The organism is Frankia sp. ACN1ag (genome assembly GCF_001414035.1).
Taxonomy (GTDB): Bacteria; Actinomycetota; Actinomycetes; order Frankiales; family Frankiaceae; genus Frankia; species Frankia torreyi.
Genome location: NZ_LJPA01000008.1, coordinates 115,344 through 173,014, shown reverse-complemented (window position 1 = coordinate 173,014; position 57,671 = coordinate 115,344). Strand labels below are relative to the sequence as shown.

The 57,671-nt window shown below is 72.7% G+C and carries 42 protein-coding genes, 1 tRNA gene and 6 pseudogenes (2 of these 49 cut by a window edge); 14 read left to right on the top strand and 35 right to left on the bottom strand.

Going from position 1 to position 57,671, the window contains the following annotated elements; all coding sequences use genetic code 11:
- From UK82_RS09390 to UK82_RS31200, 3 genes are all read right to left on the bottom strand, one after another.
- Window positions 1-1,089 carry the 5' portion of a hypothetical protein gene (locus tag UK82_RS09390; protein WP_236705710.1) on the bottom strand. Its footprint begins 219 nt before the window's first position, so 1,089 of the gene's 1,308 nt are visible here — the first part of the coding sequence; its start codon is at window positions 1,087-1,089; its stop codon lies off the left edge, out of view.
- Window positions 1,090-2,016: 927 nt separating this feature from the next.
- Window positions 2,017-3,861, bottom strand: a 1,845-nt coding sequence (locus UK82_RS09385) for a hypothetical protein (RefSeq protein WP_236705709.1), incomplete at its 3' end; no start/stop codon positions are given.
- A gap of 474 nt (window positions 3,862-4,335) precedes the next feature.
- On the bottom strand, window positions 4,336-6,063 hold the full coding sequence (locus UK82_RS31200) for an ABC transporter ATP-binding protein/permease (RefSeq protein WP_242422689.1): 1,728 nt from the start codon (window positions 6,061-6,063) through the stop codon (window positions 4,336-4,338).
- 375 nt (window positions 6,064-6,438) lie between these two features.
- On the opposite strand from UK82_RS31200, the gene UK82_RS09375 reads away from it, so the two are divergent.
- On the top strand, window positions 6,439-7,395 hold the full coding sequence (locus tag UK82_RS09375; protein WP_044886877.1) for an LLM class F420-dependent oxidoreductase: 957 nt from the start codon (window positions 6,439-6,441) through the stop codon (window positions 7,393-7,395).
- Between the two features lie 154 nt (window positions 7,396-7,549).
- A complete protein-coding gene (locus tag UK82_RS36795) occupies window positions 7,550-9,010 on the top strand; it encodes a phosphotransferase (protein ID WP_236705707.1) in 1,461 nt (486 codons plus the stop codon).
- 136 nt (window positions 9,011-9,146) lie between these two features.
- Here the strand turns inward: UK82_RS36795 and UK82_RS09365 are convergent, their stop codons facing one another.
- Window positions 9,147-10,934, bottom strand: a complete 1,788-nt coding sequence (locus tag UK82_RS09365; RefSeq protein ID WP_044886879.1) for a thiamine pyrophosphate-requiring protein — start codon at window positions 10,932-10,934, stop codon at window positions 9,147-9,149.
- 299 nt (window positions 10,935-11,233) lie between these two features.
- On the opposite strand from UK82_RS09365, the gene UK82_RS09360 reads away from it, so the two are divergent.
- On the top strand, window positions 11,234-11,884 hold the full coding sequence (locus UK82_RS09360) for a DUF2461 domain-containing protein (RefSeq protein WP_044886843.1): 651 nt from the start codon (window positions 11,234-11,236) through the stop codon (window positions 11,882-11,884).
- A gap of 97 nt (window positions 11,885-11,981) precedes the next feature.
- Here the strand turns inward: UK82_RS09360 and UK82_RS09355 are convergent.
- From UK82_RS09355 to UK82_RS42500, 5 genes and pseudogenes are all read right to left on the bottom strand, one after another.
- Window positions 11,982-13,387, bottom strand: a pseudogene (locus tag UK82_RS09355) (choline/carnitine O-acyltransferase); the annotation flags it as partial.
- A 1-nt stretch (window position 13,388) separates the two neighbouring features.
- The coding region (locus UK82_RS36790) for a choline/carnitine O-acyltransferase (RefSeq protein WP_236705706.1) at window positions 13,389-13,832 on the bottom strand (444 nt) is incomplete at its 3' end.
- A gap of 331 nt (window positions 13,833-14,163) precedes the next feature.
- A complete protein-coding gene (locus UK82_RS09350; RefSeq protein ID WP_063897459.1) occupies window positions 14,164-15,162 on the bottom strand; it encodes a class I SAM-dependent methyltransferase in 999 nt (332 codons plus the stop codon).
- Window positions 15,163-15,238: 76 nt separating this feature from the next.
- A pseudogene (locus UK82_RS36785) lies at window positions 15,239-15,494 on the bottom strand (arpA protein); the annotation flags it as partial.
- 1 nt (window position 15,495) lies between these two features.
- Window positions 15,496-16,108, bottom strand: a 613-nt coding sequence (locus UK82_RS42500; RefSeq protein ID WP_236705705.1) for an arpA protein, incomplete at its 3' end; no start/stop codon positions are given.
- Between the two features lie 736 nt (window positions 16,109-16,844).
- On the opposite strand from UK82_RS42500, the gene UK82_RS09340 reads away from it, so the two are divergent.
- On the top strand, window positions 16,845-18,200 hold the full coding sequence (locus UK82_RS09340; RefSeq protein WP_044886846.1) for a cation:proton antiporter: 1,356 nt from the start codon (window positions 16,845-16,847) through the stop codon (window positions 18,198-18,200).
- On the opposite strand, the gene UK82_RS09335 is transcribed toward UK82_RS09340, so the two are convergent.
- From UK82_RS09335 to UK82_RS41835, 6 genes and pseudogenes are all read right to left on the bottom strand, one after another.
- Window positions 18,182-19,408 (bottom strand): styrene monooxygenase/indole monooxygenase family protein, encoded by a 1,227-nt coding sequence (locus tag UK82_RS09335; protein ID WP_055406906.1) that lies wholly within the window; start codon window positions 19,406-19,408, stop codon window positions 18,182-18,184. The two genes, UK82_RS09340 and UK82_RS09335, sit on opposite strands and share 19 nt — an antisense overlap.
- Before the next feature lie 38 nt (window positions 19,409-19,446).
- A pseudogene (locus UK82_RS36780) lies at window positions 19,447-19,556 on the bottom strand (ATP-binding protein); the annotation flags it as partial.
- A gap of 1 nt (window position 19,557) precedes the next feature.
- On the bottom strand, window positions 19,558-19,986 hold a 429-nt coding region (locus UK82_RS09330; protein WP_236705704.1), incomplete at its 3' end, for an ATP/GTP-binding protein.
- Window positions 19,987-20,033: 47 nt separating this feature from the next.
- Window positions 20,034-20,333, bottom strand: a pseudogene (locus tag UK82_RS09325) (DUF742 domain-containing protein); the annotation flags it as partial.
- Window positions 20,334-20,401: 68 nt separating this feature from the next.
- Complete coding sequence (locus tag UK82_RS09320) at window positions 20,402-20,839, bottom strand: roadblock/LC7 domain-containing protein (protein ID WP_055406904.1); 438 nt, start codon at window positions 20,837-20,839, stop codon at window positions 20,402-20,404.
- An 8-nt stretch (window positions 20,840-20,847) separates the two neighbouring features.
- The gene (locus UK82_RS41835) at window positions 20,848-22,257 is read right to left on the bottom strand and encodes a sensor histidine kinase KdpD (protein ID WP_055406903.1); all 1,410 of its coding nucleotides are present in this window, start codon (window positions 22,255-22,257) and stop codon (window positions 20,848-20,850) included.
- Between the two features lie 576 nt (window positions 22,258-22,833).
- Between UK82_RS41835 and UK82_RS33605 the strand changes: the two genes are divergently transcribed.
- Window positions 22,834-23,265, top strand: coding sequence for a hypothetical protein (locus UK82_RS33605; protein WP_044886852.1), 432 nt, complete (start codon window positions 22,834-22,836; stop codon window positions 23,263-23,265).
- Between the two features lie 48 nt (window positions 23,266-23,313).
- Here the strand turns inward: UK82_RS33605 and UK82_RS09305 are convergent, their stop codons facing one another.
- Window positions 23,314-24,924, bottom strand: a complete 1,611-nt coding sequence (locus UK82_RS09305; protein ID WP_055406902.1) for a hypothetical protein — start codon at window positions 24,922-24,924, stop codon at window positions 23,314-23,316.
- 1,116 nt (window positions 24,925-26,040) lie between these two features.
- Window positions 26,041-27,999: a DNA helicase RecQ gene (gene recQ / locus UK82_RS09295; protein ID WP_055406900.1), complete on the bottom strand. Its 1,959-nt coding sequence runs from the start codon at window positions 27,997-27,999 to the stop codon at window positions 26,041-26,043.
- 238 nt (window positions 28,000-28,237) lie between these two features.
- On the opposite strand from recQ, the gene UK82_RS34320 reads away from it, so the two are divergent.
- Window positions 28,238-30,106 carry a serine/threonine-protein kinase gene (locus tag UK82_RS34320; protein WP_055406899.1) on the top strand — a complete coding sequence of 623 codons (1,869 nt, stop codon included), beginning with the start codon at window positions 28,238-28,240 and terminating at the stop codon, window positions 30,104-30,106.
- A gap of 34 nt (window positions 30,107-30,140) precedes the next feature.
- On the opposite strand, the gene hypE is transcribed toward UK82_RS34320, so the two are convergent.
- From hypE to UK82_RS09245, 9 genes are all read right to left on the bottom strand, one after another.
- Window positions 30,141-31,262, bottom strand: coding sequence for a hydrogenase expression/formation protein HypE (gene hypE / locus UK82_RS09285; RefSeq protein WP_055406898.1), 1,122 nt, complete (start codon window positions 31,260-31,262; stop codon window positions 30,141-30,143).
- Window positions 31,259-32,404: a hydrogenase formation protein HypD gene (hypD, locus tag UK82_RS09280; protein ID WP_044886858.1), complete on the bottom strand. Its 1,146-nt coding sequence runs from the start codon at window positions 32,402-32,404 to the stop codon at window positions 31,259-31,261. Before hypD ends, hypE begins: the two co-directional genes overlap by 4 nt.
- Entirely contained in the window at window positions 32,401-32,667 is a 267-nt protein-coding gene (locus UK82_RS09275; RefSeq protein WP_044886859.1) for a HypC/HybG/HupF family hydrogenase formation chaperone, read from the bottom strand. The genes hypD and UK82_RS09275 overlap by 4 nt, the downstream gene beginning before the upstream one ends.
- A 4-nt stretch (window positions 32,668-32,671) precedes the next feature.
- Window positions 32,672-35,164, bottom strand: a complete 2,493-nt coding sequence (gene hypF / locus UK82_RS09270; RefSeq protein WP_055406897.1) for a carbamoyltransferase HypF — start codon at window positions 35,162-35,164, stop codon at window positions 32,672-32,674.
- Window positions 35,161-36,462: an NHL repeat-containing protein gene (locus UK82_RS09265; protein ID WP_236705703.1), complete on the bottom strand. Its 1,302-nt coding sequence runs from the start codon at window positions 36,460-36,462 to the stop codon at window positions 35,161-35,163. Before UK82_RS09265 ends, hypF begins: the two co-directional genes overlap by 4 nt.
- A complete protein-coding gene (locus UK82_RS09260; RefSeq protein WP_236705702.1) occupies window positions 36,459-37,790 on the bottom strand; it encodes a hypothetical protein in 1,332 nt (443 codons plus the stop codon). The genes UK82_RS09265 and UK82_RS09260 overlap by 4 nt, the downstream gene beginning before the upstream one ends.
- Window positions 37,783-38,355, bottom strand: coding sequence for a hydrogenase maturation protease (locus UK82_RS09255; protein WP_063897458.1), 573 nt, complete (start codon window positions 38,353-38,355; stop codon window positions 37,783-37,785). The genes UK82_RS09260 and UK82_RS09255 overlap by 8 nt, the downstream gene beginning before the upstream one ends.
- Window positions 38,352-39,959, bottom strand: coding sequence for a nickel-dependent hydrogenase large subunit (locus tag UK82_RS09250; RefSeq protein ID WP_044886861.1), 1,608 nt, complete (start codon window positions 39,957-39,959; stop codon window positions 38,352-38,354). The genes UK82_RS09255 and UK82_RS09250 overlap by 4 nt, the downstream gene beginning before the upstream one ends.
- Window positions 39,960-40,027: 68 nt before the next feature.
- Window positions 40,028-40,999, bottom strand: coding sequence for a hydrogenase (locus UK82_RS09245; protein WP_044886862.1), 972 nt, complete (start codon window positions 40,997-40,999; stop codon window positions 40,028-40,030).
- 322 nt (window positions 41,000-41,321) lie between these two features.
- Between UK82_RS09245 and UK82_RS09240 the strand changes: the two genes are divergently transcribed.
- Window positions 41,322-41,684 (top strand): hydrogenase maturation nickel metallochaperone HypA, encoded by a 363-nt coding sequence (locus UK82_RS09240; protein ID WP_044886863.1) that lies wholly within the window; start codon window positions 41,322-41,324, stop codon window positions 41,682-41,684.
- Between the two features lie 6 nt (window positions 41,685-41,690).
- The gene (gene hypB / locus UK82_RS09235; protein ID WP_055406896.1) at window positions 41,691-42,524 is read left to right on the top strand and encodes a hydrogenase nickel incorporation protein HypB; all 834 of its coding nucleotides are present in this window, start codon (window positions 41,691-41,693) and stop codon (window positions 42,522-42,524) included.
- A gap of 370 nt (window positions 42,525-42,894) precedes the next feature.
- Here the strand turns inward: hypB and UK82_RS09230 are convergent, their stop codons facing one another.
- From UK82_RS09230 to UK82_RS32605, 4 genes are all read right to left on the bottom strand, one after another.
- Entirely contained in the window at window positions 42,895-43,293 is a 399-nt protein-coding gene (locus tag UK82_RS09230) for a hypothetical protein (protein WP_044886865.1), read from the bottom strand.
- Window positions 43,290-43,784: a hypothetical protein gene (locus tag UK82_RS09225; protein WP_055406895.1), complete on the bottom strand. Its 495-nt coding sequence runs from the start codon at window positions 43,782-43,784 to the stop codon at window positions 43,290-43,292. Before UK82_RS09225 ends, UK82_RS09230 begins: the two co-directional genes overlap by 4 nt.
- A 232-nt stretch (window positions 43,785-44,016) precedes the next feature.
- Window positions 44,017-44,490: a hypothetical protein gene (locus tag UK82_RS09220; protein WP_044886867.1), complete on the bottom strand. Its 474-nt coding sequence runs from the start codon at window positions 44,488-44,490 to the stop codon at window positions 44,017-44,019.
- A 701-nt stretch (window positions 44,491-45,191) separates the two neighbouring features.
- Window positions 45,192-45,647 (bottom strand): hypothetical protein, encoded by a 456-nt coding sequence (locus tag UK82_RS32605; protein ID WP_055406894.1) that lies wholly within the window; start codon window positions 45,645-45,647, stop codon window positions 45,192-45,194.
- 502 nt (window positions 45,648-46,149) lie between these two features.
- Here UK82_RS32605 and mdoC point away from each other — a divergent pair.
- The 3 genes from mdoC to UK82_RS09200 all read left to right on the top strand — a co-directional run bounded on the left by mdoC (window position 46,150) and on the right by UK82_RS09200 (window position 49,590).
- On the top strand, window positions 46,150-47,439 hold the full coding sequence (gene mdoC, locus UK82_RS09210) for a glucans biosynthesis protein MdoC (protein WP_044886868.1): 1,290 nt from the start codon (window positions 46,150-46,152) through the stop codon (window positions 47,437-47,439).
- Between the two features lie 125 nt (window positions 47,440-47,564).
- Window positions 47,565-47,804 (top strand): hypothetical protein, encoded by a 240-nt coding sequence (locus tag UK82_RS09205; RefSeq protein ID WP_044886869.1) that lies wholly within the window; start codon window positions 47,565-47,567, stop codon window positions 47,802-47,804.
- 883 nt (window positions 47,805-48,687) lie between these two features.
- Window positions 48,688-49,590: an NADP-dependent oxidoreductase gene (locus UK82_RS09200; RefSeq protein WP_055406893.1), complete on the top strand. Its 903-nt coding sequence runs from the start codon at window positions 48,688-48,690 to the stop codon at window positions 49,588-49,590.
- Between the two features lie 315 nt (window positions 49,591-49,905).
- On the opposite strand, the gene UK82_RS09195 is transcribed toward UK82_RS09200, so the two are convergent.
- The 4 genes and pseudogenes from UK82_RS09195 to UK82_RS09190 all read right to left on the bottom strand — a co-directional run.
- A tRNA-Arg gene (locus UK82_RS09195) sits at window positions 49,906-49,978 on the bottom strand.
- 223 nt (window positions 49,979-50,201) lie between these two features.
- Window positions 50,202-50,257: pseudogene (locus UK82_RS41425) on the bottom strand (hypothetical protein); the annotation flags it as partial.
- Between the two features lies 1 nt (window position 50,258).
- Window positions 50,259-50,491, bottom strand: a pseudogene (locus tag UK82_RS36760) (aldo/keto reductase); the annotation flags it as partial.
- A 1-nt stretch (window position 50,492) separates the two neighbouring features.
- Window positions 50,493-51,104: aldo/keto reductase (locus UK82_RS09190; protein WP_236705700.1), on the bottom strand; the 612-nt coding region annotated here is incomplete at its 3' end.
- Window positions 51,105-51,513: 409 nt separating this feature from the next.
- On the opposite strand from UK82_RS09190, the gene UK82_RS09185 reads away from it, so the two are divergent.
- Window positions 51,514-52,242: a single-stranded DNA-binding protein gene (locus UK82_RS09185; RefSeq protein ID WP_055406891.1), complete on the top strand. Its 729-nt coding sequence runs from the start codon at window positions 51,514-51,516 to the stop codon at window positions 52,240-52,242.
- Window positions 52,243-52,268: 26 nt separating this feature from the next.
- Complete coding sequence (locus tag UK82_RS09180) at window positions 52,269-54,620, top strand: hypothetical protein (RefSeq protein WP_236705699.1); 2,352 nt, start codon at window positions 52,269-52,271, stop codon at window positions 54,618-54,620.
- Here UK82_RS09180 and UK82_RS09175 read toward each other — a convergent pair.
- The gene (locus tag UK82_RS09175; RefSeq protein WP_044882876.1) at window positions 54,554-55,888 is read right to left on the bottom strand and encodes a DUF1254 domain-containing protein; all 1,335 of its coding nucleotides are present in this window, start codon (window positions 55,886-55,888) and stop codon (window positions 54,554-54,556) included. The genes UK82_RS09180 and UK82_RS09175 overlap by 67 nt on opposite strands.
- Window positions 55,889-56,083: 195 nt before the next feature.
- Between UK82_RS09175 and ettA the strand changes: the two genes are divergently transcribed.
- Window positions 56,084-57,671, top strand: the 5' portion of a protein-coding gene (gene ettA / locus UK82_RS09170) for an energy-dependent translational throttle protein EttA (protein ID WP_055406890.1). The gene runs 95 nt beyond the window's last position; the window shows 1,588 of its 1,683 coding nt (coding positions 1-1,588); the start codon lies at window positions 56,084-56,086; its stop codon lies off the right edge, out of view.

Below are 57,671 nucleotides of genomic sequence, written 5' to 3'. Positions count from 1 at the left end.
CGGCGCCAGCCCTCCGGCGGCGGTCGCTCTCTCGCTCGCCGCTGCAGTGCTGGGCCTCGCACCCACCGAGGAGGTCGCCCGCGTGTGGGCTGCCCGCGCTTGGGCCGGCTGCGCGTGGGCCGGCTGCGGCTGGGTCGGCTGCGCTTGGGTCGGCTGCGCCGGGCTCGGCTCCGTCGTCGGCTCCACCGGGTTCGCGCTGCGGGACTCCAGCCAGGCCCGGACGCCGTCGGCCTCCACGGGCCAGTCGTGGCCGGGGACGAGTGCGGCACCCAGCTCCATGTGCGTGGCCAGGGAGGGCGCGGGGACGAGCAGGGTCCGCCGCCGCCGCTCGGGTCGGGCCAGCGCCACCGCGTTCAGGGTGGCCCGCAGCCCGGTCAGCGCCGCCCGGCGGGCGATCCGCGCGGCGGCCGTCGAGGGCGCCACCAACGGTGGTTCACCGCCCAGTTCCGGCAGCCGGAAGGGCTGGAAACCCTGCAGCGTCAGGCAGGTCGCGCGGTCGAAGGCGCCACCGACGAAGGGGATCGAGCGCAGCAGCAGCTCGTCCTCGACGAGGGTGCCGACGCGCAGACCGAAGGTGCTGGTCGTGGTGGCGGTGCGAGCCCAGGTCACCCCCTCGATCATCGGGGCGTGCTCGTGGATGCTGCCGTCGTCGGTGACCTGCGGGCGTCGCCGGGTGGAGGTGGCGGCCAGCCGCGACGTGCCGTACAGGGTGAAGTATTCGACGTCCGGGCGGGCGGTGGCGGCGGAGACCAGCGCGGAGAGCGAGTTCTCCGTGTACAGATAGTCGTCTTCCGCGAGCCAGACGAGATCGTCGGCGGCCCAGCGGCGAAGCCTGGGCATGCGTAGGACGTGGCGATACGACGCGCGATTACTGCCGCACGTGACCGGGACGACCTCGCCGGCCTCCGCCATCATCGAAAGACGATCCGCCGGCATCGGACCGTCGTTGACGAAGACGATCCTCGTCGGGATCTCGACTTTCTCGACGGCGCGCAGGAGGGACGCGAGCGCCAGCCGCTTGCTGTAGAACGCCGGTCGGTTCTTCGCGTTCTCCGAACCAACGGATCGATACAGGATGCGCAGAATCATCTCAACCCCCCCGCCTGGCCCGGGTCCAGGCGGCATTCACCGGAACGGTCTCGACGCCGGTCGAGATCCTACCTATATGGTCGCCGCCCCCCGGCGGACCGGTCGTGATCGGAAGATTTTCCTGACCCCCCTTGGTGGGGCCGGACACGATGTGGCTCATCCGGGCTCGTTCGATTCGGCCGGTTCCGATCCGGCCGGAGCCGCATCGGCTGGCTCCGCAGTGGCGATGCTCGGGGCGCCGTCCTGTTCCATCTCGCGGGCGACCCGGCGGACCAGCAGGAACCAGAACGGCACCGTGATCCAGAACGCCGCGATGTAGCCGATGACCGCCCCGGACGCGCCGCCGAGCTCCAGCCCGATGATCGGGTAGAGCAGGAGCTGCGGGGCCAGGATGGCATTGGCGCGGAAGGTGAGTTTGGCCTGCCCCATCGCGTAGAGCATGCACGCCGGCCCCACCGTCGCCGCCGGCCCCGTCTGCTGCACGATCGACAGTGCCAGCAGATGATGGGTCTGCCCCCAGGTGTCGCCGAGCAGGGAGTGGCCGATGCTCGTCGGTAGGAACAGGAAGATCGTTCCCCAGACCACGCCGACGGCGACGATCACTCCCGACAGGGCGTAGGCCGCGCGCAGCCGCGCCCCGGCCGACATGTCCTTACGACGGGAGAACTCCGGGACGGCCCAGCTCACGATCCCGACGGCGAGGATCGTCGTCGGTCCGAGCAGGGTCTGCACGCCGCGCAGCGCGCCGACGAGGTCGATCGCCCCCAGGGTGCCGAGCAGCAGCGTCGAGGCCTGCTGGGCGCCCTGGACGGTGAGGTACTCCGCGCTCATGTAGCCGTTGATGTCGCGATGCTCGACGATCCAGGACCGGACCTGGTTCGTCGCGGGCCGGAAGCCGGCCTGATAGATCCCGAGGATGGCCGCGANGGCCGCCGCACCGCCCCAGGCCAGCAGCATCGCCCACGAGGTCGACACATCGCGGACGATCAGCAGGAGGATGGCCCCGAACTGGACGATCGCCCAGATTCCGTCGTTGGCGGCGGCGGCCGCCGGCCGGCCCTCGGCGAAGAACACCTGCCGCCAGGCGTCCTGGAGCAGCAGCGCCGGGAACACCAGTCCCATCGCGATCAGGGAATGGCCGACGCCGCCGCCGAGTGCGAGGCCGACGGCCAGCGTCACCGCCCCGGAGAGCAGTCCGATGACGAAGGCGGTGCCGGTGCCCGCGGCACCCGCCGCCCGGAACACCCGGGGCGACACGTCCGCGAACTTCATGCCCAGCGGCGCGGTGCCCGCGGCCTTCGAGAAACCGATCATCAGCGAGAAGATCGCGAACGCCACACCGAACGCGCCGAACTCCGACGAGCTCACGCTGCGGGCGATGATGAACGACATCACGGCGTTCGTGCCGCTGGAGAGCACCTGGTCGACGAGCGTCCAGATCGCCCGGGACCGGCTCGATCCGCGGGTCGTCCGCTCGACGCGGTGCCGCCCGCCCACGCCGGCGTCCTCGCTGAGGTCCGCGAGGCCGTAGTCGACCGGTTCGGGACGGTTCGCGACGGCCGTCCCGGCGGGCGCGCCCAACGTCCCGCCGGCCGCTCCATCCGCGCCGGCACCGCCCCGGCCGTCGATCGCCGGATCCGGCCGGTTGAGGCCGCCGAGGAAGAACTCGCCGGTCATCGTGCCGGACATCGGGATCAGGCCCTCGGCCGTGGGCGCGTGGGTGGGACGGAAACTGTCCGCCCCGGGCACCCGACGCACGCGCAGCCCGCGGATGATCTGTGTCCGCTCGTGATCGAACGGTTCGACCCGGCGCGCCGGGTTCGACTCACCCCCGCCGTGCTCGCGCACGGGTGGCTCGCCGCGTGGGCCCAGGTCCCGCCCGGCGGTGCCCTCCCGGCCGGAGCCCCGGCCCCGTCCGTAGCTGTTGCCGTAGCCGAACTCGCGGCCGTGGCCGTATCCGTGCCCCTGCCGGTGGTCGGCGGCGGTCTCCGACTCCTCGAGGCGCCCGCGCTGCGGCCCGCTCTCGGCCACCCGACCGCTCTCGGCCACCCGACCGCTTTCGGCGCCCTGACTGCCCCCGGTGCCCTGGCCGCGGTCGGCGACCCGGCTGCGGTCGGCGTACTGACGATGCTCTCTGGCCCGCTGGGCCCGGCCGATGGGATACAGCGCGGGATCCCGGTCCAGATCGCGGCCACGGTGGCGGTCTCGACCGGGGCCGGTGCCCTCGGCCCGGCCGTCGTCGCGCCGGCCCGAGCCGTCGTCCTGCGCGGCCCGGCGTTCGTGTTCGGTCCGGCGGGCCTCGGCGACCTCGGGCATGCCGAGACGGCGGCGCAACGCGGCCAGCTCGGTCGTCGACGTGAGCTCGGCCGGACTCGCCGGACTCGCCGGACTGGACGGGGGCGGCGGGCCGGAGCGTCGCTGCTCCGTCGGCGAGCTCTGCTCCGTCTGACGGTGCTGCTCTGCGGGCCGGTGCCGGTCTGCCGGGCGCTTCTGGTCCGTCCGCCGTTCCTGGTTGGGCGGCTGCGCCTGGCCTGCGGGCAGGTCCTGATCGGTGAGCTGGTCCTGGTCGCGGGGCGCGGCGTTCGGGTCCGAGGGGGGCGCGTCCGAGCGGCGCGGGCGCGGCGCGGTGAGGCGCTGGGTCGTCTGCGTGGTCGCGGGACCCGGCTCGACGCGGGTCACCGGAGGTCGCCCGCTCGGCCGCCGCGGCAGGCGGGTGGCCGGCGGACCACCCTGATCGTCGTCGGATGGGAATCCGTGGCCGGACTCATCCATCCACCGCCGACCGTCCTCTCCATGCCGCATCAGCCCGACCTTGACCGGCGTATCCCGCCGGGGGCCACCGAGGTTCTCGCCCGGCGAACCCCACAGGGATCCACCGAGGCGCCGCACGCCTGGCAGCCAGCAGGTCGATGGTAGCCCGATATGGGTGGCTCTCCCGGGCCGGGCGGGCCGGATGTGCCGTACCCGACCGCTGCCGGGGCCGATCGATGCGATCTACCATGCCGGGGCCGCGGCGAGCGGAGGCGGTCCCGCCACCCGGTGCCGGTTTTGTTGGGCGGAGGCGGCCCCGCCACCCGGTGCCTGTTTGGTGGGCGGTCGGCGAGCCTTGCCCGCATCCCTCCACATCGACGATGGCCCTCCACATCGACGACGGTGCAACACCTTGAGGACGACGGTGGCGATCGTAACAACCCGGGATGGGTCGGCAGGGGCGTTTGCGACGCCGTCCCTCCATTCGCCCCGGATCTACGGGTGCCGGCGGCGCAGCGTCACTGCGGCGAGGCCGAGGGCGGCCAGGGTGCAGCCGGTGACGATCAGGATGTCGCGGGTCAGCCACCGGTCGACGTGCCGCGACGTCGACAGCCGGGCCATGGCGTCGACGACGTACGTCATCGGCATGACGGTGCTGATCGCGTCGAGCGTCGGCAGCATGCCGTGCCGCGGCACCAGGATGCCGCACAGCATGAACTGCGGGATGAGCACGGCCGGGATGAGCTGCACGGCCTCGAACTCGGTACGGGCGAAAACGCTCATCCACAGGCCGAGCGCGGTGCCGAGGAAGGAACTGAGGATGGCCGCCACGAAGAGCATGGGGGCCGATCCCCGCACGGTCAGGCCGAGCGCACCCACGGTCAGCGCGGTGGCGAACGCGGCCTGGGTCGCGGCGAGCACGGCGAACGCCAGCCCGTAGCCGACGAGCAGGTCCCCGCGGCCGACCGGGCTTGTCAGCAGCCGCTCCAGCGTGCCGGACGTGCGCTCGCGCAGCATCGCGACGGAGGTGACGAAGAACATCGTCATGAGCGGGAAGATCCCGAGCAGCGCAGGGCCCACCCGGTCGAAGGTGTCGGGGGACCGGTGGAACAGCAGGCGCAACGTCAGCAGCAGCACCGGCGGCAGCAACAGGACCAGGGCGAGGGTGCGGCGGTCGCGGCCGAGCTGGCGAAGCACCCGGGCGGCCGTGGCGCCGGTGCGCAGCTCGTCGATGGGCTTGCGGCGCGGGCAGGGTGCGACGCCGGGGGGATGGTCCGGCGGTGGATTCGGGGTGCGCGGCGCCTCGGTGGCGCCCCCAGTGGGTGTGGTCGGCGCGGGTCGGGCCTGCGGACCGGCGCGGTCGCCGGCCCCGGCCCCGGCCAGCCGGTTCGGCGCCTCGACGAGGCGTAGGAAGCCCTCCTCCAGGTCGGCGCAGGCGGTGGCGGCGAGCAGGTCCGCCGGTGTGCCCTGCGCGAGCAGCGTCCCCTCGTAGAGCAGCAGCAGGCGGTCACAACGGATCGCCTCGTCCATCACGTGCGAGCTGACCAGGATTGTCGTGCCGCGCTCGGCGAGCTGGCGGAAGTCGGCCCACAGCCGTCGGCGCAGCAGGGGGTCGGCCCCGACGGTGGGTTCGTCGAGGACGAGCAGGTCGGTGCCGCCGATCATCGCGACGGCCAGCGACACCCGCGAGCGCTGGCCGCCTGAGAGGTGGTTGACCAGCCTGGACGACTGCTCGGTGAGGCCGACATGGGCCAGCAGCGCGTCGAGGTAACCGGGCGCGCGGGTGGGGTCGTCGGGGTCGTCGGCCTGGGCGAGCGCGGCGAAGTAGCGCAGGTTCTCCCGCACGGTCAGGTCGCCGTACACCGACGCGGCCTGGGTGGCGTAGCCGACCCGCCGGCGCAGGCAGGCATCGCCGGCGGCGTAGCCGAGGACGCGCAGGTCCCCGTCCACCCCGCTCTGGACCCCGACGATCGCCCGCATCAGCGTGGTCTTGCCGCCGCCGCTCGGCCCGATCACCCCCGTCACGCTGCCGCGGGGCACGGTGAACGAGACGCCGTGGATGACAAGGTGACCGCCGCGGCCCCGCCGGCGCGCCCCGCGCCGGATCCGCACGTCGGTCGCGGAGACCGCAGCCACGTCTCTGTGCGCGCCGGGTGGGGCGCGGCGAGCGGCGACCCCGGCCGCGTTGGTCACGCTCGGCGTCGGTTCCAGTCCGGGGTGCACCCGCCGCATCCTGTCAACGCCGCGTCCCGATCCGCGCGACCGGGCGTCCCGGCGAGTTCCGCCGCGGTTTCGCGCGCAGCGTCGCGTCCGGCGTCGGATGGGCGTCCGGCGTCGCCTGTACGGCCGGCCCTGCATGTTTGGCGGCTTGCGGTGGCGGCACCCCCAAGGGCGGACGAGCCGAGATGCCGACACGCCGAGATGCCGACATACAGGGATGCCGACATACAGGGATGCCGACATACAGGGATGCCGACATACAGGGATGCCGACATACAGGGATGCCGACACACAGGGATGCCGACATACAGGGATGCCGACACGCAGGGATGCCGACATACAGGGATGCCGACACGCAGGGATGCCGAGGTGAGGATGATGTCGTTCGTCGGGTATGCGCTGTCCTGCGAGGAGCACGGCGCCCGGGCGTTGGTCGGGCAGGCACAGGCCGCCGAGCAGGCCGGCTTCGACGGTCTGTGGATCTCCGACCACTTTCATCCCTGGAACGACGCGCAGGGACAGGCACCGTTCGTCTGGTCGGTCATCGGCGCGATCGGGCAGGTCACCGAGCGCGTTCCGCTGACCACCGCGGTGACCTGCCCGACCGTGCGGATCCATCCGGCGATCATCGCGCAGGCCGCGGCGACCTGCGCGACGATGCTGCCCGGCCGCTTCCAGCTCGGCGTGGGTTCCGGGGAGGCGCTCAACGAGCACGTGCTGGGCGACGGCTGGCCGGCCACCGAGGTCCGCCTGGAGATGCTGGAGGAGGCCGTCGCCGTCATCCGCGAGCTGTGGCGCGGCGGGATGGTCAACCACCGCGGCCGGCATTACACGGTCGACCGGGCGCGGCTGTACTCGCTGCCCGCCGACCCGCCGCCGGTGTATGTCTCCGGGTTCGGCCCGGCCGCGGTCCGCCTGGCGGCGCGGATCGGCGACGGGTACTGCGGGGTCGCTCCCGACGCCGACCTGTTGCACCTGTTCGACGAGGCGGGCGGCGCTGGACGGCCCAAGCAGGGCTCGCTGAAGGTCTGCTGGGCGCAGGACGAGGCCGAGGCCCGCAAGACCGTCCACGCGCTGTGGCCGAACAGCGCGCTGCCGGGCGAACTGTCCCAGGAACTGCCCACGCCGGCGCACTTCGAACAGGCCAGCGCGCTCGTCACCGAGGAGATGGCCGCCGCGTCGGCGGTCTGCGGGCCGGACGTCGAGCGGCACGTCCGCGCGGTCCAGGAGTACGTCGACGCCGGCTACACCGAGGTCTACGTGACCCAGATCGGCCCTGAGCAGGCCGGCTTCTTCGACTTCTACCGCCGCGAGATCCTGCCCCGCTTCCACTGACGTGCGCCCNCAACCCGCTGATTACACGTCCGCTGGGCGGCACCGCGCAGGCGCGTGGCTCTAGGGGATCAGATGGCGCAGACGATCTGCGCTCCGCTCATCCCCAGTTCCGCTGCCGATCGACCCGGCGGCCGTCCTGCACACGGCGGATCAGGTGTACGGCCACCTGTTCTCCCCGGACACCCTCGACGACCTGGACCTCGGCGACGTCACCGAGAAGGACCTTCGCATCCCGCGGGAGTCAGCGGCCCTGGCGGCGCTGAATCGGGTGGAGATGTCCGAGAAGATCTCCGACATCGGACCGGCGTGGTTCTTCCCCACCACTGCCCGGGTGGTGTTCGATCTCGACGCGGACGACGCCGAGCGGATCGACGCCCTTTACCGCGGAGGCTTCTTCAACGAGTACCGGCGACTCACCACCGTGAAGGCGCATGCCGCCCTCGGCGGCCGGTTCGTCCACGGCTGCCAGTCGTCACCGAACATGTCCGGCGGGGCCGTCGTGCCCTACGGCGTCGATCTGACCCGATTCCGCACCGACCTGGGCGCGTTCAAGCGGGACTGGATCGATCGGATCCTCGCCCTCACCGGACCCGTCCCGGCCGCCTGCCCCTGCCCTCCAGCCGACCGGCCGGAGACGGTACCCCGCCTCACCGGCCGGTCCCGTCCCGCTCGTTGCGGCGAGCCCCTCGGAGAGACACTCATGGATGCGCTGTCCCCGCTCCTGGCTGACCTGGCCGAACTGGCCCATCTGGGATCGCCGGTCGCTCGGGTCCACGTCCGGGCCTGGGCGCTGTCCGGAGTGGAACGGGTCCGCTTCGCCGGTGATCGTGAGATGATCTTCAAGTGGGCGCGGGAGCCGTTCACGGCAGAGGCTGACGTACTCCGACACGTCCGCGGACAGGGTGTTCCCGTCCCGGTGGTATTCGCCAGCGTCGTTCGCGGCGGCCGGCTCGGCGTCCTGATGGAGGACCTCGGCGATGCGGACCGGGAAGCGACCATGGCCGACGCAGCTACCGCGGCGGTCACGGTGCACGAGGCGAAACCCGCCGATGCGCTGCCGGTTCTCGACCGGGTCGCGTTGACCGCCCTGCCAGGTCAGGCCATCGCCGGGCTGGAGGAGCTGCGGGCAGCGGGACGATGGACGGAAAGCACCGATCTGGACGAGCCGTTGGCGCGGCTCGCCGATCACGCCGATCGCCTCGCCGACGGCGTCGAACTGGCACCGTTCGGGCTGTGCCACAGCGAGTTCCACCCGACCAGCCTGCACGTCCGCGACGACGGATGGCACCTGCTGGACTGGGCGCGGTCCTTCATCGGGCCGGGCCTGCTCGACTTGGCTTCCTGGCAGGGAACCCAGCAGCCGGCGGACTCGGCGAGCCTGCGACGGCTGATCTGGGCCTACATCAGGGCCGGCGGGGCGGCAGAGGCGTCCCGTTCCCGCGCGGGCCTGCCGGCGGAACGGTGGGCGCTGGGCTGGCACCGGCTGTGGATCATCGCCTGGTACCTGGAACAGGCCACCACGTGGATGCCGAGTTTCGACCAGGACACCTTCACCGCCACCGTCATCCGACGACACCTCCACGAAGCAGGCACTTTCCTGTGGACCCCGTCCTGATGAACGTCGCTGTCTGGGAGCGTCACGCCCGCGCTCGCATCGCGGCCGGTGACCTCCATCGGCCGCCCGGTCCTTCTCGATTCACCTGGACCCGCAATGGAGGCCAGGCCGGGTGCCGGACGGAAGTTCTGGTGCGTCAGGCGCGGTGGGGGAGGAGTTCCTGAACCTTGGTGCGCAGGCCGGCGGAGATGATGCCCCAGCGGTTCTCGTCGCCCTTGAGCAGGGCCTCGGCGGCGTCCTTGGCCTGCTCGAAGGTGGTGTGCGGCGGGATCGGGGGGAAGTCCGGGTCGGTGCGGACGTCGAGGACGGTCGGGCGGTCGGCGGCGAGTGCCCGGTCCCAGGCGGGGCCGAGCTGGCCGGGCTCGTCGACGGCTATTCCGCCGAGGCCGACCGCGCGGGCGAAGTCGGCGTAGGAGACCTCGGGCAGCGTCTGCGACTCGGTGAACTTCGGCGCGCCCTGCATCGCCCGCATCTCCCAGGTGACCTGGTTGAGGTCGTTGTTGTGCAGCACGGCGATGACGAACCGCGGGTCGGACCACTCGTGCCAGTAGCGGGCGATGGTGAGCAGCTCGGCCAGGCCGTTCATCTGCATGGCGCCGTCGCCCTCGAACACGACGACCGGCCGGTCCGGGTGGGCGTACTTCGCGCCGATCCCGTACGGCACGGCGGGGCCCATCGTCGCGAGCGTCCCCGACAGCGAGCCGCGCATGTCCCCGCGCAGGCGCAGGTCGCGGGCGTACCAGTTCGCCGCCGAGCCGGAGTCGGCGGCCAGGATGGTGTTGTCGGGCAGCCGGGCGGAGGCCTCCCAGAACAGCCGCATCGGGTTGATCGGCTTGCCCTCGACGTGCGCCTCCCGCTCGACGGTCTCCCACCAGCGGGCGACGTTGCCCTCGATCGTCTCCCGCCAGGAGCGGTCCTCCTTGCGGTCGAGCAGGGGCAGCAGCGCCCGCAGGGTCGCCGCCGCGTCCCCGACCAGGTTGATCTCGTACGGGTAGCGCATCCCGATGTAGCGGGCGTCGAGGTCGATCTGCACGCCGCGGGCCTGGTGCAGATCGGGCAGGAACTGGGTGTAGGGGAAGCTTGAACCGATCGTGAGTAGCGTGTCGCAGTCCCGCATGAGCTCGTAGCTCGGCCGGGTGCCCAGCAGGCCGATGGCGCCGGTGACGAAGGGCAGATCGTCGGGCAGCACGTCCTTGCCGAGCAGCGCCTTCGCGACGCCGGCGCCGAGCCGGTCGGCGACCTCGATCAGCTCCGCCCGGGCGCCGCGGGCTCCCTGGCCGGCGAGGATCGCCACCTTCTTCCCGGCGTTGAGCAGCTCCGCGGCGGCCCGCACGCCGGCGTCGTCGGGGGACACCGCCGGCCAGCGCACCCCGAGGCTGGACGGCACCATCTTGAACGCGTGCGTCGGCGGGGAGTAGTCGAGCTCCTGCACGTCCGCGGGCAGGATGACGCAGGTCGGGGCCCGCTCGGCGAGGGCGACCCGCAGGGCCCGGTCCAGGACGTTGGGGAGCTGCTCGGGGACGTTGACGACCTGCACGTACTCGCTGGCCACGTCCTTGAACAGGCTGAGCAGGTCGACCTCCTGCTGGTAGGAGCCGCCCATCGCGCTGCGGTTGGTCTGGCCGACGATCGCGACCACCGGGACGTGGTCGAGCTTGGCGTCGTACAGCCCGTTGAGCAGGTGGATCGCGCCCGGCCCGGAGGTCGCCGCGCAGACCCCGACCTTCCCGGAGAACTTCGCGTACCCCACCGCCGAGAACGCGGCCATCTCCTCGTGCCGGGCCTGGATGAACCGCGGTCGGTTCTCGGCCCGCCCCCAGGCGGCGAGCAGCCCGTTGATGCCGTCGCCGGGATAGCCGAACACGTGCTCGACGCCCCAGTCGCGCAGCCGGGCCAGGATGAAGTCGCCCACGGTCTGGCTCATGAAGCCGTTCCTCTCGTCGCGCGTCGCCATTGCCCACGCCGGCCGCTGTCCGCGCCCGCCGGTGCCAACGCCCGCCGGTGCCAACGCCCGCCGCTGCCAACGCCGGTATGTCGGGTCCCCTACCCGCGCCCGACGTCCAAAACCGGCGGCGCTCCCGCCCGACCGAAAGCGGCGTGGATGACGCGGCCGTGGGGTTCCGGCCGGTTCTGTCGGTGCCCGGTCATAGGCTGCGGCCCGAGCGCGAACGGCCGTCGCGCGGCTGGAGCGGTCCGTCCTGTCCGTCGACGTGAGGAGTACCGATGTCGGAGTTCACCGGTTTTCCGCCGGAAGCCCTGGTCTTCTACGACGGGCTGGAGGCCGACAACAGCAAGGCGTACTGGACGGACCATCGCGAGATGTACGCCAAGGCCGTGCGCGGCCCGATGGTCGCCCTGCTCGACGCCCTGGAACCGGAGTTCGGCGAGCCGCACCTGTTCCGGCCGAACCGCGACGTCCGTTTCTCGAAGGACAAGTCGCCGTACAAGACGGTGATCGGCGCCCACAACGAGCACGGCGGCTACGTCCAGGTGTCCGCGGCCGGGCTGATGGTCGCCACCGGCTACTGGCAGACCGCGCCGGACCAGGTGGAGCGGCTACGGGCCGCGGTCGCCGACGACGTCACCGGCCCGAAGCTCGAAGCCGTCGTCGCGGGCCTGCGTAAGGACGGTTACGAGATCTCCGGCACCCGACTGAAGACCCGTCCGCGCGGCTACGACGCCGACCATCCGCGCATCGAGCTGCTGCGGCACCGCACGCTCACCGTCCACCGCGAGTTCGGCGAGCCGCCCTGGCTCGCCGAGCCCGAATGCGTCGACCGCGTCGCCGCCGCCTGGCGTGACATGCGCGTCCTGCGCGACTGGCTCGACCGCCACGTCGGCCCCACCCGCCTCCCCCAGGACCGCCGCCGCTGACGGAAGGGTCGAGCCCGCGCGTTCCGCGGGGGTCCCGCCCGGCCCGGCAACCGAGGCGGGGCCGGGCCGGGCGGGAGGATCTATTGCGCGGGCGGCGTCACTGCGCGGGCGGCTCGTCGGCGAGGAGGTCCTGCAGCTCGCGCAGGGCGATCGTGAGCTGCTCGGCGAAGGCGTGCAGGCCGTCGGCGACCGCGCGTGGGGTGCTCAGGTAGAGGTTGAACCGGTCCGGCAGCAGCACGTAGGCGACGCCGATGCACTGGCTGCTCGTCGAGCCGAAGCCGAAGAACTCGACGTTGACCGACGGCGCCGAGCTGGTGCTCAGGAAGTCGTCACGCGTCTTCAACCAACCTGGGGTGTCGTAGAGCGCGATCGGCTCGCTCACCCCGAGTTCGGCGCCGCGGCGGCGGGCGATGAACTGCAGCTCCCACAGATGCTGCTCGGGCGCGCGCCCGGCCTGGCAGTCCTTCGCGCGGCGCACGTGCGCGTCGGCGGCGGCACGGAACGCGGCCCGCTTCGCCGCCGGGTCGGCGGCCGGGTCCTGCATCGCCGCGACGAACTGATGGATCTGCGGGGTGACGACCCGCATCGCCTCGGTGCGTCCGCGCCGCCACTGCCGCGTCGCGATCGACTCGTAGGTGGCGCCCACATGCCCCTTGGCCCGGACGTGCGCGAGCTGGTAGGCGAGCTGGACGAAGGCATCCGGCGAGGTCCGCAGCGCCTTGGCCCGGTTCTGGCCGAAGTCGTCGAAGGACAGCACGGTCGAGGCGGTCGCCGCGGCGAAGTCCGTGAACGACGCGCCGGCGTCGGCGATGTCCGCACGCAGGTCGGCGTCGAGGACGAACTCGACGGGCTCGACGGCGGGCAGGCCCTGCGGCTGGGCACCGGAGCTCGCCGAGTGCTCCTGCGGTGAGGTGGACAGCAGGTCGTCGACGAAGCTGAGGATCGTCGTGCCGTCCAGGCCGCAGTGCTCCACGTTGATGCCCGCCCGGCCGTCCGGGAACACGATCAGCGAGACGGCCTTGTCGAACCAGCGGTTGCCGGCGTCGCCGTGCAGGAGCTGGTCGCAGGCGGCGAGGTTGTCGGCCGGCGTGGCCTCCTCCAGGCAGAGGCAGAACAACGCGGTCTCGATGGTGTCAAGCGCGGCGGCGTTGGCTGGGTCGAGGGCGGACAGCCGCTCCCGGCTCTGCGCCCAGGCGGCGCGCGCCTTCGTGGTGAGCTGGCCGACCGCGGCGTCGGCCGGTACCCGCGTCGGCGCCGCCTTGAGCACGGCGGTGAGGCCCGCGGCGAGGTCGTCGAGCGTGTACGGGTGCCCGTCCGGGCCGACCACGTCGAGGCGGACGATGTTCCCCCGGTGGAGGACCACGATGTGGCGCGCGGGGGAGGGGCCGGGCCAGGCGTCGCTGTACGGGGTGCGCACGGTGTCCTGCACGGCGCCGGGGATCCGGGTGGTGGAGAACAGGTAGGTGTTCTGGGCCATCGACAGCACCTGACCGCGTTGCCGGANCGGTTCGATCCGCTCGTCGTCGAGGCGCAGCTTGTAGTCGACGGCCGCCGCGATCAGGCCCGCGGCCCGCTCGACCTGCGGCTGCTCCGCCGCGCCGGCGGCGTCGTCGTCGGTGAACAGGAAGATGTAGTTGGCGTTGAGCGCGATGCGGTCCCGCCGGCCGAGGTAACGGGAGTCCCAGAAGTCGTCCAGCCAGCTCTGCACGCCCTCGGTCGCCTCGTAGCGCTCCAGCGCGGCGTGCAGGACCGGACCGGGGCCATCGGAGCCCTGGAAGGCGGTCACGGCCGCCGCGGTCGTCGCGCGCTCGGCCGGGGTGAGCAGGGGGGCGGACCACTCGAGGAAACGCTCGCAGCTCGCCGCGAGCGTGGGCAGCGGCACCCGGGGCAGCAGGTCGTCGTAGGCGAAGGTTCCGGTGGTGCGCTGGTCGGATGGGGTCGCGTTCATCCTGGGCCTCGGCTTGTCTCAGGGGGGCTCGGCTGGTCTCAGGGACTCGGCTGGTCGTGGCGGTGGGGCTGGCTGTGGCGGTGGGGCTGGTCGCGGCGGTGGGGCTGGTCTCGGTGTCTCGACTGGGCGCGGAGTCCCGGCCTGGTCCGAGCGCGCCGCCGGGGGCGCTGATCGGGTTGTGTCGGGTCCGGCGTCGCCGGGTCCGCCGGAGCTCGAGGGTCCCATGAGACGACCGGATCGTGCGGGTCGTCGCCACCCCTGGGTGGTACCGACTGGCTCACCACGGCGCTCGGGTCCGCCGCCACAGTCCTCGCGTCCGCCGCCACGGTCGTCAGGTTCGCCGCCCGGTCAGGGTGCCGGCGGGCTGCTGGCCGAAGACGGGCCGATTCGCCCCGCGGCCAGCGGCGCTGCGCGGTCTGGAGACGTGCAACTGGGCGTAGAGCCAGCCCTCGGTCTCCAGCCCGCGGGGGTCCACGCCCACCGAGGCCAGCGTGTCGAGGACCTGCTCCTGCTCCTGGGCGGAGGCGAAGCGCCGCTGCGGGAACACCCCGTCGACATGGACGGTCTCGTAGCCGAGCTCGTCGAGCGTCTCGGTGAACGGCGCGAAGGGGAACATCCGCAGCACGAAGTGGGCCATCCAGGGTCGCCGGTCGCCGGCCGCGCGGGCCACCCGGGCGAGCGTCCGTTCGCTGACATAACCGATACAGCCCGTGGAGATGACGAGGTCGGCGCCGTCGAGGCGGGCGCGTTCGGCCTCGGTGGGGTCCCGCTGCTCCAGGTCGGCGCAGACGGCCTCGTCGAGGAAACCCGCGGCCAGCGCGTAGGAGATCGCCGGCGCGGAGGTGTCCAGACCGACGAAGCGAGTCCCGCTCGGCCGGCGGTGGGCGCGGACGAGGTCGCGGTCGCGGTCCAGCAGGGCATCCCGACCCGGACTGGGCTGGCCGCCGTAACGCTCGAACAGGTCGTCCATCGTCAGGTCGCAGCGCAGCAGTGCGGCGTTGATCCCGTAGGAGCAGCCGATGTCCAGCACGGTCGGGGGGAGCCGACGCTGTGCCCGGCACTCGTCGATGAGCCGGCTGAAGAACGGCTTGGCGAGCTGGGGGATGTGGTAGCCGAGCGTCCGCAGGGTGCTGAAGTAGGCCTGCGGGTCGGGTTGCGTGTAGATGTGGTCGAGGGCGACCTTGCCGGTGTCGTCGAATTGCAGGCCGTCGTCGAACCGCAGGCCGTCGTCGAACTGGCCGGCCGGATCGGCACCGACGTCGATGGGTTGGGCGTCGACGGGATGGGCGTCGGTGGTGTTGGCGTCGGTGGGGTCGGCGTCGGAATGCACGCGGGACGCTCCTCCTCGAACGGCGGTGCGGCTGTCGGGACCGGCGGGGGCTCGCGGGGGCTCGACGAGGGCGGGTTCAGTCCAGCAGTGCGTCGACGCGCACGGCGCTCGCCTCCGCGGCCAGGTGGCCGGGCAGGACGCGACCGAAAAGCTGGCGGGTGCGGGCGACGCTGCCGACCACTCCCGGCCGCTCGGTGTACGCGAAGATCGCCGAATGTCGGGCGATTTCGCCCTGGACGGGGCTGACCCGGTGCATGGAATAACGTCCGAGGAAGAGCTGCAGGTCGCCGGGGCGAAGGACCAGGCGCCGGACGAGGTGAGCGCCCTCGCCGNCCAGCACGGCTCGGACGGCGGGAAAGTTCTCCGCCTGCGCCGTGCGGATGTTCGGGCAGTACTCGAACTCGCCGCCGAACTCCGGCTCCTGGGTCAGCATGCTGACCGCGAACTCGTTGGTGTCGAAGTGCCAGGGGTGTTCCAGCCCCGGGGTGATCACGTTCAGGCAGAGCCCGGCCAGCGGATCGGCGAGTTCATGCACCTGCACCAGCCCGAAGCAGGCCGCGACGAAGCGCTGGAACGGCTCGCTGCGGTAGAGCCAGTGGATGGCGAAGTCGGTGGGAATCTGGTCCCGGGCGACGAAGGCGTTACCCCGGCGCATGGCGATCCGGCCGGGGTGGTCGGCCGGCAGCGCGGAGTCGATCGCAATGTTGTAGGCGTTGACGGTCTCGATCTCGTCGTAGGCCAGCGGGGCCACGGTGGCGCATTCTCGGGCCAGGGCGGGAAACACGGTGGGATGAATGAATCCAGGTAGCACGCAACAACCGTCTGTGCGCAGATCGTGCCGCGCGCGGGAGACGGCGGTCCACCACAGCGGGTTGGCCGGGTCGGCGAGGGGATAACTCGTCGTGTCGACCAACTCGCTGATTGATCGAGCGTCCGCCGCACTCATGACACTCCTCTCCACCACCCGTTCACGGCTGTTCCCGGCAACGTGAACCTTCCGTGACCGGAACGGGAATTACCCCATGTTGACCCGGAAGTCACGATGGTGAAGGTTAGTGTGAGATGCGACACGATCGGTGGTTTGGCCGGCCGGAACTGTTGGCGTGTGCCGTTGTCCGGCTGCTAGGGCCAGGCTCGATCGACCGTAGCCGCCAGGACCGCAAAGGCAGGTGACCTGCACCTTTACGGTCGGCGGCGGACGGTGGGCCATACCGCGCCCGCCCGTGTGGACCGGGTTCACCTACCCGAACGTGCCACCAGGTGCGGCGGATCGCCGCGCGCCCGGCCGCGCGCCCGGCCGCGCGCCCGGCCGCGCGCCCGGCCGATCGCCTGGCGTTACGTCGACCTCCGGACCGACCCTGCGCCCGCGTAGCCTGCGCGAGCGCAGGAGCCGCGGGTCCGTGGGGGCGAGCGCGGGCTGACAATCCGATCCCCGGCGTTCCGCGCGGCCTGGTCCGTCGTCTCCTGGCCCGTCGTCCGGGTCACGTCCGGCCGGCCCGGCCCGCAGCGGCGCGGCTCCCCGCACGGTGCCCGGAGAGTGCCGCGGGCGGCGATCGAGATTCTCCGAACAGGCGAATCGGCGAGCGAATCTGAATACCATCTGTGCCAGCCCGATTCCGATTCCGCTTCCGGTGACGGCCGTGGGGAATCGCGGCCGGGGGAGAATCGAGAGGACGCCCGCAGTGGCCTCAGCCCCGCACGCGGACCATGTCGTCGCCGTTGTCTTCGCCGACGCGGCGCTCATCATCGCCCTCAGCGCGCTGTTCGCGCAGGTGGCCCGCCGATGCCGACAGCCCGTGGTGATCGGCGAGATCCTCGCGGGCCTCGCGCTCGGCCCGAGCCTGCTCGGCCTGCTGCCGGGAGATCTGCCGAGGACGCTGTTCCCCCCGGACATCCGGCCGTACCTGAACATCCTGTCCCAGCTCGGCCTGGTGCTGTTCATGTTCGTCGTCGGCTACGACCACGACCTCGGTGACGTCCGCCGTAGGGGAGGGCTGACGGCCGCCCTGACGGCCGCGTCGATCCTGGTGCCGTTCGGCAGCGGTATCGGCGCTGCCGCCATCCTGCATCCGTGGCATCGGAGCGTCGAGGGAAAGGCGGTCGGCCTCCTGCCGTTCGCGCTGTTTCTTGGCACCGCCATGTCCATCACCGCGTTGCCGGTACTCGCCCGCATTCTCACCGAGCGGCGTATGGCCGGCGACGTCGTCGGGAGAATGGCGCTGACCTGTGCGGTCATCGGGGATGCCGTCGGCTGGTGCACACTCGCGGTGGTCGTCGCCGTGGTGAATGCGAGCGGCCCGTGGGGATTCCTGCGCATGGTCGGCGAGCTCGCCGGCCTCGTCGCCGTGCTGGCGGTCGTCGTGGCGCCGCTGGCCCGGGTGCTGGCGCAGCGGGCGGCGGCGCGGGCGGATCCGCGCAGCGTCGGCCCGGCCCTGCTCACCTTCGCCGTCGTCGGCCTGCTGATCTGCTCGTGGGCGACCGCCGAGATCGGGCTGCACCCGGTGTTCGGGGCGTTCGCGTTCGGCGCCGCGCTGCCCCGGTCGAGCCTCGGCCGGCTCGCGCCGGACCTGGGTGTGAACATCGAGCGGTTCGGGGCGATCCTGCTGCCGGTCTTCTTCGTCGCAGCCGGCCTGTCGGTGGATCTCGGCGCCGTGGACGGGCGCGGCCTGCTGGAGATCCTGCTGATCGTGGCGGTGGCATTCGCGGCCAAGATCATCGGGGCGGGCGGTGCCGCCGCACTGGCCGGGCTGGGCCGCCGAGGGGCGACGACCTTCGCCGTGCTGATGAACACCCGTGGGCTCACCGAGATCGTCGTGGCTCAGATCGGCCTGGACATGGGCGTGCTCGACCGGACGACCTTCACGGCGCTGGTCGTGATGGCGCTGCTCACCACCGCGGCCACCAGCCCGCTGCTCGACCGCCTGGGCATTCCCGTGCCGCCGGTGACTCCCATCCCGGCCTCCCGGTCACCCCTCGACGCCACCGCGCCAACGCCGACCAGCGAGGCGAGCCGGCTGTCTCAGAAGCCGGCGAGGTAGGTGGCGGTCTTCGCCGGGTCGAGGAACCAGTGCTGGAAGTCGCTGGGATCGTCGAAGCCGTTGACGAAGCGGCGGGCGACGGCGTCGTGCGTCCCCGCCGCGCCGAGGATCTGCTGGACGTGCTCCGGCGGCGGGGCGAGCAGCGCGTTGGTCCAGGTGGTGACGTGCTGGGCGTAGTCCCAGTACCGGTCGAAGGCGCCCTGCATCCAGGCGCGGTCGAACGGCCTGTCGCCGTGGGCGAGGATGCTGTCGAGGTAGGAGGCGGCACACTTCGCGGCGTTGTTCGCGCCCTGCCCGGTGATCGGGTCGTTGGCGACGACGACGTCGGCCATCCCCAGCACCGCCCGGCCCGACGGCAGCTCGCCGACCGGCCGGCGCACAACGGGGGTGTAGCCGCCGGCGAGCGTGGCATGGGTGTCGGTGAGCTCCACGTCGGTGCAGCGCTCGTACTCCCACGGCACGTACGTCCGGGTCAGCTCGAGGATGCGGCGCAGGTGTTCGGCGGGCTCGGGGTGGTCGTCCCAGCAGTCCAGCGGGCCGCCGGGGATTCCCTCGAAGAACAGGATGTCGCAGTTCCCGCTGAGTGTGTACGCCGGGATGACGAACAGTTCCCCGACCCCGGGGGCGATGTTGAAGCGGACGCCGGGGGCGTCGGGGTGCTCGGGGCGCGGCGCGAGCCCGTGCACGTATGCCAGCGACAGCACCCGCTGCGGCGCGGTGTACGGCGAGCGGGCGGCGTCCCGGTCGAACAGACCGACCAGCTCGCCCTTGCCCGCCGCCACGATGACGAGGTCGTACAGCTCGGCGAGGTGGTTCAGGTCGGAGGTGGTGACCCCGGAGATGATGAGTTTGCCGCCGCGTTCCTCGAGCAGCTCCGACCAGCCGGCCATCTTCACCCGCTGGTCGATGGACTGGGCGGGATGATCGAGCCGGCCGAACCAGTCCAGCGCCCGGGTGCCGTCCGGCGCGGCCAGCGACACGCCCAGCCCCTCGATCCCGACCGCGTCGGCCTCCCACAGGTTCAGCCCGTGGTCGCGCTCGTGCTGCAGCGCCGTGTGGAACATGGCCTGGGTGGACATCACCCGGCCGGTGCGGATCTCCTCGGGGGTGCGCGCCGACATCATCGTGACGTCGTAGTCGTGCTCCCGCAGAGTGAGGGCGAGCTGCAGGCCCGACTGGCCGGCGCCGACGATCAGGATCTTGCGCATGGGTGCGTCCTCCTCGGGGTCAGGCCAGGGACGGTGGGTCAGGCCAGGGACATGGCGTAGCGGACCAGCGCCCGCAGGGCCTCGGCGGTCGACGCCGGGTCCCGCGCGTCACAGGTGATCAGCGGAATGCCCGGTCGCAACGCGAGGGNGTCCCGCACCTCGTCGAGGTCGTGCCACAGCCGGCCGTCGAACAGGTTCACCGCGACGAGGAAGGGCACCGTCGAGTCATGCTCGAAGTAGTTGACCGCGGCGAAGGACTGGTCGAGCCGGCGGGTGTCTGCGAGGACGATCGCGCCCAGGGCGCCGCGGGACAGGTCGTCCCACAGGAACCAGAACCGCGCCTGGCCTGGCGTGCCGAACAGGTAGAGCACCAGGTCGGAGTCCAGCGAGATCCGGCCGAAGTCCATGGCGACCGTCGTGGTGGTCTTCTCGCCGTGCGGGGGGAGGTCGTCGACGCCCTCGCTGGCCTCGGTCATCCACGCCTCGGTGTTGATCGGCGGCACCTCCGACACCGAGCCGACCAGCGTCGTCTTGCCGACGCCGAACCCGCCGGCGATCACGATCTTCGCCGAGATCATCAACTGGTCCGGGTCGGCGCCGGCGACCTGTCCCGGTGCGTGCCCGCTCAGACCGGCAGCTCCCGCAGCCCGCTGAGGATCCGCTCCAGCACACCGCGGTCGTGGGAGTAGGCGTGCGCCGTCGGATGGATGAACACCGCGCCCTGGGCGGCAAGATCGCTGATGAGCACGCGGACGACCCCGAGAGGGATCGACAGGATCGCCGACAGCTCGGCGATCGACAACTGCGCGCGGGCCCGCTCGTAGAGCGCCTTCGACTCGGGCATCAGTGACTCGCTCAGTGCCGGGTCGTAGCGGGGGACCGAGACCAGCGTCTCCACCAGCAGGTGGTGGCGGGTTCTGGTGCGNCCCCCGGTGAGGGCGTACGGGCGGATGCGCCGGCTGCGCGTCCGCGTCCGCGCCCGCGGTTCCGGCGTCACAGTTGCCGGCCGGCGAGGACGCGGCGCAGGTCCGCGCGGGTCTGCGGGGTCAGCGCGTGGCCGGCGTGCAGCACGAACTGGGTCATCTCGTAGGCCACGACCTTCATGTCGCAGTCAGCGTCGGTGAGCACCGCGAGGCCCGCGCCCGCGTCGATGCCCATGAACAGCAGGTATCCCGACGACAGCCGGACAATGATCTGCTCGCAGGTCCCCTTGTCGAACAGCGCGGCGCTGTTGCGGGCGAGGCTCAGCATCCCGCTGGCGATCGCGGCGAGCTGCTCACCCTCGACGGTGCCGACCGTGTCCGAGGAGGTGAGCGACAGCCCGTCGGACGACAGGATCAGGGCGTGGGAAACCCCGTGCACTCTGGCGACGAAGTCGTTGATGAGCCAGGTGAAGTCGTCGTGTCCCTGGCGGTTGGTCGTATCCGTCACGGCTTCTCTCAGGCCCCTCGCTGCTCGTCACGGGCGGTGCGTTCCCCCTCGGTGAACGCACCGAGGTCGGCGAGCAGCCGCTCGTGGTCCGCCACCTGGGCCGCCCCTGCCGCGGGCGGGGCCGCCGGCGGCGGGGCCGCGAGCGGGCCGGTGCCGTTCTTCAGACTGCGTGACACCCGGCGGGGCAGGCCGCTGGCAGTGGTCTCGACGGCGGCCGGGCCGGCGGCCGGGTTCGCTGGCGGGTTCGCTGGCCGGCTCGCTGGCGGGTTCGGCACGGGCCGCAGCGCCGGAGAGGCGGTCGGCCGCGCGGAGTGGGCCGCCGGCGCGGTCGGGCGCGGTCGGGCCAGGTGCGCGGACCGGCGTCCGGGCAGCCCGGCGGCCGTCGCCACGTGCGCCGCGGACCCGACGGTACGCACGGCGGAGACGGCGGGCGCGACGGTGACGGTCTGGGCGCCCGACCAGCTCGCCTCGGGCAGCTCGCAGATCAGCGCTGCGGGCAGCAGCACCGAGGCGGTCGTCCCGTGCGGGTGGCGGCGGTCGAGCCAGGTGCGCATCTCGTGCCGGGCCGCGATCCGACCGACCACGGCCAACCCCATGTGCCGCACGGCGTCGTCGTCGAGGGTCGGGCCGGCGCGCAGCCGCTCGTTGAGCCGGCGCATCCGCTCCGGGGGCAGGCCGATGCCCTCGTCCTCGACCCGTAGCAGCGCGCTGCCCTGCTCGGTCAGGTGCACGCCGACGCGCACCGGCGCGCTTGGCGGAGACGACTTGGTGGCATTGTCGAGCAGTTCTGCCAGCAGCCGGCCGACGTCCTCGGCGGCGAATCCGACCACACCGAGCGGGACGACCCGGCCGATGGCGATGCGGGAGTAGTGGTCGATGGAGGACATGGCCGCGCGGATCACGTCGACCATCGCCGCGGTGTCCGACGCCGTCTCGCTGGCGTCCCGCCCGGCGAGGATGCGCAGGTTCTCGGCGTTACGGCGCAGCCTGGCGGCGAGGTGGTCGAGCTGGTAGAGCTCGTCGAGCCGCTCGGCGTCCTCCTCACGGGCCTCCATCTCCTCGAGCTGGGAGAGCAGGGAGTCCACCAGGTTCAGGTCGCGCAGCGCGACGTCGGCGCAGATCGCCGACAGCGCCTGCGCCGCGGCCGCGGTCATGGCCGCGGCCGGGTCGCCGTCCGCAGGGAGGGCGGTTCCCGCGGGTAGGGCGGTGTTCGCGGGAAGGGCGGCGGTCGCCGGCTGGGCGGTGGTCGGCGCCGGCACGGCTGTGGAGCCCGGCGCGGGTCTCGTCGGCGCCGCGGCGGGCGGGACCGCCGGGCGGGAGTGCGCCCCGGGCGAAGCGAGGAGCTGCGCGGCGACCTCGCGGGAGTTTCCGAGCAGTGCGCGCGATCGTTGGAACAGTTCTCGGGCTCGTGTCGTCATCCCGTCCTTACTGCTCTCTCTCGTGCGGGTCCCTCCCGCCTCCGGCACCCCCGTCAGGCTGGTATGCAATCAGACGCCCGCCGGCCTCGTCCAACCGACTTGCCCGATCCCGGGGTGAGATGTCCCTAGTTGTTCCGATCGACGGCGGGAATGGGCGCGGCTATCTGCCGCGGTGCCGCCGGTAACACCGGATGAACGCGGTGGGCGGGCGACTGGCCTGCGGCTACGGCGGGATCCCCGGATGTGGTCGGGGTCAACCGCGCCCGGCACAACCCGTGGACAGCGCATTGCGCGGACCCGTTCCCCATGGCGGCGGCAATGCGTCCGCCGGGATGCCCGTGGGGCCCGCAATACCGCCCGGCGCATCGACGGCACGGCAGATTTCCCGTTACCCGGAGAACTATGTGGGACCAACAGGGTCGCTACGGCGTGGATCGGTGCGGGCGGGTCCGTGGTTGGTCCGACCGGCGCCGCCGGCCGCGGACTGCGCGCGAGGGCGTCGACCGCCTGCCCCCGCCGGCACGGTGCCCGCCCGCGCCGGCTAGCCTCTGCTCCTTCCACGAGCAAGGGGAGCCGATGAAGAACTGGCGGGCGCTCGCCCTGACCGCCCTCGTCGCCGTTCTCGCAGCCTGCGGCGGTTCTGGGGGCGCTGGCGGCGCCGGGGGATCCGGCGGGCCGCCCGCCGGGGCCACGCCCAGCGCCGGCGCGTCGGCCGCGGGCGGGGGGAGCGCCTTCGACCTGATGCACGACTCGGAGGCGGCGGCGGCGTTCGTGACGGCCTTCCGCGCGCAGTTCCCCGCCCTCGCCGCCGGCCGCAGCGACACCGCCCTGCGCGACGACGGCACCCACCTCTGCCTCGACGACCTCCCCGAGGGTGGCGACCGCCTCGCGCTGACCCGCATCCCGGCCCGGTTCGCCGACGGCGGCATCACCCCCGACCAGCCGACCTCCGGCGCCATCCTGGCCCTGGCCCGGTCGACGGTCTGCGCCGCCGCCTCGACGCCGTAGCGCCGGGGCCGTCTCGCACCGCTGCGGCTGCCGCGCACCGCCAGGTCGTCAGTAGCCCCAGCGGGCGAGATGGTCGGCGCCGACCCGGAAGGCGTCGGCGAGGACGCGGATGCGGGCGGGCCGGCGTGCCGGATCCGAGTCGAGCGCCCGGACCAGCACCTCGTCGAGGGTGTCCGGCACCGGAAACGGCAGCGGAAGCCCACGCAGCGGCGCCGGCCCGCCGCGCGCCGGCATGACGCCGGTCAGGCAGTGGTAGGCCATGGCCGCCAGCCGGAACACGTCCGTGCGCACCCCGATCCGCGGTTTGTGCAGCCCGAGGCGCTCCTGCTCGGGGGCCCGGTACTCGGCCGGCCCCTCCTCGGCGTGGCGGGCGACTGTGGCGAGCCCCAGGTCGCGCAGCGTCGGCGGTCCCGCCTGCGGGTCGGCCCCCGGCAGGATCAGGCCATCAGGGGTCAGGGCCCGATGGCTGTGCCCCGCCTCGTGCAGGGCCGCGAGGACGTCACCCGCGCCCGCGGCGGTGCGCAGCAGGGCGACGGCGGTCGACGGGTTCGGTGCCCAGGTGCGGTCCAGCGCCGCCCGGCCCTCACCCGGCGGCGCACCCCAGAGCCTCGGGCCTGCCGTCGAGCGCGGGGACGGGTAGCCGGGTCCGGTCGGCCGTACCGGATGGAGGCGGGGCCGGGTCGGCCCCCGGTCGGCGCGGCGCGGGGGGCCGAAGACCTCCCGCCAGGTCGGACCCGCCAGCCGGCCGGAGAGCAGGCCGGCCTCCACCGGCGTCACCTGGCCCTCGATCAGGTCGGGCAGGCCGCGCCGACCACCGATCTCGGCGAGCAGGCGGATCTGACTGTCCACGGTCGCGAGCTTCGCGTCCGCCGCGAACCCCGGCCGGCGCACGAGGACGTGGCGAAACCACACCGGGCGCGGCGGCGGACCCGGCAGTGAGGCGGTTCCCTCCCGCAGCACCCAGGATCCGTCGCCGCCGCGCCGTTCCCACGGATTCCCCTCCAACAGGCAGGTGCGGGCTGCCACCCGCACCGTCTCACCGCCCAACCAGGACACGTCGGCGGGCGTGGTGCGGCGTGCGGGCCGGGGATCCGTGACCGGCGTCGGCCCGTCCGCCATGCCGGACCAGGCGTAGCCGGCCGCGCGGGGCCAGGCGTAGTAGGCGGCGCGCACGTGCGCGGCCACCGGCCGGCCGAGTCGGGCCCGCAGGCCGTTCTCGTCCCACATGTCGATGCGGATCGAGGTTGCCGCCTGCTGCTCGCGCCGCCAGCGGTCCCACCACATCGCCGTCGGCTGATCCAGCGAACCGGGAACGCAGAGAATCCACCGGTCGATCCCATAGCCGTACTCGCGTGCATTCCGCACCGCGGCCCGGAACGAGTCCCTGATCTGCGCGCGATGGCTCTCCCGCACCAACGGCAGGAGGTATTTGGCCTGCCAAGCGATGATCCGGTCATCGAGGTGGCCGAGGAAGACATCGATCCCCGCGGACCCGGGGTTGGCGCCTATCAGCCGGATCAGCCGGAAGCCCGGATGCAGCGCATCGACGAGCTGGGCGATCATCTGTTCGAAATCGTCCCGTGCGCCGGCCTCGCTGTGCGTGCGCAGGCCGTGCACGCGAAAGTCGACGGGGAACGGGCCAAGGCGCGGATCCGGCATGCGAGATCGCTCTTCCCGGGGCGGCGGAGGGAGACATCGGCCGACCGATTCTAGCTGAATCGTCCTGCTCCGGCTTGCTTCCGGACGTTCCGCCCGGCTCGTCGCCGCAGCGCGCCGGGCGTCACGCGGACGCCGCCACGAGCGGCCCCGTGCGGCGCCGGCGGCATTTCCTGCCGCGCCGCACCACGCCGCTCGCGACCGCTGACTTCCGCGCGGTTTCACGAATGCGAGCCGCCTATTCGGGATATCTTCGCGCCCTACCCGGTCTTCCGTTCATCGCGCCAGAGGAGCAGGCCATGCAACGGTTTTCCCGCCGCGGGCGGGCCGCCCGGCCCGTGCCCAGCGCAGTGGAGGCGGCGGCACCCGAGGTTCGCGCCGCCGCCGAAACCTACGGATGGGCGGCCCTCGCGTTCTACGACATCTCGGTGACCTGGTTGAACAACCGGTATGTGTGGCGTTGTCCGGCCGCCGTGATCAACCGACAGTACAATGCGTACGCGACCGTCCGGCATCTCGAGGTCGGCGTCGGTACCGGCTATCACCTGGCGCGGGCCCGCTGGCCGGGGCGGGCGGCGATCACCCTCGCCGACCTCAACGAGAACACTCTGCGCTGGACGGCCCGCCGGATCCGCCACCACGAAGTGAGCACCGCCGTCGTCAACGCGCTGGAGCCCTTTCCCGACCTGCCCGGGGCGCCGTTCGCCTCGGCCGGGGTGGGCTACTTGCTGCACTGCATCCCCGGCCGGCTCGACGAGAAGGCCCCCGCCGTCCTCGGCAACATCGCCGCGGTGCTCGAACCGGGCGGGGTGGTGTTCGGCAGCACGATCCTCGCGCCGGGGCCGGGGACACCGCCGCGCGCCCGCCGGATGATCCGGCTGCTGAACCNCCGCGGCATCCTGAACAACACCGAGGACACCGCCGCCGACCTCGACCGCGCGCTCGGCACCGTCCTCGCCGAGCACACCCTGGAACAGGTCGGCGAGGTGGCCCTGTTCACCGGCCGCACGGCGGCCCCCGACGGGAGTTGACCCGCGCCCCGGGCGGCGTGGGGGCCTCGGCACGCCGGCCCGGTGCCGTCGCCGAGTGCACCTCGCCGGTTCGACCCGGGTCGGTGGTTCAGTCCGGTTCGGGAGGCTCGGCGGACCCGGCGAGGACGTCGAGGAGCTGCTCGCCGTACTTGGCCAGCTTGTTCTCGCCGACGCCGCTGATCGTGGCGAGGTCGGCGAGACTCGTCGGCAGCTGCGTGGCGATCTCGCGCAGCGTCGCGTCGTGGAAGATCACGTAGGCGGGGACGCCCTGCTCCTTTGCGGTGGCGCCGCGCCACGCCCGCAGCTTCTCGAACACCGGCGCGGCCTGCGCCGGCAGATCTACCGACGCGGTGCGCCGGGCCCGGCCCGCGCCGGCCGAGGCGGCGTCGCCGCCGGCTCTGGCACTCGACCGCGCGACCCGCTCGGGCTCGCGGCGCAGCGCCACCGTGCGCGTCCCGCGCAGCACGTCCGCGCTGGCCTCGGTGAGCGCCAGCGTGCCGTGTTCGCCCTGGACGGCGAGCAACCCCTGGGCCAGGAGCTGGCGCACGACCCCGCGCCAGTCGAGCTCGCGCAGATCCTCGCCGACGCCGAAGACGGTCAGGGTCTCGTGGCGGTGCTGGGTGACCTTGGGCGTCGACCGGCCCAGCAGGATGTCGATGACGTGGCCCGCGCCGAAGCGCTGATGGCGCTCCCGATCGAGGCGCAGCACGGCGGAGAGCAGTTTCTGGGCGGCGACCGTGCCGTCCCAGGACTGCGGCGGCTCGAGGCAGGTGTCGCAGTTGCCGCAGGCCGCGGTGCCGCACTGGCCGAAGTAGGCGAGCAGGCCGACGCGGCGGCACTCGACCGTCTCGCACAGGGCGAGCATGGCGTCGAGGTGGGTGCCCAGCCGGCGGCGGTGCGCCGCGTCGCCGGGGGAGGCGTCGATGAGCCGGCGCTGCTGGACGACGTCCTGCAGGCCGTAGGCCAGCCAGGCGGTGGAGCGCAGGCCGTCCCGACCGGCGCGCCCGGTCTCCTGGTAGTAACCCTCGACGGACTTCGGCAGGTCGAGATGGGCGACGAAGCGGACGTCCGGTTTGTCGATGCCCATGCCGAAGGCGATCGTCGCGACCATGACGATGCCGTCCTCGCGCAGGAAGCGGGCCTGGTTCTCGGCCCGGACGCGGTTGTCGAGCCCTGCGTGGTACGGCAGCGCGGGGATCCCCTGACCGGCCAGGAACTCGGCGATCTTCTCGACCGACGCCCGGGACAGGCAGTAGACGATGCCCGCGTCACCGGGGTGCTCGGTGCGCAGCAGGTGGAGCAACTGCGCCTTCGGCTCCTTCTTCGGCACGATGCGGTACTGGATGTTCGGCCGGTCGAAGTCCGCGACGTGGTGGTAGGCGTCCGCCAGGCCCAGCCGGGTGGTGATCTCCTTGTGCGTCTCCGGCGTCGCGGTGGCGGTGAGCGCGACGCGCGGCACGCTCGGCCAGCGTTCGTGCAGCATCGACAGCATCAGATAGTCGGGCCGGAAATCATGCCCCCACTGCGCGACGCAGTGCGCCTCGTCGATCGCGAACAGCGAGATCCTGCCCCGGTCGAGCAGGCGCAGCGTCGCCTCGACGCGCAGCCGTTCCGGCGCGAGGTAGAGCAGGTCGAGCTCGCCGGCGAGGAAGGCGGCCTCGACCGTCCGCCGCTGGTCGAGGTCCTGGCTGGAGTTGAGGAAGCCGGCCCGCACGCCGAGCGCCCGCAGCGCGTCGACCTGGTCCTGCATCAGGGCGATGAGCGGGGACACCACGATTCCGGTGCCCGGGCGGACGAGGGCGGGGATCTGGTAGCACAGCGACTTGCCGCCGCCGGTGGGCATGAGAACCAGCGCGTCGCCGCCGTCGACGACATGCTCGATGATCTCTCGCTGGCCCGACCGGAACGACTCGTAGCCGAAGACCCGCCGCAGGACCTGCGCGGCGGCGCCGGCGGTACCGGTGGCACCCTCGGCGCTCCCGGCGGCACCGGCGGAGGTGCCCGACGGGTCGGCGGGGTGCCCCTCGGGGCCGGGCGGCAAGGTCATTTCGCCACCCTACGGCCATCCGTCCGGGTCGGTGGACCGCGGTCCGCGGCTTGTGGACAACCGCCGTGGTCCACAGCCCGGGACGTTCGTCGAGGTCGGGAAGCCGACGACCATGGGCGGACAGGCGCGGGCTCGCTACCATCCAGATGATTTGTCACCGCGACGCCCAGCACCGGCGGGAGTTGTCCACCCGTGGGCTCGGCGCGGCCGCGGTCCGGGCCGAGGAGAAGATCGCGTCATGCCAACCGACCCGGAGCGGGGCGCGGTCGCGGCCCTGCGCCTCACCGACCCCGTCCAGGTCGGGCCTCACCGCCTGCTCGGCCGGCTCGGCGGCGGCGGAATGGGCGTGGTCTACCTCGGCGACGGCCCGCTCGGCCAGGTCGCCGTGAAAATCATCAGATCCGAGCTGGCCGACAACCCCAGCTTCCGGGTCCGCTTCCAGCGGGAGCTGCAGGCCTGCTTCCGGGTCCGCGGCCGGCACACCGCCAAGCTGCTCGACTTCGACATCACCGCCGAGCCGCCGTGGCTGGCCACCGAGTTCCTCGCCGCGCCCACCCTGGGCCAGCACATCACCCGCCACGGCCCCCTCGACGAGGCCGACCAGGTGCGGCTGGCGGCCGGGCTCGCCGACGCGCTCGTCTCGATCCACGCGGCCGGCCTCATCCACCGCGACCTCAAGCCGTCCAACGTGATGTGGACGGCCGCGGGGCCGATCGTGATCGACTTCGGGGTCGCCGCCGTGCGCGACGCCGATCAGCTCACCGCGACCGGAGTGCTGATCGGCACGCCGGCCTGGCTGGCCCCCGAACAGGTCACCGCCGGTGAGGCCGCCGTGGCCTCCGACGTGTTCGCCTGGGGTGGCCTGGTGGGCTACGGCGCCACCGGGCAGCCGCCCTACGGGGAGGGGCCGTCCGACGCGGTGACCTACCGCATCGTCCACGAGGAACCCCGGGTGGACTATGCGCGGATCGCCCCGTCGCTGCGGGAGCTTGTCGCCCGGTCGATGGCCCGCCAACCCACCGACCGGCCGACGGCCGCGGACCTGCGCGCGGCCCTCGCGGACGCGGCCGGCCTCGATGCGGCCGGCGGCGACGCCGCCGCGGGTCCGGGAGCCGTCTCCGGTCCGGGAGCCGCTTCGGGTTCAGGCGCTGTTTCGGGACCGGGCGCTGTTTCGGGACCGGGCGCTGTTTCGGGACCGGGCGCTGTTTCGGGACCGGGTGCTGCGGCCGGCGGGGGCGTGCTGATGGACGCCAGCCGACCGCACGACTCGGCTCGTCCAGCCGGGTCCGTCCCGAACCGGGATGTCACGCTGACCGTCCATGCACCCACCCCGCCGAGCGGCCCGCCGCCGACGATCCCGTCGCCGCCGACGCCCGCCGGCAGCCCGACGCCCGCCGGCAGCCCGACGCCCGCTGGCACACCACCGTGGAACCTGTCCGGCCTCGCCGACGCCGCGGCGGGGGAGCGGACCTCCGCCGGCGCCTCCGCCGGCGGGCCGAAGCGTCGGCGCCGTGCCCGGCTGCTCGGGCTCGGCGTCGCGGTCGTCGTGCTCGCGGCGGCAGCGGTCACCGCCGTGCTGCTCACCCGCGGGGACTCCGGCGCGGACGGGCCGACGACCTTCAGCTACGCCGCCACCGGCCCCTGGCGGCTGGTCGTCACCGACCGCCAGTCGGGCAACGACGTGGGCTGCACCCTGTCGCCGCACGGCGCCAACCCGTCGGGGCTGACCGGGTCGGACACCGTCTACGGGGAAAGGATGTTCCAGGTCCACCAGACCGGGCGGATCGAGTTGGCCGTGACGCCGTCCACCACGGGCTGCCACCTGAGCGCACTGGCCGGCGGCGGCGACGCGACCCTGCCGTTCACCGTCCAGCAGACCGGCGACAGCAGCGCCTTCCACGCCCCCAGCGCCGTCGAGGTCCAGGTCAAGGACTTCAACGGCAGCGAGTCCTGCGAATTCGTGCTGCGCGATCTCGCCAGCGGGGAGAACGTCGACTTCGCCACCGCCACCAAGGACGCGCCGGTCGTCAGGCTCGACCCCGGCGGCCGCAGCCAGGTCTACCTGGCCGCCAGTGACTGCTCGGTGCGGATCGGCGCCGCCGGCTGAGCCCAGGCGGTATCGGCCGGGCTCAGCCGACGCATCAGCAGATGCGGGGGAGCTGCTCGCCGAGCGGTCGGTCGACGATGCGGGTCCCGCCGAAGGCGGTGCGGGCGACGACGACGCCCGGGTGCTCCGCGGTGACGGAGCCGATCACCACCGCGTCGCGTCCCGCCGGGTGCGCCCGCATCGCGGCGAGCACCGCGTCCGTGTCGGCCTCGGCGACGAACGCGACGAGCCGGCCCTCGCAGGCCACGTGCAGCGGGTCGAGGCCGAGGAAGCCGCAGGCCGCCTCGACCACGGGCGGCACCGGCACCACGGACTCGGTGAACTCGACGCCGGCACCGGCCGCGGCGGCGATCTCGCACAGCGCGGTCGCCAGGCCCCCGCGGGTCGGGTCGCGCAGCGCGTGCACCCCGGGGATGGTCGCGGCCAGCATGGCGGCGACCAGCCCGTGCAGCGCCGCGGTGTCGGAGCGGACGTCCCCGCCGAACTCCAGCCCCTCACGCACGCTGAGCACCGCGATCCCGTGCTCGCCGATCGGCCCGGAGACGATGATCCGGTCCCCGGGCGCCGCCCGGTCGGGCCGGACGTCCACTCCGGGCGGGACGAGCCCGACGCCGCTGGTGTTGACGTACAGGCCGTCGGCGAGGCCGCGCTCGACGACCTTGGTGTCGCCGGTGGCCAGCCGCACCCCCGCCGCCGCGGCGGCGTGGCCCATCGCCTGCGCAACCCGGCCGAGGACGGCGAGCTCCAGCCCCTCCTCCAGGATGAACCCGGCCGACAGTGCCAGCGGGACCGCGCCGCGGCAGGCCAGGTCGTTGACGGTGCCGTGGACGGCGAGCTCGCCGATCGAGCCGCCGGGGAAGAACAGCGGCCGCACGACGTAGGAGTCCGTCGTGAACGCCAGCCTGATCCCGCCGACGGCCAGGACCGCCGCGTCCGCCAGTGCCGCGTCCGCCGAGGCTGCCGACGCCGCGTCCAGCAGTGCCGCAGCCGGGTCACGTCGCGCTGTCGACCCGCCTGCGGCGAACGCCGGGAGGAACAGGTGTTCGATCAGCTCGCTGGTCAGCACGCCGCCGCCGCCGTGGCCCAGCACGATCCGCTGATGGTCACGCAGCGGGGTCGGGCAGGCCCAGCCGGTCATGTCCGCCAGGTCGGTCATGCCTCCACCGCCGCTGCCGGCCCGGCGGAGTCCGAGGTGTGGGCCCTGCCGGCCGGGGCGAGGCGCCGGTACTGGAAGTAGGCGGCGCACGCTCCCTCCGCCGAGACCATCGTCGCCCCCAGCGGGCGGCGCGGCGTGCAGGACGTGCCGAACGCCGCGCAGTCCGGCGGCCGGAGCAGCCCCTGCAGCACCGCGCCGCTGCGGCACGCCGCCGGTTCGGCGACGGTCAGGCCGCCGACGTCGAACCGGATCTCCGCATCGAAGTCGCGCCACGCGTCCGCGAGCCGCCAGCCCGAGTCCGGGATCGTCCCGATGCCCCGCCAGGCCCGATCGCACACCGTGAACACCTCGGCCAGGATCGCCCGGGCGGCCGGGTTGCCCTCGGGCTGCACCGCCCGCCGGTAGGCGTTGGCGAGCTCGGCCCGGCCGGCCTCGAGCTGCGCGACGGCGTGGCGCACCCCGTCGAGCAGGTCCAGCGGCTCGAACCCGGTGACGACGATCGGCATCCGGTGCGCGGCGACCAGCGGCTCGTACTGCTCGGTGCCCATCACCGTGCACACGTGGCCGGCGGCGAGGAACGCCTCCACCCGGTTGCCCGGGGCGGTGGCGACCGCACTCATCGCCGGCGGGACCAGCACGTGGCTGACGAGCATCGAGAAGTTCGCCAGCCGGCGGCGCCGCGCCGTCACCGCCGCCAGCGCGTTGGCCGGTGCGGTCGTCTCGAAGCCGACCGCGAAGAACACGACCTGCCGGTCGGGATGCGCCTCGGCGAGGTGGACGGCGTCCAGCGGCGAGTACACCACCCGGACGTCCCCGCCACGGGCCTTCACCGTGAACAGGTCCGTGTCGCTGCCCGGCACCCGCAGCATGTCCCCGAACGAGCAGAAGATCACCTCCGGGCGGGCGGCGATCGCCAGCGCCCGGTCGATCGTCTCCAGCGGCGTCACGCAGACGGGGCAGCCGGGCCCGTGGATGAACTCGACCTGGTCGGCGAGGAGCTGGTCGAGCCCGTGCCGGATGATCGCATGCGTCTGGCCGCCGCAGACCTCCATCAGCGTCCAGCGCCGGCTCGCGGTGGCGGCGATCGCGTCCAGCAGCCACCGGGCCAGCTCCGGGTCGCGGAACTCCGTCAGGTACTTCACCGGCCCACCTCGGCTTCGGCCGCGCCGAGCTCCTCGTCGAGCAGCCCGAGTTCGCGGAACATCGCCAGCGTCTGCCGCGCCGCGTCCTCGTCCACGGTCGTCAACGCGAAACCGGCATGAATGATCGTGTACTGCCCGACGGTGACATCGGACAGGTAGGCCAGGCACACGGTCCTGGTGACGCCGCCGAAGTCGACGAGCGCCATCCGGGTGCCGCGGTCATCCCAGATCTCGATGATCCGGCCGGGTATCCCCAGGCACATCGCGTCACATTTCCTTCCCGTCGGCGACCGGCGTCGGATCCTGATCGCCGGCCAGCGCCGCGACGGCGGCCTGGCCGAGCGCCAGCCCGCCGTCGCCCGCCGGTACCTCCTGATGAACGAGCACGTCGAAACCGGCGGCGGCCAGCCGCGCCCGGCAGGCCCGCAGCAGCACGACGTTGGCGAAGACCCCGCCGGTCAACCCGACCAGGCCGACGCCGTATCGCCGCCGCGCGACCTCGGCGACGCGGGCCACCGCGTCCGCGACGGCGAGGTGGAACGCGGCGGCCAGCGCGGGCACCCCCACGCCCGCCCGCAGGCCGTCGACGAGGCCCGCCAGCACCGGCGCCGGCTCCAGGACGCCGTCGGCCAGCCCGAAGGCAAGCGGCCGCCGCCCCGCGACGACCGCGATCGGCCCGGCGGCCTCGGGTCTGCTGTCACCGCCCCGCCGGCCGGCGCCGAGACCGTGGGCCGCGAGACCGTTGGCCGCGAGACCGTTGGCCGCGAGACCGTTGGCCGCGAGGGCCTCCAGCTCGACGGCGGCCTGCGCCTCATAGGTGGTCCGCTGGCGCACCCCGAGCAGCGCCGCCACCGCGTCGAACAGCCGGCCCATGCTGCTGCTGGGCGTGCAGGCCACGCCCCGGTCCAGGGCGGTGCGCACTGTGCTCAACTCCGCGGCGGAGCAGGCCCGCACCGGGGCGAGATCCGCCGACCAGGCCAGGCCCGCCGCGGCCAGGTGGGCCAGCGCCACCCGGCACGGGTTGCGCACCGCGGCGTCGCCGCCGGGCAGGCCGACCGGGCGCAGGTGGGCGATGCGCTCGGCGCGGGTGACGTCGGAGCCGACGAGGAGCACCTCGCCGCCCCAGATCGTGCCGTCGCCGCCGTAGCCGGTGCCATCGAAGGCGACGCCGACGGTGGGCTCGCCGAGTCGGCCGTGCTCGGCGAGCAGCGCCGCCACGTGCGCGTGGTGGTGCTGCACCAGCCGCAGGGGGCGGTCGGTGCCGGCGGCTCGCTGCGCCCAGGCCCGGGTGGCGTAGCCGGGGTGGGGGTCGGCGGCGAAGGCCGCGGGTTCGACGCCGTACAGGCGTGCCATCCGCGCGCCGGACCGCTCGAACGCCGCCATGGCCGCGAGGCTGCCCAGGTCGCCGTGATGCTGGGACAGGATCGCCCGCCGCCCGGTCGTCAGGCAGAGCGTGTTCTTCAGCTCGCCGCCGGCGGCGAGCACCGGCCCGACCGGGCGGGGGAGATCCACCGGCAGCGGGACGTGGCCGCGGGCTCGGCGCAGCGGCACGACCTGCTCGGCGTCGCAGCGCAGCACCGAGTCGTCGCACGGCGCCAGGATCGGCCGGTCGTGGGTGAGGAAGGCGTCGGCGAGTCCGGCGAGGCGGGTGCGTGCCTCGCCGTCGTCGAAGCAGATCGGCTCGCCGGAGCGGTTGGCGCTGGTCATCACGAGCAGTCGCGGCGGCGGGCCGCCGCCCGGGATCGGCGCGAACAGCAGGTGGTGAACCGGCGTGTACGGCAGCATCAGCCCGATGAGCGGGCTGCCCGGTGCGACCAGGGCCGACACGGGCGCCCCCGGGGCGCGGCCGGTGAGCACGATCGGCGCGGCCGGCGCGCCCAGCAGCGCCGCCACCGTCGGCGAGACAACCCCGACTCGGGCGGCCGTGGCCAGGTCGCGGGCCATCACCGCGAACGGCTGGTCCGGTCGGTTCTTGCGCCCGCGCAGCCGGGCCAGGGCCTCGTCGTTCTCGGCGCGGCAGGCCAGGTGGTAGCCGCCGACACCCTTGACCGCCACGACCGCGCCGGCCGCCAGCGCCCGCTGGGCGGCCGCGAGCGCCGCGTCGGTGCCGGTCACCGCCGGCCCGTCCGCCGGGCTGAACCACAGCCGCGGCCCGCAGTCCGGGCAGGCGATGGGCTCGGCGTGGAAGCGGCGGTCGGCGGGGTCGGCGTACTCGGCCGCGCACCGCGGGCACATCGGGAAGCGGGCCATCGTCGTCGCCGCCCGGTCGTACGGCAGCGCCTCGATGATCGTGAACCTGGGGCCGCAGTTCGTGCACGTGATGAACGGGTGGCGGTGACGCCGGTCCGCCGGGTCGAACAGCTCGCGCAGGCAGTCTGCGCACACCGCGGCATCCGGCGGCACCAGGGTCCGCGCGCCGGCCGCGGCCGTGCTGGCCACGATCCGGAACGCGCCCCCGCCCGGATGGAGGGGATGGGGAACGGTGGTGACCGTGATGCGGTCGACGCGGGCGAGGGGCGGCGCGGCCGGGGCCAACCGGCGAAGGAACTCGGCGACGTGGGCGGCGTCGCCGTCGACCTCCGCGAAGACCGAGGCCGAGTCGTTGCCGACGAAGCCGGTGAGCCCAAGGCTGCTGGCCAACCGGTGGACGTGGGGCCGGAACCCGACGCCCTGCACGATGCCCTCGACCACGACCCGTCGGCGCACCCGCCCGTCCGGCGGGTGCGGCGCGGACCTCTCGCCGGCGCGCGGCGCGATCATGGCCGCCGTTCCCAGATGACGACCCGGTTGTTGCCGGAGTCCGCGACGGCGAGCCGGCCGTCGGACAGGGACAGGCCGTACGGCCAGCAGAACGTGTCGGCGGTGACGCCCGACCAGCGGTTCTCGCCCGTGTCGGCGAACGTCGGTTGGCCGAGTACGGCGGTGGCCGCCGCGCCGGTGACCTGTGGCAGGCCGTCCCAGAGCAGGATCCGGTTGTTGGCGGTGTCCGCGACGGCCAGCAGATCGCCGTCGCAGTCGGCCGCGTAGGGGAAGCGCAGCGTGTCGGCCCGGCCGGGGGCGTAGGGGGATTCACCGCAGCCGGTCAGGTCGGCCTGGCCGAGGGCCAGGCCGGCGGCGGTGTCGGCGTCGGGATGGGGCGTCCAGCCGAGCAGCCGGTGGTTGCCGGCGTCGGCGACGAGCAGCCGCCCGGCGTTCCCGGCGACGTCATGCGGCCACCGGAAGGTGGCGGGCCCTGCCGGGCCCCCGCGGTTGTCCTCCCGGCTGGTCGGATCGGGCTGGCCCAGGATCAGGTCGGGGGCCTGATCGGGGGAGGCTGGCAGGCCGCCCCACCAGCCCAGCACCCGCCGGTTGCCGGTGTCGGCGACGTAGAAGCGCCCGCCGATCACGGCCACGCCGAACGGCCAGTAGAAGGTGGTCGGTCCGCACGGCCCGCCCCGGTTCTCCCGCACGCTCGCCGCATCCGGTTGACCGAGGACCAGGTCGGGAGGGGTGTCGGTGGCCGTCGGGACCGTGTTCCAGACGAGGATCCGGTGGTGCCAGGCGTCGGCGACGACGAGCCGGCCGTCGGTGACGACGATCCCGGTCGGCAGGTGCATCCCCCGTTCGGGCCCGCGTCCGCCGGCCGCCGGGCCCTCGCTGCTCGCGTCGGCCTGGCCGAGCACGACGTCGGCGGGGGCACCGTCGCGGGCCGGGCGACCGTGCCAGATCAGCACCCGGTGGTTGCCCGAGTCGGCCACCACGAGCAGGTCGTCGCCGAGCCACACCCCGCGCGGCGCGTACAGCCAGGACGGCGACGGCCGCGCCGCGGGCAGCGCCAGCCCTCCCGGCGCCGGCGCGCCGAGCCACACCCTCGGTTCCCACCCCGTCGCGCCGCCGGCCGTCGCGCCGCCGGCCGTCGCGGCGTCGCCCGCAGCCGTTTCGCCGGCCGTCGCGATCTGTGGTGCCGTGCCGTCGTCCACCGCGTCCCGCGTCGGCGCACCCCCCGGCTCCGTGCCGTTCGCGGCGGCGGTACCCGTCCCGGTGCCGGGGACGGTGGCCGTCGACCGGGGGGACCTCATGCAGGTCCGGGCGCGCCGCGTCGGCGGGCGATCTCGTCGAGCACGCCGCGTACCGTCAGCGCCGCGTCGTCCGCCCCGGACTCCTCGAAGATCGTCCGTGCCTCGTGCAACACCGCAGTCGCCTGGTCGTAGGCGCCGAGATGGGCCAGTGCGTTGCCCTGGTTGGCCAGCGCGCGGGCGTGGCCGAGCGGATCGGTGTCCCGGTCGCGGGCGACGATGACCTGCTGGTAGCGGGCCGCCGCCTCGATCAGGTTGTCCTTCTGATGCGCCGACGGCGCGTAGACCAGGGCGTTGGCCAGGTTGAGCTGGGTGCTGGCCCACTGCTCGGGGTGGGTCTCGGGGGTGTACACGGCGAGCGCCGTGCGCAGGCCCTGGATCGCGACGCCGATCCGCAACTGGTCGGAGGCCTGGCTCATCGGCATCGCCAGGTAGGCGGTGGCCAGGTTGACCTGCACCGCGGCGAACAGCTCCGGGGCGCTGTCCACGCTGATGAGCCGGAGCGCGGCCAGGTAGTGCTCCACGGCGGTGCGCAGGGCCGCCGCATCGTCGCGGGCCCGCTCCTGGTGGGCCGCGCCGAGGGCCAGGCGCAGCTCGGCACGGGCGATCACGAGCTCGGTGGCGTCGAGGGCGGCGAGCGCCGCGGTCAGGTCGGCGAGGACGTCGTCCGTCGGCCCCTCGACGCTGCGGCGCAGGTCCGCCGCGGTGGACAACAGCTGCGCGGCGAGGCCCGGGGACGCCTCCCACGCCGCGGCGACGGCCCGGCCCAGCGCCCCCGCCGCCTCGCCGGTCCGCCCGGCGGCCATGGCGTGGGCGGCGTGCGCCGAGTGCACCAGCGCCGCGATCTCGCCGGTCTCCCCGGCCAACGGCGGGGGCTCGGCCAGATCGCCGAGGGCGAAGCGGACCACGTCGACGAGGATCCCGAGCTCGGCGCCGAGGGCCTGGCGAAGCCGCGCCGGGTCCTCCACCGGGGGACCTCCCGGGCGCAGGACGAACCGGTTGTACCGGTCGATCGGGTCGTCGCCGTCGAGCTGGGCGGCGGCGCCGACGATGTCCCCGCGGTAGGCCAGCTCCAGCGCGAGCAGGCGCGCCGGCCAGGTGTCCGGGTGGCGCCCGGCGGCGAGCGTGCGGCGCAGCTCGGCCGTGTCGTCGCCGCCCGGCACCAGCAGGAAGCCGGCGGGCAGCGGGAACACCCCGACCGGCTGCGGCCGGGCACAGCACGCGGCGGTGTCGGTCACAGCGGCATCGGTCACAGCGGCATCGGTCACGGCGGCATCGGTCACGGCGCTGTCGGTCACAGCAGTGTCGGTCGCGGTGTCGCGGTCAGTCATGGGTGTCTTCCTCGCTGTGCTGGTCGGACAGGTCGGCGAGGATCAGCTTCTGCATCCGTTCCATCGCGCGGCGCACGGGCGGGGTGAGGTCGACCCCGGGTTCCAGGCCGCCGGCCTCGACGAGGTAGACGGTGACGTCGGCCGGGTAGTCGTCGCCGAGCAGCCAGCGGCCGAAGGCGAGTGCCTGGTCCCAGCGCACGGCGTGCGGGTGTGGCAGGTACAGGGGGAGATCGGTGAGTTCCGCGGCCGGCACCCGGTAGACGGTGCCCGGCGCGGCGCCGGTGCGGGCGGCGTCGACGATGACGACCCGGCGCGCGCCGCGCATCGCGAAGGCCGTGTCCATCCCGGCCGTGCCGCCGTCGACCAGGCGCACTCCGGCCGGCACGCCCGCCTCGGCGAGGCGGCGGATGAGGATCGGTCCCACCCCGTCGTCGCCGCGCAGCAGGTTCCCGCAGCCGATCACCGCCGTGTCGCAGCGCGGCGGCTCGAGGCCGGGCGGGTCGACCTGCACCCGCGGGCTGGCGGGTACCGGCCGTCCGGCGGGTACCGGCCGTCCGGTGTTCACAGGTCCCCGTTGATGACGAACCTGCTCAGCTCCTTGCCGGTCCGCCCGTCGTAGGCGTGGACCGTGCAGACCAGGCAGGAGTCGAAGCTGCGGGCCACGTGGCCGAGCTCGATCGGATCGGCCGGGTCGGCGACCGGGGTGCCGACCAGCGCAGCCTCGATCGGGCCGGGTGTGCCGTCACCGTCGCGGGGCCCGATGTTCCAGGCCGTCGGCGTGACCACCTGGTAGTTCGCGATCTTGCCGTTCTCCAGGACGATCCAGTCGGACAGCGAGCCGCGGGCCGCCTCCGTCGAGCCGAAGCCGCGCCCGTCGGCGCGCTGCACCGGCGTGGCGTGGAACGGCTCGTGCAGGTCGATCTGGTCCAGCCAGGCGCGCACCCACTGGTAGTACTTGGCCGCCTCGTGCATCCGGGCGAGCAGGCGCACCATCACCGACGGGCCGATCGCGTCGAGGATGTCGCCGAACAGCGGGTCGTCGTCCTGGTGGGCGGCCGCGCCCGGGGCGGCGGCGGCGATCCGGCGGGCCAGCGGGCCGGCCTCCAGCGGCACGTACCCGAGGTTCGGCACGTCATAGCGGGGGGACTTCGCCCAGCTGTACTTGCCCTGCTCGCGGCCGCGGACCGGGTCGATCGGGTTGGTCTCCCCGTCGAACGGGTGACGCGCCGAAGTGCCCGCGTAGAACGAGTGGGTGACGTCCTCGCGCACCCGGGCCTGGTCGAACGCGGTGTAAGCGCCGCCGGCGTACACCCCGGAGCGGCCGATGAGCGCCGCGTTGCGGCCCTCGATCGTCGGCCGGCCGTACAGGTCGGGGGAGAAGTACGTCCCGGTTGCCAGGTAGTTGCCGATGCCCTGGCCGTAGCCGTCGAGGCCGATGTCGAGGCAGTAGCGCAGGAAGAAGCCGCAGTCGCTGTCGTGCTGGGCCTCGTTCTCGTACACCCAGGCGAGCACGTCCGCCCAGGTGCGGTTGGCCAGCCAGCGGTCCACCGAGCAGCCCAGCCACTGCTTCTCGAGCCACTCGGTCTTCCAGTGCTCCAGGATCGCGATGGAGCGGGTCACGTCCGCGAGCGTCGGCGCGCACATCACCCCGCCCGGCACCATGAAACTGGAATGCGGCCACTGCCCGCCGAAGATGGCGTACACCTCGATCGGCTTGGCGGACAGCACCACCCCCGGGCCGTAGCTGGACCCGGTGAACGGGGTGAACCGGCGCACGGCCTCCGGGTAGAGCTGCGAGGAGGCGTATCGGGGGTTGGTCAGGTCGATGGCGAACAGCGCGTAGAAGCATCGCGGGATGCTCTGCAGCGTCTCGCACGCCTGCGCGATGTTGCGGATCAGCGTCGCGTTCGGCGGCAGCTCGGTCTGCCATGCCACGTCCAACGCGTACGCCGCCTTGTACAGGTGGCTGCCGCCGCAGATTCCGCAGATCCGCGGGGTCACAATGAGGCCGGCCTGCGGGTCCTTGCCCCGCAGGATGATCTCGAAGCCACGGAACATCGCCGCCTCGGTCCAGGCCGAGGCCACCACCCCGTCGTCGATCGTGACCCGGACGTCGAGGTCACCCTCGACGCGCCCCATCGGGCTGACGTTGAGATCGACGGTCGTCATGGGAATCTCTTCTTTCCTGTGCGGTTCCTCGCGCCGCTCCCGGGCGGGACGCGCGCCCTGCCGGCGGGTCAGACGACGAACATGTCCTTCTTCGACCATTCCGGCGCGGCCAGTCGGGCGGCCGCCGCCTGGGCCAGGTAGGTGAGGTGGCCGCTGCCCTCGGGGACCTCCCGCGGGATGACGCCGGCGACCTTCTGGGTCCCGAAGACCGTGCCGGGGGCGAGGTCGAAGAACGGGAACTCCGGCTCGGTGCAGCCGATGCAGGGCATGCCGGCCCGGGTCTTCGACGACTGCCGGTTCCACAGGATCCGGTTGCACGGGGAGTGCGTCATCGGCCCGCGGCAGCCGAACTCGTAGAACAGGCAGCCCTGCCGCGTCCCGTCGCCGAAGGTCAGCGTCGACTGCTTGTACTCGAAGTACTGGTTACGAGTGCAGCCCGTGTGGGTGAACGTGGTGAAGAACGTCTGCGGCCGGTGCAGCTCGTCGAGCGCGATGTCGGCGGCGCGGCCGGTGGCCAGCGCCACCAGGATCTGCGTGATCCAGTCCGGATGGGCGGGGCAGCCCGGCACGTTGATGACGGGCAGCCCGGCTCGCGAGCGGAAGTCCGGGCCGAGGAACCCGCCCGCAGCGCGCTTGTGGAACTGCAGCCCGGTGGAGTCGGTCGGGTTCGGCGCCGTCGCCGGAACCCCGCCCCAGCAGGCGCAGTCCCCGATCGCCACGACCACCTGGGCCTGGCCGGCGAGGTCGCGCACCCAGTCCTGCATCGGCCGGTCGGCGAACACGTCGAAGCGGCCGCTGCCGTCCGGGCCGCGTATCACCGAGCCCTCGAAGACGAAGATGTCGACCGGCTGCTCACCCCGGGCGCAGTTCCAGAACAGCTCCCGCGCCTGCCCGCCGGTGGCCAGGCCCAGCGACGGATGCCAGAGCAGGTCCAGGCCGAAGTCGGTGATCAGGTCGATGACGGTGGGTTCCTCGGCGTTCAGGAACGACATCGTGTTGCCGCTGCACGCCCCGCCCTGAAACCAGAGCACGGATGACATCGGTGGTCCCTTCGTCGGATGGCCGGCAACCGGTGGGGCGGCGGATCGCGACCGGTCGCCGCGCGCCTCGCGTCGCATGGCTCAGGCCGCACGAGGACTGCCGGCACAGCGACGCTACGTGCCCGGGAAGGGGACGCCGATGCGTCGTGTGCGGAGGCTGCCACCAATGCGTGGTGGCGTTTGCCGCTGCGTGCCTGGCAGGACCACAGTGAGCCCGGCGGATGTTCAAGGAGTCCGGCGGGACGTCAGGAAGCCCGGCGGGACGTCAGGAAGCCCGGCGGGACGTCAGGGAGCCCGNCTGGACGTCAGAGGGGGCAGGGCGGTGCACGAGCTGTCGATCTGCCGTTCCGTCGCGGACATCGTCGCCCGGCACGCGGCCGGCCGGCCGGTGACCCGGGTGCATCTGCGGGTGGGGGCACTGCGGCAGGTGGTGCCGGACACCCTCGTCTACTGCTGGGAGCTGGCGCACGCCGACGCGGCCGGGGCCGAGGTACTGGCCGGGTCGGTGCTGGTTGTCGAGTCCGTCCCGGCCGGCGTGCGCTGCCGGCGGTGCGGCGTGCACAGCGAGCTCGCCGTGCCGATCCTGCGCTGCGCCGCCTGTGGCACCACCGACGTCGTCCTGGTCAGCGGCGAGGAGTTTCTCGTCACCTCCTTCGAGGTGGCGACCGACGCCGTGGAGGCGTGACGAACCATGGGTCGATTCCATCCACACGCAAACAGCCAGCCACACGCAAACAGCCAGCCGCACCAGAACGGTCAGCCGCATGACCATCCGCACAAGGACGGTCACGCGCGGCCGCCCGGTTCGGTGGGGGACCATTCCGGCTACCGCACCGGCGCGGAACGGGTCGAGGTGCTGGAGCGGATTCTCGGGGAGAACGAGCGGGTCGCGCGGGCCAACCGGGCGGCATTCGACGCGGCCGGCGTCACCGTGGTGAACCTGATGTCCGCGCCCGGCGCCGGGAAGACGACCCTGCTCGCCGAGACGCTGCGCCGCCTCGCGCCGCACCGGCGGATCGGCGTCATCGAGGGGGACATCGAGACCAGTCTGGACGCCGATCGCCTCGACGGGTTCGGCGCGTCGATCGCCCTGGTCAACACCGGCAACGGCTTCGGCGGGGAATGCCACCTGGATGCGCCGATGATCGCCTCCGCGCTGCCCCGGCTACCGCTCGCCGAACTCGACCTCATCATCATCGAGAACGTCGGCAATCTGGTGTGCCCCGCCGAGTTCGCCGTCGGTGAGGACCGGCGCGCCATGGTGTTCGCCGTGACCGAGGGCGAGGAGAAACCGCTCAAATATCCGGTGATGTTCCGCTCCGCAGATCTCGTGCTCGTCAACAAGACGGATCTGCTGCCCCATCTCGACTTCGACACCGAGGCGTTCCGGCGCAACCTCGACGCCGTCAATCCGGGGGTGGACGTGCTTGCCGTCAGCGCTCGCACCGGGGAGGGCGTCAACGCCTGGTGCGACTGGCTGGCAGACCCGCTCGGAGCACCTGGTGCGGCCCCAGCCCGGCGTTAGGTCGTGCCCTGATTTAATTGACATTTCGGCGTCGGCGAGAAATCCGGTGGTGCGTCTCCGGTGGGTCGGCGATCCGGAGAAGATCGAACATTGGGTCGGCGGTTCTCGGCGCGTCGCGTCCGGTTATTGCGACCGGTCCGGTAGAAAGCCTGTGGTCGGGATTGCGGAACGCGGAAAGGTTGAGACATGCGCCCATCCAGCGGAAATCGCAGGCATTCACGTGACGCGGGTAAACGCAGGGTACTGGCAGCCGTCGCGGTGGCCGCCGCCTTCGGCTTCCTCACCACCGCAGCCGGCTGCCCGCCGCCTCCGCCCTGCCAGCCCTACCCCCCGTCGTCGGCCGTCTGCTGACCCCTGCCGGCGGGAGGAATCAACCGCAGCGTCCGCCGGAGCCCCTTTCCCATCGCCGGGCGGTGCTCGACGATGCGGCTCGGCGCAGGTCGTCGCCGCTGATCACCGTCTCGGCGGCTGGTCCGGCGATGGTGGCGGCGATCTGAAGATCCCCGCGGCCGGGCAGCGGTTCCACCCGCAGCACCGCGTAGGCGCGCCCGAGCCAGGACCCGGATCGCATGATGATCGCCGATGGCGGCCCAGGCATGGCCGGAAGGTCCGCACCGAGGGCGGTCAAGTGGATCTCGACGCCGTCGGGTTCGGCGAGCACACCGTCGGCCACGACGGCGAACCGCGGTGTCTCCAGCACCACCAGATAGCAGTCGACGCCGACCGGGATGGATGCTGGCGGCTCGGCCGCTTTCGCCGGTCCGCTCACGGCCGGCCCTCTCCTTCCGGTGGGCCGGCCGCCCGGATTCGGCGGGCGGTCCGAGCCGCCGCGCGCAGCGTCGCGCCGTCGATAACGGTCTGCCCTGTCCGTCCGGCGGTGCGTCCGGTGCAGGCGACATCGCCGGAACGCGGCATCGGCCGCACCCAGACCCACGCATGTGATCGTCGTCGGTCCGTGGTGTAGCCGCCGCCGAAGTGCGACAGGCTGAGCGCGCACGCTGGATCCGGCGGCCGGAGCTCGCAGCACACCGGGACGGCCCCCGGCCCGCAGGCGGACCAGATCGGAGCCTCGGGCGGGACGGGTTCACGCCCCGCCCGCGCCGCGGCCTCCTCCTCGACGCTCAGGAACCGGACAATGTTCGGACCGACCGCGAAGAACCCGGCCATCAACCCGGCCATGAACCCGGCCGGCTGGGCCTGCACCCCGTGTAGCACGACCACGAGATCGGGCGTCTCGATCAGCCGCTCGAAGACGTGCATGCCACCGGGAATGACCCTGCGGGTCGGGGAGCGCCAGGTCCTGGTGGGCGGTCATCTCCACATCGTCGATCAACGGCAGTAGATGCTGACAGTGTTTGAATAGTCCGTGTTTGAACAGTCCGTGGCGGAGGAGCTCCCGGAGTCCCCGGAACCGAAGCCCGCCACCCGCCGACGCAAATGATCGGAGGTGGCCGATCTCCTCGGCGAGGGACGTCAGGGTGATCGGCCGGCGTCAGGAGTGCGATCCGAGGGGGTCTGGCCGGTCGACGGCGCCGGAGAGCGCATCCGGTGCGAGGGCCGAAACCTCGTTGCCGGTCCTGGGCAGCGGCGTGCCCGCTAGTTCCAGCGGGTTCGGCCCGTCCGGCAGGTCGGCTTCGGCCCAGGTGCCCCGCAGCACGGCTACGGCGTGGTCGTAGGCGTCGTGGGTGGGCAGTAGCCGGCGGATGTTCAGAGGCAGCAGGTCCTCGCGGTTCGTCCGGCCGCACCGGGGGCAGGTCTGCTGGTTCAGGGGGAGCAGCACGCCGCAGCCGCCCTCCTGCGCCCCGCAGCGTCGCCAGTCCCGGCCGACCTCGATGTGTCCGACCGGCTGCCAGCGGCGCGCCGCCGTGGCGGGCCCGATCGTGGTGGTCGCGCCGGTTTCCGCCAGGGCGGACGCCCCCGGGCGGAACCATCGTGCGCTCCTCCTCGCGGTCCATCGCGATGACAAGGCGCAGCGCCTCCCTAATTGTCCGGGTACTACCTATCTTGCGGTGGTTCCCTGGCCTCTTCGAGGGAATCGCCTGGGGACGCTGGAGGCAAGCGAATGGCACTTTCGGGTGATGCGTGGGCCTCGCGCGCCTGCGCAATCCGGCTGGGCCACCGAAACCCGACAACCCCTGTGATCTGCGCGATCTCCGCCGCGGCCGCGTGGGCGAGGCGCGCGTCGCCGTCGAGGCCACCGACGGACTGCGCTTTCGGCTAACCCCGATGCCGCGCCGGTGCCGGTGCTCGTCACCCAGCAGCTCGGACGCCCGCCTCACCGAAATCCTCGGCTATCAGCCGTGAAATGTCGATCTCCCCGGGCGTGCCGTCCCTGTGCTCGGCGCCCGGAGCGCCACGCCGCGCCCGGACGCGGGCTCGTCCGCTTGAAACGCGGATACCTGACCCTTCCCAGGACGCTGCGAACCGGGGCCGAGCGGGTGATGGCCAGGCGGAGACCATCACGGCGTCTGCGCCCCGCACTCGGCGATCTCCTGGCAGCCGAACCGCCCTCGACGTCCTACGCGGGTTGTTCCGACCACCCGACCCGAATGCCGTGACCACGCTGCTCGCCGAGATGTCGGCTGATTCGGAAGCCACGAAGCCACGAAGCCACCGAGCCACGAAGCCACCGAGCCACCGAGCCGCGCTGGTTCCCGGCCCCGACTGCTATTCTCGCGGAGCAGAAGGCTGCACGGGCGAATCTCCCGCCAGCTCGGCTGCATACTCCATGGCGGCGTGAGTCAGCGATTGCAATCGGCCAAGTGAGCGCTTGCTCACATCCTGCCAGGCGTCGACGCTGTGCCAACCCTTTCCGTCCAGTGCTGCAATCGGCTCGACCATCTCGACGTCGGTGGGCGGCTGCGGCAGACGGAGGAGCAGCCAGCCTGTGCCCGTCGCGAAGGCCGCGGCAATGCCGTTCGCGACCACCACCGGAACTCCAAAGACCGGTGTGATGGCCGCGCGCGACGGAGAGATCAGATCAAATCGTTCGACGAGGTCGGGGTGCGTGTGAAGCTCCCAGCCATCCAGGACATACCGTCCGGATTCACGGCGTGGACGCACGGCCTGGTCGCGCAGATAGGTAAGAACGTCGTGGTTGGCGGGTAGGTCCGAGAGGGGCATCCAAGAAATGTAGTGCTTCGGGCGGCCACGAATAGATCTTGTCGGGATTGCGACGGCGCCTGTTGACGCCGTGGCATGGCGCCGAGCGCGCCGTGCTGGCCGCTTGGGGGCTCGGCCCGCCCGGCGAGCAATGGCGAGGGGAGGGCGACCTGACAATGCTAGTGAACGCGTTGCGGCAGGATCGACGCCCGGGCCCACGCAGGAGTCGGTGGTAGTACTCCCAGCCCGCGCGCCAGCATCCACCCGGTCGATCTGCCACAACCTGACCCATCTCCAGATCTTCTTCGGCACAACAGAAGATCAACATCGGAAAAAGGTCGAGCTCCGAGTCGGAGTCGAGCGGCTGCCCGGCCGTACCCTCTCGACGCTCCCACCCCCGACGCCAGGGACAGTCTTCGCTTTCCATACGATATGGAAACAAGTGTGTCCGTCGGCGTCTTCGTTGGAGAGCGTCGGCCGTAGGGGTATGCCGGAGCGCTCCGGTGGTCTTGGTGGAGGGATCGTGGGGGGAAAGGCGGCACCGTCCGCGCCAGACGAACATTACCATTACCTGGACGCGTTACGTGGCATCTTCATGCTGGGCGGAGTCTTCGTACACGCCTCGACGCTTGGTGACGATCCGATCTTCAACGGGATCGCCTATGCCTCCGGCCTCTTCCGGATGGCGGACTTCTTTCTGATCTCCGGATTTCTCTCCGCGATGCTCGTCGGGAAGTACGGACCCGCGCGCACCGTGCGCCGCAGGCTTGCCAGTGTGGGAATTCCCTTCGTCTCCACCCTGGTCCTGCTCAACCCCACCGCACTGTGGCTGAGCTACAACTTTCACAACCCGGACGTCTCGTTCCTGGAATTCCTGCAGGGACACACCGTCCCCGAGCCGGCGGGGGAGCTGCGCTGGCTTCTGCAGCTATGGTTTCTGGTGGCGCTGCTCGTCTACGCGTTGTGCACCCCGGCGGCCGTGACCGTGCTATCCCGCGTCGTGTCCAGCCCCGTCTACCGGCGGGCAACCACCGGTCGACCACGCGTCATGGCCACGATCATCATATCGGTCATGGTGGGCACCATCCTCATTCGCGGGGGGTACCGAGCCGCCGTCGTTCCCGCCATCGGTTCCGATCCCCTCGATCTCCCGGTCGAGGAGACGCTGGACTTCCTGCCGTTCTTCCTCCTGGGCGTGCTTCTCTACCTGGATCGGCGGCGACTCCTGCCGGCCTTCCAGCGGCCTGCGCCGATACTGCTTGCCGTGGCCGGCGTCCTGCTGCTGGCGGCCACCCGGGGCTGGGTGGGCGGGCTGGCCTCGTCCACCGGTGTGGTACTCAGCCGGACCCTGTTCACCGTCGCGATCACCGTCAACCTGTTCGCCGTGGCGAGCCGGCTCGTTCCCGGCCCCCGGCCGGCCGTTCGCTACCTTTCCGACGCGTCCTACACGGTCTACCTTTTCCACTACTTCTGGATCTACGTCATCGCCACGCTTCTCTCGTTCGACCCGAGCCTGCGCTGGCCGCAGATGCTCCTGGTCACGACCCTCACCTTCGGCGTGACGTTCGCCCTCCACCACTTCGTCATCCTGCGGTCGCCCTTTCTCCGCAAGATCTTCAACGGGAAGTTCCCGGCCGGAGCCCGCAGCGAAGGCCGCCACGGCGATCGCCGACCCGCCGCGGCGCGCGCTGTCGGTAGTCCGACCGCGACGGCCGCAGGGTCGGAGTCCGAGCGGACCCAGCCGCTGCGCTGGCTTCCCCCGGCCGACCACCTGGATCCGGAACGGACCCAGCAGCTCCGCTGGATCCTCTAGTGCCGCGTCTCGCGAGGTGTACCGCCCGGAGCTTTTCGCTGACCGTGGCGACGAAGTCGTCGGCGGTGCCGAGGGGTGGATTCGCGCCATGCGTGCCGGATGGTGCGGTGAATCGAGGCTGACGGATGGCAGAGAATGCGGCAGCGTGGCGAGACGGGGCTCGGGATCGCTGGACCGTGTTCCACTTTTCCCAGGCAAACCCCGTGGGGCCCGGCCAGGACGACGTCGGCGCTCTCCTTCGACGGGTCGCTGACTCGATCGACGCCTTGGGCGACATCGAGGTCCAGGAACTGGTGATGCACACCGAAGTCACGGCCGACGGCGCCTGGCACTCGATCTCTGTCTATTACCAGCGGGATGACTGAGGCGCAACCCGGAGCCAGGAGACGAACCCTCCGCGCAGGAGACTGCGACGCCCGGGTCAGGGGCGCCGTCACCCGGCTGGGTGCGCCCGGCCGGGATCGATGCGACCTGGTGCTTGGCGGTAGTTCGTTGGATCAAGGTTGTGGTGGCTAGGTCTGCCCTGTTGGTTGTCTCCCGGACACGGTAGGGAGGCTGACATGACCAGGCGCCTACCCTGTCCGCCGGCTCCGGCTCCGGCTCCGGCGCCGGCGCCGGCGCCGCGTCCGTCCGACCCGGCACATTAAAGATCAGTAACTCCCGGAGATCGTTAGAGGGCCGGCGATGGGCGATGCGTTCGCGGGGCGCCGCATGGGTCCGACCCGACCCGACCCGGGGCTGGCTGATACATGGCGTCCCAAGCTCACGTCGCCAACGGCCTACGCATCCGTGCAGGTCGTCACCGCAGCGTTGTCCGCTGGTCGATCGAAAAGGTCGGGAATAGCGGGCCCGCGGTGGGCGTCTCAGTACAGGATTGAGGCTGTGAGCGCGGTGAGGCCTCCGCGCGGACGACGACGGGAGCGGGTGCGATGGTGCGGTCCGCGCGATCGGCGCGGTGCCCCGTCACCGAGGTCCTGGCCTCGTTCCAGGCCTACCGGGCGCTGCACGTCGATCTGCAGCGGGTCAGCGCCGCGTTGTGTTCGCGCTGAGCGCGTCCGTCTTCCGTACCTGACAGCGCCGCCGAATCCGCGTCGTCCGATCCGATGGGCGGCGAGGCCCCTCGTCGAGCACAGCCGACCCGGGGTCACCCGCAACGGCAGGGCGGCGATCCGGCACCAGAGCCTCACCCGGCACACGTCGACACCGGCCCGCGGTGTCGACATCGAACCGATGACCAGGGAGTCCAGGATGAGCGTGAAGATCTATTTCGAGGAGTACGGCAGCCCGACGGTGCTGGTGCAGGCCGAGGAGACGGTGGGGGAGCCGGGCGCGGGGGAGGTCCGGATCGTGAACCGGGCGATCTCGGTCAACCCGGTCGACTGGAAGGTCGTCGCCGGCTACCTGAAGGACTTTGTGCCGCTGCAGTTGCCCGCCGTGCCGGGTAACGAGTCGGCTGGCGTGGTCGACGCGGTCGGCTCGGGCGTGGACGGGTTCGCCGTCGGCGACGAGGTCATCTGGTCAGGTTTCACCGGTGGTTACCGCGCGCAGGCCAACGTGCCCGCGAGCTCGCTGATCGCGAAGCCGGCCGCCGTCGACTTCGAGCAGGCGGCGTCACTGCCCGTTGCGGCCGGGACCGCGTACTCCGCGGTGCACCAGGTCGGTGTCCGGGAGGGCGACACCGTGCTCGTCCACGCCGCGGCTGGGGGAGTGGGGACGGCGACGGTCCAGATCGCCAAGGCGCTCGGCGCCCGCGTGATCGGTACGGCCTCCCCGGCCAACCACGACTACCTCCGCTCGATCGGCGCGGAGCCCGTCACGTACGGGGACGGTCTGGTGGATGCCGTGAAGGCCCTCGGAACGATCAACGCCTCGATCGACAATGTCGGCGGTGCGGCGTCGGTCGCGGCGACGGTGGCGCTTCTTCCCGACCTGTCCCGTGCGGTCACGGCCGTAGCCGACGAGCATGCCGCCGCCGCCGGGATTGCGGCGGTCGCCGCGTCCGAGGACAGGCTGGCCGCGGTCGTGAAGCTGGCCGAACAGGGCGTGGTTCGTTTCGAGATCCAGGACCGCTTCCCCCTCGCCGAGGCCGCGAAGGCGTTCGAGCTCAGCCTCACCGGCCATGTCCGCGGGAAGATCATCCTTGTCCCCTGACCCAAAGCCCTGACCTGGGCGGATCGCCGGAACCATGAGACCCGGAGGCCGAGGGCCGGACACGGCCCTCGGCCTCCTTCTCATCGGCTTCGCCCGGCTGTGGGGCTGCGGGGGATTCCCGATACTCTCCCCGGCCGGTCGGAGACCGTCGAGCTATGACCTCTGGCCTAAGGCGAGATTGGCGGCGGACCCGACGGATTCATCGACGCCGTGTTCGCTGAGGGCCCGTTGACGTCCCCGTCAGCGGGCTGCGGCGTAACCGGCAGACATGACGAGGGGATCGAAATGGCGCAGCATGTGGGCCCGATCCCCGCGTGCGCCCGGCAGGGATCGAACCTGCGACCTGGTGCTTAGAAGGCACTCGCTCTATCCACTGAGCTACGGGCGCGTTGGTACAGGATGGGCCTACCGGGAAGCTCCACCCAGGGTAGCAAGCCCTGACCAGGTACTGGACACGCGGGGACACGTCGCCGGCCGGTGAGTCGGGGCGACCACGTGGGGGTGCGAGGGAACGGCAGAGGAGTGGCCGCGCCCCGGTTCGCTGGTCCNATCGGGCTATGCCGGGGCCGAGATACCGGGGCGCGGGGTGTTGCGGTGCGGGTGGCCGGGGGTCAGGAGGCGGCCAGACGGGACAGGTCGGCGAACTCGTCGTCAGTGAGTTCGACTCNGGCCGCGGTGATGTTCTCCTCCAGATGGGCCACTGACGACGTACCCGGAATCGGCAGCACCACGGGGGAGCGGCGCAGCAGCCAGGCGAGGGCGAGCTGGGCCGGGCTGGCGCTGTGGTGCTTGGCGGCGGCGTCGAGGACGCTGCCGGGAAGGGCGAGCCGGCCGGTGTCGACCGGGTTCCACGGAATGAAGCCGATGCCCTCACGGTCGGAGTAGTCGAGGACGTCCTCGGNGGTCCGGTAGGCGAGGTTGTAGCGGTTCTGCACGCTGACGATCGGAACCAGGGTGCGGGCGTGGGCCAGTTCGGCGACGCTGACCTCGGACAGGCCGATGTGGCGAATCTTCCCCTCCTGCTGCAGCGCACGCAGCTCACCGAGGGATTCCTCGACGGGGGTGGCGGGGTCGATGCGGTGGAGCTGGTAGAGGTCGATCCGCTCCAGCTTCAGTCGGCGCAGGGACATCTCCACCTGCTGGCGAAGGTAGGCGGGGCGGGCGACCGGAGCCCACCGGTTCGGACCCTGCCGGGTCAGGCCGCCCTTGGTCGCGATGACGAGCCCCTCGGGGTAGGGGTGCAGCGCCTCGGCGATCAGTTCCTCGCTGACGTGCGGGCCGTAGGAGTCGGCGGTGTCGATGAAGTTCACGCCGAGTTCCACCGCGCGGCGCAGCACGGCGCGGGCCTCGGCCGGATCGGCGGGGGGACCCCAGATGCCGGGGCCGGTGATGCGCATGGCGCCGAACCCGAGCCGGGTGATCGGCAGGTCGCCGCCGAGCAGGAAGGTTCCGCTGCCCGCGGCCGTGGGGGTGCCGTCCGGGCTGGTGGTCGAGCTGGTCGTGGTCGTCGACATCGCTGTCCTCCGGGTACGACGGTGCTGGTGGGGAACCACGTCGGCGAGACGTGGTCGCCGGGCGTCGGGTGGGGCGGGCGAACGCCGGACCGGGCGCCGCATCGTCCGATCGGGCCATGGCCTGGCATCTCGCCGACCCATGGATCGGCAACCGGGCGTCCAGGGATGGTGTTCCCGCTCCGGTCGTCCGTATTGCTCGCCTGGCCCGGATGGGTCCGGGCGGGTCCGGGCGGGTCCGGGCGGAGTGGTCCGAAACGGGGAGGCCTGGGATGGGGAGGGGTGTGGACGGACGCCGGTTATCCACAGCCGGATGGTCGGGGCTTCCGGAGCCGTCCCTGGCGGCCCACAGTGAAACGACGCCGGCGCAACGCCGCGCCGGCACCTTCCTCCCTGACCCGAGGAGCACGCGATGCTCGACACGACCATCACCCTCGTCGGCAACCTCGTCGAGGACCCGGAGCACCGGACGACGACGAACGGTGCCTCGGTGTGCAGCTTCCGCCTGGCCTCCACGCCGCGCCGCTTCGACCGATCCGAGAATCGATGGGTCGACGGCGCGACCCTGTTTCTTCGCGTGTCCTGCTGGCGGCAGCTTGCCGACAACGTCGCCGCGAGCCTCGTGCGCGGGGACCGGGCGCTGGTCTACGGCCGGCTGCGGCAGCGCTCGTTCGAGACGAGCGAGGGGGAGCGGCGCGTCAGCTACGAGATCGACGCCGATGCCGTCGGCACGGAGCTGACCTGGCACGCGGCGCGCTCCCAGCGGCTTACCCGGCGGCCCGCAGCCGCACCGGTCGAGGCCACCGGGCTCAACCTGCCCGGCGGCGGGCCGCTGGTCGACCTGCGAGAGTCGGCCGAGGTCGGTCCACCGCAGCCGGAGCACGTCGCGTCGGTCGCGGTCACCGGCGGAAGGGAGGAGCTGGCGCACGCCCTGACGAGGGACATGCAGCCGATCGGCGTCGCCGCGATCGGGTCGACAGCGGCCGGCCTGGTGCCGGGGGTGTCGGCGCCGCTGGCTACGGCGGCACCGCGGGCCGACGCCCTGGGCGGAGGGGGAGCGGGGGCGACGCCCTTCCCGTCCGGCTCGGGCGTGGACGGCTCGCCCTGGCGCGCGTTCTCTGCCGCCGCCGAGCAGCACTGATCATCTCATGGCCAACGATGACGGCAATGCGTAAAGGTGGGGTGGACCTGCCGCCGACGCCGTCGGCGGCGCTGGGTAGCGTGCCGGGGGTGAGTAGCCGGCACGAGAGCAGGCGGCGCGCACCCGCGCCCGCCGAGCCGGACTCCGGTCCGGTGCTGCCGGCCGTCCCGGCGCAGCGGGCAGTTTGGGGAAGGGCCCCCACAGGCAGTCCCGCGGGGCCGGGTGAGGACGCCCTCGGTCGGCGCCTGAGGGGGCGCCTCGCCGCTGCTCCGGCGGCAGCGCGGTACGTCGCGGTGCTCGCCATGCTGAGCGCCGCCGCTGCCGTCGTGCTGAGACACACCGTCTTTCCCCTGCTGTCGGTCAACAACGACGAGGGCATCTACCTGTTGCACGCTCGGACGCTGGCCGAGGGCAGGCTGTTCCCGCCCGCGCCGCATCCCGCGCAGTCCTACCTGCCGTGGCTCGGCACCGTCGTCGACGACCATTACGTCCTGAAGTACACGCCCTTCGTGCCCGCGGTCTTCGCGGCCAGCCTGTTCGTCGCCGGCAGCATCGATCCGGCGCTCGCCGTCATTGCGGCGGCGGCGGTCGTCGTCACCTACCTGCTCGGCGTCGAACTGTCGGGCAGCCGCAGGGTCGCGGCGCTGGCCGCGACCCTGCTCGCCCTTTCCCCGCTGGTGCTTCTGCAGAGCGCCATGGTGCTCAGCTACCTGCCGGCACTGGTCCTGCTCCAGGCGACCATGCTCGGGGTGCTGCGAGGCCGGCGGTTACACCGCGCGCCGCCCGTGCTGGGTGCCGGGGTCGCGCTCGGCGTCGCCGCGGCGGTGCGGCCGTACGACGTCGTGCTGTTGCTGGCACCCCTCGCGGTCTGGCTGCTGGTGACCTCGGCCGGGCGGTGCTGGTGGCTGGTGCGCTGGCTGGTGTGCGGCCTGGCCGCGCCGGCGGCGATCGTGCTGCTCACCAACGCGGCGGCGACCGGGAGCCCGCTGCGTCTGCCGTTCGCGCTGCTCGAACCCGACGATCGGATCGGCTTCGGGCTGCGCAAGCTCTACCCGGCCGACGGGCGGCACGACTTCGGCCTCACCGACGGACTGAGCTCCGTCGGGGACCATCTCTGGCTGCTCGGCGGCTGGGCCTTCGGCGGCGTCGTGCTTGCGGCGGCGTCGCTCGCCGCCGGAGTGCGGCGGCGACTGTCCGCGCCCGCCGCGATGCTGGGCCTCGGCGGACTGCTGTTCCTGATTGGGTATGTCTGCTTCTGGGGAGCGTGGAACGCCGCCGAGCTGTGGGGCGGCATCCGCTACCTCGGCCCCTTCTACATGGTCGCCGTCCTCATCCCGCTCGTGCACCTCGGCGCGACCGGATGCGCGTGGGGCGCGGCTGCCCTGGTCGCCCGTGGACGCCGGCTCGGGTTCGCCGTGCTCGTCCCGGTCGTGGCGGCCGTCGTCACCCTCACGGTCGTGGTCCTCACCGGTGCGGTGCGCGACAACCTCGTGTTGACCGGCAACGACCGGGAGCTGCGCGCCATGCTGCGCCGGCTGCCGGATCGCCCGCTGGTGTTCGTCGCGGCGAACCCGGCGTTCCTCGGCCATCCCACCCCCGTGACGGCCAACGGCCCGGATCTCGACGACCCGGTGCTGTATGCGGTCGCCCGCGGCGTCGACGACCTCACCGTGGTCGCGGACCATCCCGACCGGCCTGCCTACCTGCTGCGCCTCGCCCCGGCGTACGACCGGTCGCCCGGGTCGCCGTCCACGGCGCGGGTCGAGCGACTCGCGGTCCGCGCCGGGGACCGGGTGGCGGCGACGGTCGCCGTCCCGGCCGGCGCCACGCCGCCTCGGAGCCGGTCCGCCCGGCTCGTGCTCACCGCCGGCCGCGACCGGCTTTCCATCCCGGTCGACCCGCGGGCGGCGACGTCGCTGACGTTCACCGTCGACGACGACGGCCTCGGCGTGGACGATCTCGCCCTCGATGACGACACGGGGTCGGCTCGCCCGGGCGCGGCGCGTAAGCCGGCCGTCCGCCCGACGGCGACCGTGGTCCGCGGCGGCCGCGGCACCTCCGTCGCCGTGACGCTGTATGCGACGGACCGCCGGGGGCACGAGCACGCCGTCGACCAGCAGATCCTCCCCGTGCGGCTCGCCGCGGGCCGCGCTGCGCCGGATCGGGGCGGGCCCGCGGTCACGGTGCTCGGGTCGGTGGGGCAGGTCGACGAGGTCGGCACGGGTGCCCGGCCGCCGCTGCGGGTCAGCCTCGCGGACGCCGGTGCCGCCCGGGGGGGCGACGTCACGGACAGGCGAGGGGGCGAGGTGACTCAGTCGACGCGGCGGATCGGTGGCGGTGCGTACGTGCCGTCGAGCACGTCCTCGCCAGGGCCGTAGATCCGCAGCGTGGGACGGAAGTCGCCGGTCGCCGCGGGCAGCCAGTTGGCCTGCTCGACCTCGTCGGACGGGGGATCGCTCTGGATGAGGACACGGACCGAGCCGTCCGGGCCGCGGCGCAGGTCGCGGGTTCGACTGCCCAGGGAGAACCGGTGCAGGGAATTGTCCACCAGGTAGTACTCGGGAGCGTCGTACATCGTCACCGACCATTCCGCCGCGGGGGGCGGCGGCGCCAGGTCAAAGATGTAGCGGTGGGCGCCCGTCAGGCGGCGGCCCTCAACGTCCACCAGGCAGGTCGCCTCGATGCTCTCGTAGCCGTGGGTCGCGCCGATCGGCTGACGGGCCGCCATCGCCCGAGCCAGCCGGGCCTGGTCGCGGTCGGTCATCCGCCAGGCCGGCTCGTCGCGGGTTCCCGGCCCCAGGCGGTCGAGGTTGAAGTCGAGGGCGTGCGGGGTGCTGGACCAGCCGTTGCTCAGTGCCCGCCCGGCGTGGGCGACGCGTTCGAGCCCGTCGCGGCCGGCGCGCAACCCGCCGCGCAGCGACCAGGTGAGCGCCGGATCGGGATCGACGTACGGCGAGGGATCGTCGAAGATCCCGAGCGGGGCGAAGCGGCGGGCATAGTCGGCCTCGGCCGGCGGCGGGGGGCAGGCCCGCTGCCAGATCCGCAGCTCCTCCCAGAACCGCAGGTCGTCGCAGACGCTCTTCGAATGCTCCGGCGGTCCCTCCGCTCGGCGCGCGCCCGGATCCAGGGGATGCAACCGGAGCTCGTCCTGAAGCCGGTGGACCGGGCGGGCGTCGGCCGGGTCGTCGAGGCCGAAACGGCCGATCACGGTCAGCAGTCGGGTCGGGACCTCGATGCGGATCAGGTCCGACGGCGTCGGCTCCGTCCAGCCGGGTGGCACGAGCACGTACGACCCGCCGCGCCCGGTGCCGGTCCGTCGCCCCGCGTAGGCGAAGTTGTTGCGCCAGGCGTCGACGAACAGCAGCAGGCTGTACCGGTCACCGCAGTCCGGGACGGACAGGACCAGCGGGCCCGGTGCGAGGTCGACCTGCGCCACCGAGTGCAGCACGTCCGCGTTGACGCTGACGAACGGCGAGCGTGGGCCCGGAAGATCACGCATGTGGGCGAAGGCGTTGAACCCGGCGGGTGCGAGCAGCCCGATCCCCTCGCCCGCGAACCGCCCGCTCAGCCGGACGTTGCTCACCAGCGGGTAGCCGAAGACGTACGCCTCGGCCGCCAGCCCGAACCGGTGGTCATTCGCCCGCATACCTGCCCGCCCGCCACCTCTCGCCGTCTGGTGACGGCTCTCGTACCGTCCGTGCCCGCGATCCGGTGGAGGTATCCCACCGAGGCCGTGAGGGCCGGTGCGGCCGGCGGGAACAGACCGCGAAACGGTGGTGGACGGTCACGCCACCGATCACCGCCGCGAGGGTGGTCGCCGCGATGCCCTAGGGTTGACGACATGGCGCAGTACGTCTTCCAGTTGCGCAAAGCGCGCAAGGCCCACGGTGACAAGGTCATCCTCGATGACGTGACCCTGGCTTTCCTGCCCGGAGCGAAGATCGGGGTGGTCGGTCCCAACGGGGCGGGGAAGTCGTCCCTGCTCAAGATCATGGCTGGGCTCGACCAGCCGAGTAACGGTGAGGCGATCCTGAGCCCCGGCTACTCCGTGGGCATGCTCGCCCAGGAGCCGGCGCTCGACGAGACCAAGGACGTCCGCGGCAACGTCGAGGACGGGGTGCGCGAGATCCGCCGGGTGCTCGCCCGCTACGAGGAGATCAACGAGAAGATGACCGCGCCCGACGCGGACTTCGACTCGCTGCTCGCCGAACAGGCCGAGCTCATCGACAAGATCGAGGCCGGCAACGCCTGGGAGCTCGACAGTCAGCTCGATCAGGCGATGGACGCGCTGCGGCTGCCCCCGGGTGACGCCGACGTGTCGCTGCTGTCCGGCGGTGAGCGGCGCCGGGTCGCCCTGTGCAAGCTGCTGCTCGAGGCGCCCGACCTGCTGCTGCTCGACGAGCCGACCAACCACCTCGACGCGGAGAGCGTCGCCTGGCTCGAGCAGCACCTGGCCCGCTACGCCGGCGCCGTGCTCGCCGTCACCCACGACCGGTACTTCCTCGACAACGTCGCCGGCTGGATTCTCGAGCTCGACCGGGGCCGCGCGCACGCCTACGAGGGCAACTACACGACCTACCTGGAGGCCAAGGCGGCCCGGCTCAAGGTCGAGGGCCAGAAGGACGCCAAGCGGCGCCGGGTCCTCGCCCAGGAACTCGAGTGGGTCCGCTCCAACCCGAAGGCCCGCCAGACCAAGAGCAAGTCACGCCTGTCCCGCTACGAGGAGTTGGCCGCCGAGGCGGACCGGGCTCGCCCGCGCGACTTCGAGGACATCCAGATCCCGCCCGGCCCACGGCTGGGCAACCAGGTCATCGAGGCCAAGGGGCTAACCAAGGGGTTCGACGGCCGTCTGCTCATCGACGACCTGTCGTTCACCCTGCCGCGTGGCGGCATCGTCGGTGTGATCGGCCCCAACGGGGTCGGCAAGACCACGCTGTTCACGATGCTCACCGGGCAGGCGACTCCCGACGCGGGCAGCCTTGTCATCGGTGACACCGTCGACATCGCCTACGTCGATCAGTCCCGGGCCGGCCTCGACCCGAAGAAGAACGTCTGGCAGGTCGTCTCCGACGGCCTCGACCACATCGTCGTCGGCAAGGTCGACTTCCCCAGCCGGGCGTACGTGTCGTCGTTCGGGTTCAAGGGCCCGGACCAGCAGAAGCCCGTCGGCGTGCTGTCCGGCGGTGAGCGCAACCGGCTCAACCTCGCCCTGACCCTCAAGCGCGGCGGCAACGTGCTGCTCCTCGACGAGCCCACCAACGACCTCGACGTGGAGACCCTGCGGTCGCTGGAGGACGCGCTGCTGGAGTTCGCCGGCTGCGCCGTGGTCGTCTCCCACGACCGCTGGTTTCTCGACCGGGTCGCCACCCACATCCTCGCCTGGGAGGGCACCGACGAGGACCCGGCCCGCTGGTTCTGGTTCGAGGGCA

Bases quoted from the DNA above. Each gene is read 5' to 3' on its own strand.
- UK82_RS09375 (WP_044886877.1), top strand. From the start codon at position 6,439: ATGTCGTTCGTCGGGTATGCGCTGTCCTGCGAGGAGCACGGCGCCCGG.
- recQ (WP_055406900.1), bottom strand. From the start codon at position 27,999: ATGACCTTGCCGCCCGGCCCCGAGGGGCACCCCGCCGACCCGTCGGGC.
- UK82_RS09260 (WP_236705702.1), bottom strand. From the start codon at position 37,790: ATGACTGACCGCGACACCGCGACCGACACTGCTGTGACCGACAGCGCC.
- UK82_RS32605 (WP_055406894.1), bottom strand. From the start codon at position 45,647: ATGCCCCTCTCGGACCTACCCGCCAACCACGACGTTCTTACCTATCTG.
- UK82_RS33605 (WP_044886852.1), top strand. From the start codon at position 22,834: ATGAAGAACTGGCGGGCGCTCGCCCTGACCGCCCTCGTCGCCGTTCTC.
- hypB (WP_055406896.1), top strand. From the start codon at position 41,691: ATGGGTCGATTCCATCCACACGCAAACAGCCAGCCACACGCAAACAGC.
- UK82_RS09225 (WP_055406895.1), bottom strand. From the start codon at position 43,784: ATGCACGTCTTCGAGCGGCTGATCGAGACGCCCGATCTCGTGGTCGTG.
- UK82_RS34320 (WP_055406899.1), top strand. From the start codon at position 28,238: ATGCCAACCGACCCGGAGCGGGGCGCGGTCGCGGCCCTGCGCCTCACC.
- hypF (WP_055406897.1), bottom strand. From the start codon at position 35,164: ATGATCGCGCCGCGCGCCGGCGAGAGGTCCGCGCCGCACCCGCCGGAC.
- UK82_RS09335 (WP_055406906.1), bottom strand. From the start codon at position 19,408: ATGCGCAAGATCCTGATCGTCGGCGCCGGCCAGTCGGGCCTGCAGCTC.
- UK82_RS41835 (WP_055406903.1), bottom strand. From the start codon at position 22,257: ATGACGACACGAGCCCGAGAACTGTTCCAACGATCGCGCGCACTGCTC.
- UK82_RS09360 (WP_044886843.1), top strand. From the start codon at position 11,234: ATGTCGGAGTTCACCGGTTTTCCGCCGGAAGCCCTGGTCTTCTACGAC.
- UK82_RS09250 (WP_044886861.1), bottom strand. From the start codon at position 39,959: ATGACGACCGTCGATCTCAACGTCAGCCCGATGGGGCGCGTCGAGGGT.
- UK82_RS09365 (WP_044886879.1), bottom strand. From the start codon at position 10,934: ATGAGCCAGACCGTGGGCGACTTCATCCTGGCCCGGCTGCGCGACTGG.
- UK82_RS09205 (WP_044886869.1), top strand. From the start codon at position 47,565: ATGGCAGAGAATGCGGCAGCGTGGCGAGACGGGGCTCGGGATCGCTGG.
- UK82_RS09275 (WP_044886859.1), bottom strand. From the start codon at position 32,667: ATGTGCCTGGGGATACCCGGCCGGATCATCGAGATCTGGGATGACCGC.
- UK82_RS09305 (WP_055406902.1), bottom strand. From the start codon at position 24,924: ATGCCGGATCCGCGCCTTGGCCCGTTCCCCGTCGACTTTCGCGTGCAC.
- UK82_RS09185 (WP_055406891.1), top strand. From the start codon at position 51,514: ATGCTCGACACGACCATCACCCTCGTCGGCAACCTCGTCGAGGACCCG.
- UK82_RS09180 (WP_236705699.1), top strand. From the start codon at position 52,269: ATGCGTAAAGGTGGGGTGGACCTGCCGCCGACGCCGTCGGCGGCGCTG.
- UK82_RS09175 (WP_044882876.1), bottom strand. From the start codon at position 55,888: ATGCGGGCGAATGACCACCGGTTCGGGCTGGCGGCCGAGGCGTACGTC.
- UK82_RS09245 (WP_044886862.1), bottom strand. From the start codon at position 40,999: ATGTCATCCGTGCTCTGGTTTCAGGGCGGGGCGTGCAGCGGCAACACG.
- UK82_RS09265 (WP_236705703.1), bottom strand. From the start codon at position 36,462: ATGAGGTCCCCCCGGTCGACGGCCACCGTCCCCGGCACCGGGACGGGT.
- UK82_RS09200 (WP_055406893.1), top strand. From the start codon at position 48,688: ATGAGCGTGAAGATCTATTTCGAGGAGTACGGCAGCCCGACGGTGCTG.
- hypE (WP_055406898.1), bottom strand. From the start codon at position 31,262: ATGACCGACCTGGCGGACATGACCGGCTGGGCCTGCCCGACCCCGCTG.